The sequence below is a fragment of the Specibacter sp. AOP5-B1-6 genome (genome assembly GCF_052376555.1).
GTDB lineage: Bacteria > Actinomycetota > Actinomycetes > Actinomycetales > Micrococcaceae > Specibacter.
This window is the reverse complement of record NZ_JBQSVT010000012.1, coordinates 1-56,982: the sequence shown is the minus strand read 5'-3', so window position 1 is coordinate 56,982 and position 56,982 is coordinate 1. Positions and strand designations below refer to the sequence as shown.

Sequence of the window (56,982 nt, the reverse complement as noted above, 5' to 3'; positions counted from 1 at the left end):
GCGTCATTGATGATCAGCAGCCCTCCGATTTTCAGCAGCCTGATCGCCTGTTCCACATATTCCGGGAAGCTGGGCTTGTCGGCGTCAATGAACACGAGGTCGTACGCAGCGTCGGTCAGGCGCGGCAGGACGTCCTGGCCGCGACCTGAAATGGTGCGGGTGCGGTTCGCCGGGGAGCCCGACTCGGTGAACGCTTCGCGGGCGGCTTTCAAGTGGTCGACGTCGGGATCGATGGTTGTCAGCACGGCGCGCGGGCCCAGACCGCGCAGCAAGGCCACACCGGAAACGCCGGCGCCGGTGCCGACTTCCACGGCAGTTTGTGCCTTGGACGTGGCTGCGAGGACCGTCAGGGCTGCCGCGACTCCCGGACTAACGGGGAACAAGCCCAGCTCGTGCGAGCGTTCGCGGGCACGTCGCAGGACAACATCTTCCACGGGGAGGCCCTCTGCATAGGACCAGCTGGTGGATTTATCGGCGCTCATGGGTCGTTTTTCCTAAACTGTTGCGGTGACTAGCTCTAGCCTACTGCCTGCACACGGGCGCCCACTGCCTGCACACCGGGCAAGAAGGCGGCTGCCGTTCAGCAAAATGTCAGCTTCGTTTGGCACACTGTAGGACTAAAGGGAACGATTCCCCCGGTCGGATTCCCCACGTTTCCCCCTTCGTTGGGGAGAGAAGAAACCACTGAAGCGAGGTGCAGCGATGAAGCCAGCCGTCACCCCCGCGATTCGTCCTGCAGGAACTGCCACAGACCAAGCCCCGGCCGCCGCCGAGTGGGTGACGCCGTCGTGGGAAGAAGTTGTCACCAACCATTCAGCCAAGGTTTTTCGACTTGCCTACCGCCTGACAGGGAACAAGTACGACGCCGAGGACCTCACCCAGGAGGTTTTTGTGCGGGTGTTCAAGTCGTTGGCGAACTTCAAGCCCGGCACCCTTGACGGCTGGCTGCACCGCATCACCACCAATTTGTTCCTCGACCAGGCCCGGCGCAAGCAGCGGATCCGCTTCGACGCGCTGTCCGAAGACGCCGCAGCCCGGCTGCCCGGCAACGACCCGGGCCCCGAGCGCACCTTTGAATTCAACAACCTCGACACCGACGTTGCCGCCGCTTTGGAGGCCCTCCCGCCCGACTTTCGGGCCGCCGTCGTGCTTTGTGATCTGGAAGGCCTCTCCTACGACGAGGTGGCACACGCACTGAACATCAAGCTCGGCACCGTGCGCTCGCGCATCCACCGGGGCCGGGCCATGCTCCGTGAATCCCTGGCCGACAGGGCACCGGGCCGCGGACGCGAGGTCCGCCCTGCGCGGAAACCGCTGCTGTCGCTGCCGCGGATTGCCGGGGCACGCTAGACTCTGTGCTGGCTTGGCGGGCCTGCGACGCAAGTCACACGCAGTATTTTTTGCGTACGTTACCGCCAGGAATCGTTGCTTTGTGAGTTGAGAGGGTAATCTTCCTAACGTGTTTGGTATCAATACCCCCGAGCTGATCCTGATTGTCGTTGTGGCGGTCCTGGTGATTGGCCCTTCCCGGCTTCCCGGCTACGTGGAGAAGCTGAAGAACCTCATCCGTGAGGTGCGCAAGATGGCTTCCGGCGCGCGCGAAACCATCAAGGAAGAAGCCGGTGTCGACATCGACGACATCGACTGGAAGAAGCTTGATCCCCGCCAGTACGATCCCCGCCGCATAATCCGTGAAGCCCTGCTCGACGACGAGGACATGGACAAGCTCAATTCCCTCAAGCTGGCCCCGGGCGCGGCTGTCGCCTCCATGATGGGCAAGGACAGCGACAAGAGCTCGGTGCAGCCGGCCGTCGACAGCGTTCCCGCCGGGCCCGAGATTGAGCGTCTGGCAGAGGGCCAGCTCGCCCCGTACGACGTCGAAGCCACCTAAGACCCCTTCCCGCCCGCACGCACTGTCCCTCACCGGGCAGCACCCTTGGCGGGGTTTCTCGACGCTGCGCCTTGGCTTCGTGTGCGCTGCTGTGTGCGTTGGCGGCCGCCGTCGTCGTCGTTTCCCGGGATGTTTGCCCTGCCACGTTCGGGTCCGGCGTCCCCGGAAAGGTTCGGGTGCACCGTCAAAAATGATCCCGGCCCGCCAATCAGCGTCTGGCCCGCGAAACAGCTGTTGGCCAACCGCTGCCGCGCGGGGCAGGCGCAGATTCGTGGAGCTGCCGGCGCGAAAACACCCCCAGCGCGCGGGGCAGGCGCTGATTCGTGGAGCTGCCGCCGCGGAAGCAGGGCGGGCAGGCGTCGAGCAGGGCCGGCAGGGTGTTACTGCGTTGCTCAGCGGGGTGAGACGCCCAGCTTCAGCCCGGCCAAGCCGCGCGGGCGCACCGCAAGCTTGTCGGCGACTGCCAGCAGTGCCTGGGCGGCAGGGGATTCGGGGTGCGAGAGCACGATGGGCAGTCCGGCGTCGCCGCCCTCGCGCAGGGCAACGTCAATCGGTATCTGGCCCAACAGCTCCACCGGCGCGTTGACAGTCTGACTCAGCCGTTTGGAGAGAATTTCCCCGCCGCCGGACCCGAACAGCTCCATGGTGCTGCCATCGGGCAGCGTCAAAAAGGACATGTTCTCAATGACGCCGGCAACCTTCTGGCCCGTTTGCACGGCAATGGCACCGGCCCGCTCGGCCACGTCGGCGGCGGCTGCCTGCGGGGTCGTCACAACCAGGATCTCGGCCTTGGGTAGCAGCTGCGCCACCGAAATTGCCACGTCACCTGTGCCCGGCGGCAGATCCAGCAGCAAAATATCGAGGTCGCCAAAGTACACGTCGCCCAGGAACTGTTCGAGCGCCCTGTGCAGCATGGGTCCGCGCCAGGCAACCGGCTGGTTGCCCGCCACGAACATGCCAATGGAGATGACCTTCACGTCATGGGCAACGGGGGGCAGGATCATCTCGTCCACCCGGGTCGGGGTCTGGGTGATCCCCATCAGGCCAGGCACCGAGAAGCCGTAGATGTCGGCGTCCACAATGCCCACGCGCAAGCCCCTGGCGGCCAGGGCGCAGGCAAGGTTGACGGTGATGGTGGACTTGCCGACGCCGCCCTTGCCGCTGGCCACGGCATAAACACGGGTCAGTGATTTCTCGTCGTTGAAGGGGATGCCCCGCTCGGCGGAGCTGCCCTTGAGCTGGTCCTTGAGTTCTGCCCGCTGTTGCGGGGTCATGACGGTGAGGTCCACGCCCACGTCGGTGACGCCGTCGAGCTTCACCAAGGCATTGGTGACGTCCCTGGTGATGGTTTCGCGCAGGGGGCAGCCGGCAATGGTGAGCCGGATGACGGCGTGGACCCGGCCGCCGTCGAACGCCTCGACCGATTCAACCATGCCCAGTTCCGTGATGGGGCGGCGCAACTCCGGGTCAATGACCGTGGCGAGGGCGGCAAGCAGGGCGGGGTGGGACGGGGCGTTCATGGGGTGTGGCCTTAAGGGTTGGTGGGGCGTCCGGGGTTGGCCGACTTCGCGGAATTGGATCTGGCACCGGGTGTCTTTTGGGTGACGGTCTTGATGCTGCTGGTGGCCGGGTTGCGCTTGGTCGTGCGGGGTTCCCTCAGGGTATCGCCATCGTCTGGGAGATCGCCCTCGGCCGCATCCTGGATCTCGATGAGGTCCTCCAGGAGACTGCGCAGTTCGGAGCGGACGAAGTCGCGCGTTGCCACTTCACGCAGCGAGATGCGCAGGGCGGCAACTTCACGGGTCAGGTACTCGGTGTCGGCCAGATTGCGCTCGTTGCGGGAGCGGTCCTGCTCGATTTGGACCCTGTCGCGGTCGTCCTGGCGGTTCTGGGCCAGGAGGATCAGGGGCGCCGCATAGGAGGCCTGGGTGGAGAAGAACAGATTGAGCAGGATGAACGGGTACGGGTCCCAGCGCAGGGTGAACAAGCCAACGACGTTGATGGCGATCCACACGACGACAAAAACCGTCATGTAGAGCAGGAAGTTGGCAGTGCCCATGTAGCGGGCAAAGCGTTCGGCGAAGCGGCCAAAGAGGTCGGGGTCGCTGGTCAGGCTGGGCAGGAGCCTGGATTTGAGCTCCATGGGGGTGTCAAGGCCGCCGCCCTTAGTATGGTGCCGCTCAGCCAATGCGTCCTCCTAATTTCCTGAACGGGGCGCCGTCCTCATGGGTGCGCCAGTCATCAGGCAGCAGATGGTCCAACAAGTCATCAACCGTGACGGCGCCAACCAGGCGGCCCTCCTTGCTGACAACCGGGAGTGAATTCAAATTATACGAAGCCATGATGTGGCTGACGGTGCTGATGTCGTCCTGGTCCGAGGCGGGCTCCAGGTTCCTGTCCACGAGGGTGCCCAATTGCTCGGGAGGTGCGCTGCGGAGCAACTGTTGGATGTGAACCACGCCGAGGAAGCGCCCGGTGGGAGTTTCCAGCGGCGGCCTGCAAATGAAGATCGCCGATGCCAGGGCCGGGGAGAGGTCCTCGCTGCGGACATGCGCCAAGGCCTCTGCCACGGTGGCCTCGGGAGGCAGAATCACGGGTACGGGCGTCATGAGCGCACCGGCCGTTCCCTCCTCATACTGGAGCAGGCGCCGCACGTCCTTCGCCTCATCCGGTTCCATGAGCAGCAGCAGCTCCTCCGCCTTGGCCTGGGGGAGGTCGGCGAGGAGGTCCGCGGCGTCGTCGGGGTCCATTTCCTCAAGCACGTCGGCCGCGCGTTCGTTGTCCAGGGCCGAGAGGAGGGTCACCTGGTCATCTTCGGGCATCTCGGACATGATGTCGGCGAGGCGCTCATCCTGGAGTTCCCCGGCCACTTCAATGCGGCGCTTGGCGCTCATGTCCTGCAGGGCGTCAGCAAAGTCGGCCGCCTTGAGGTCCTCATGGGTTGCGACAAAGAAGGTGGCGCTTTGCGGTGCCGCGGCGTCGTCGGCGCGGGCTTCGGCCCAGTCGATGAGCATGGTGTGGCCGCGGCGGATTCCCCGCAGACGTGAGGTGGAGGAGCCCCTGCGGACAAAGAATTTGGTGATGAGCCAGTCGCCGTTGCGTTGCTGGTCCATGGCGATGTCCTCGATGACGGCAAAACCGGTGCCGTCAACCAGTGTCACCTTGCGGTCAAAGATGCCGCCGACCACCAGCTGCTCGGCACCGCGCTGTTCAAAGCGCCGCAAGTTGACCAGGCCGGTGCAGATGATTTGCGACTGGTCCATCGACGTCAGTCGGGTCATGGGCACAAAGACGCGTTTCTTGCCCGGAACTTCCACGACGATGCCGACGGCGTGTGGGGCGGTGTTGGGGCCGCGGCCCAGCACGACGACGTCCCGCAGCTTCCCGAGCCTGTCACCCCGCGGGTCAAAGACGTCGAGGCCCAGGAGTCGGGCGACAAAAATGCGTGTAGGTTGTGTGCTCACAGGTACAGGTTACTTCCCGCGGGGGTCTATGACCCAACCATCTCAGCGCCAGGCCGTGCCGGGGAGTGGGGCGCCGCGGCGGGGCCGGGTGCGGGTTCGGGCGCGGGGCTGTCATGAACTTTTCGTTTCACTGCCAGCGATACTCCAGCCAACGCGCAGGAACATGGTGAACAATGGGGGTATGGCAAACCTCTTTGGACGCACCAGACCCTTGGACGAGGCCCGTATTGTCCCTACGGGGGAAACAATCGGTTCCTACACTTCCTATTTGGATGCGCAGAAGGCGGTAGATTACCTGGCGGATGAAAAATTCCCCGTCAGGCATGTATCCATCGTGGGCAACGATCTGAAGATTGTTGAACGGGTCACGGGCAAGCTCAGCTACCCCCGGGTTGCTCTCACCGGCGCCATGACCGGAGCGTGGTTTGGTTTGTTCATCGGCGTGATGCTCTCCTTCTTTGACTCCGCCAGCAACGCCGGTGCGCCCTACCTGAACGTGTTCACGGCCGTGCTCCTGGGCGCCGCCTTGTGGATGTTGTTTGCGATCATTGGCTACGCCGCGCAGCGCGGCAAGCGCGACTTCACCTCGACCAACCAGGTTTTGGCCACCAGCTACGACGTCATTGTCACGGCCGATGTGGCAGCGGACGCCCGCCGCCTGTTGGCGCAGCTGCCCATGAACTCCAACGCACCACGCCCCGTCCAGAGTCAGGGGCAGGGTTTCCAGGGCCAGGGCCAGGGTTACCGCCCGCCGGTGCAGCCGCCCGCTTCTTCCGGCACCTCGCCCGCCCGTCCCGAAGGCTGGCACGACCCCTATGCCCCGACGGACCCGGCCGCCGCTGCCGGTGCTCCTGCCGGTGCTCCCGCCGCAGATGGTGGCGACAGCCACGACCGCCCCGGCCAGGCCCCGCTCGATGGCCCGCGCCGCGGCCAGTTCCCCGACCTCCCGGATGGCCGCCCGCAGTACGGCATCCGTGTCGACACCCCGAGCCAGCCCGAGCCTGCGGACCCCAACGCCCCAGTGGAACCCCACGGGGCTTCCGATGCGGCGGAGAAGCAGGAAAAGTAGCCCGCAGCTTTTCAGCCGATGAAGCACGACGGCGGATCCCTCGCCTTGACTTTGTCCTTTAAAGTTCCGGTGGTCTCCAAATATGCCGCCGCTGCCGCGTCTTGCCGCCGTTCCGGTTGCTGCGCCCGTCTTGGTTGTTGCCACCGTCGTCATCGGCCCCAGATTTGACGGGGCCCTGCGTGCTGATCTGCGGAGTGGGCAGTGACCGGCCTCAACGAGATCATTCATGCCCCCAACCGCCTCCGGATCTGCGCCTTTCTCAGCACCATTGACCATGCGGAGTTTGGCACCATCCGGGACATGCTCGGCGTTGCCGACTCCGTGGCCAGCAAACAGCTGAAGGTCCTTGAGGATGCCGGCTACGTGAAGCTGAGCAAGCCGACAGGCAAGGGCAGGGTCAAGACGTGGGCGGCGCTGACGACACAAGGCAAGGGAGCCTACGAGGAACACGTCGCGGCACTCAAGGCGCTCATCGCAGGGCAGCCAAGTCCCGCCGTCGGACATTAAGGAACTGCACCAAAAAATCGAGTTTGCACTTATTGGACGAAAAACCGCAAAAATACGGTGAATCGGTCCAACAAGTGCAAACTCGAAATGGAGCGGGACAGGCGCAGGGGCTAGGCGGAGAGGCCGGCCATCCAGGCTTCGACGTCCTCCGGCTTGCGGGGGAGTGCGGAGCTGAGGTTTACGGGGCCGTTGGCCGTGATGAGGATGTCGTCCTCAATGCGCACGCCGTTGCCGCGGTACTCGGCCGGGATGGCCAGGTCCTCGTCCTTGAAGTACAGGCCGGGCTCGATCGTGAAGACCATGCCCTCGGTGATGACGCCGTCGAGGTAGAGCTCGGCGCGGGCCTGGGCGCAGTCGTGCACGTCCAGACCGAGGTGGTGGCTGGTGCCGTGCGGCATCCAGCGGCGGTGCTGCTGACCCTCGGGGGAAAGCGCTTCGGCGGCCGTCACCGGCAGCAGGCCCCACGCGGCCAGTCGGTCCACGAGCACCTCCATGGCGGCCGTGTGCACCTCGCGGAACTTGCGCCCCGGAACGGCGACGGCGAACGCTGCGTCGGCGGCGTCCAGCACGGCCTGGTAGATCTTGCGCTGAACATCCGAGTACGTGCCATTGACGGGCAGCGTGCGGGTAATGTCCGCGGTGTAGAGGGAGTCAGCCTCGACGCCGGCGTCAACAAGAAGCATTTGGCCCTCGTTGACGGTGCCGCTGTTGCGGTTCCAGTGCAGCACCGTGGCGTTGTTTCCACCGGCGGCAATGGTGTCGTAGCCAAGCTCGTTGCCGTCTTCCCGCGCACGGGCAAAGAACGCGCCTTCCACAACACGTTCGCCGCGCTGGTGGGCCACCGCACGCGGCAGGGCCTTCACGATGTCCTCAAAACCGCTGATGGTTGCGGCGACGGCAACCTTCATCTGCTCAATTTCCCAGTCGTCCTTGAGCAGGCGCAGCTCGGAGGCCGCCTCGGCCAGCCTGCCGTCAAGATCGTCCAGGGCGCCAAAATCAATGGCGTCGGGGTTCTTGGCCGTGTTGTAGCGGGCCGTATCCACCAGCGCGTCGATGTTCTCGTCAACCTTGCGCACCAGGCGGATGGAAACGCCGCCGACGGAGGTCTCCCCAACGTTCTTGGTGATGGCGACCTCAAGCTCGGTAACGTCGGCGGTGGGCAGGCCCAGCTGGGCCTGGAACTCGGCCAGCGTGGGGCGGCGGCCGATCCAAAATTCACCGCTGCGGGCATCAGCGTAAAACGCCTTCGTGTCCCGGCCGGCCATGGGACGGAAGTAAAGGGTGGCGCGGTGATGGCCGCCGTCGTCCCCTTCACCCTCGGCCACCGGATCCAGGACCAGCACGGCGTCGGGCTCGTGGTCAACGCCCAAGCCGGTCAGGTGGGCAAAGGCCGAATGCGGGCGGAAGCGGTAGTCGCAGTCGTTGGAACGGACCTTCAGCGGGCCTGCAGGGATCACCAGGCGCTCGGTCTTGAACTGCTCGGAAATCGCACGACGGCGGCGGGCGGCATGGTCTGCCACCTCGGCCCGGGCGGGAAGTTCAGCGGACGAAGGCTCCCAATTGGCTGCCATGAAGGTCCGGAAAGCGTCAGAGTCGGGGCGTTGGGAACGATTGTTCACTCGCTCCTCGAGGGGCTGCTCACTTGTAGGGTCGGGGTGCTCGGAGGATTGCTCAGTCTGGTTCACACCTTAAGTCTCCCACCGCTTGCGCCTTGGGACAAAGGGCGGCCGTGGAACCCGGTGCCCGCGCTGCGTGCGGCGCAGCGGCCATTGGGCAGGATGCGACGTAGGCTGAGATCGTGAGGATTGATTTGCACGCGCATTCAAATGTTTCCGACGGCACCCAGACACCCGCCGCGCTTATTGCGGCCGCGGCTCTGGCCCGCCTTGATGTCGTGGCGTTGACCGACCACGATTCCACCGACGGCTGGGCTGAGGCGCTGGCCGCTGCCCGGGAGCTCGGTGTGGGGCTCATTCCGGGGATGGAAATCTCCTGCAAAACCTCCCAGGGCGTCAGCGTGCACCTGCTGTGTTACCTTCACGACCCGGGCAATGTGAAGCTGCTCGAGGAGATCACCAAGGCCAAGGACGCCCGCCTGACCCGCGCTGAACGCATGGTTGAACGCCTCGCCGAAGACTATCCGCTGAACTGGGGCGACGTGAGCGCCCACGTGGCACCCGGGGCCACGATTGGCCGCCCGCACATTGCCGACGCCATGGTTGCCGCGGGCATCGTGGCGGACAGGAGCGAGGCCTTCGCCAACATCCTCACCTCGCATTCACGCTATTTTGTCAGTCATTACGCCCCGGACCCGGTGCTCGCCGTGGAACTTGTCCGCGCAGCCGGCGGCGTTCCTGTCTTTGCGCACCCGATGGCCTCGGCCCGGGGCAGGGTGGCGCCCCCGGATGTCTTCCATGACATGATCGACGCCGGCCTCCTGGGTCTGGAGGTCGACCACCGGGACAATCCCGCCGAAGGCCGGGCATGGCTGCGAGGGCTGGCCCGGGACCGGGGACTGCTCGTGACCGGGTCCTCCGACTACCACGGGGCAGGGAAACCGAATCTTCTCGGGGAGAATCTCACCGAACCCGCAGCCTTGGAACGCATCATGGAGCAGGCCTCCGGAACCGCCGCGTACCTGCCGTAGGGAACCGCCGGCGGGCCCCCGTCGGGCACTGCAGGTATCCGCCGAAGCGCCCTCGGTGCACCATCGTTATCGCTGGCTGCAAGTAACATCCAACAAAGTGCATACAGCGGCTGTTACAGTGGATCCCGTCGACTGGTTCGAAAGGGCAACCAAACCTGCCCGCGAACCGTAGTATTCCCGTTGCCGGCTGAACGTCAGCCGATGAATTACCGGTAGTGAATGATCGCCTTGTACGCGATTCACTTTGGGCCGCCCGCGCAGAAAAATCTGCTTGCCCTGGCGGCTGGTCCCGGGCGGGGAAGTGCGCCCGCTATGTCCCTCACCGGATTGCTGCATGCACGCCCTTTTGGGCGGCTTCTTGGGCGGCGCACGCTGATTTTGGCGGGATGCCGGTGAATTCCGTCCTAGCGAGAGGACAAGTATGGTGCCGGATGGCGCAGGACTCCACCAACTGGGGGGTTGGACAGTAATTGGCCTATTAGTGGTGTTTTACGGCGGTACGCTGCTGATGACACTCTTCATTGGCCGCAAGAATGAGAACGCCGACGGCTACATGACAGCCGGCAACAAGGTTGGCTTTGGCATCTCCGCGGGAAGCATGACGGCGACGTGGATTTGGGCGTCGTCGATGTACGCCTCGGCCACGTCCGGCTACACCTACGGGATTTCCGGGCCGATCCACTACGGCTTGTGGGGCGCGTTGATGATTTTGTTCATCTACCCGTTCGGCAAGCGCATCCGCGCCGTCGCACCCAAGGCCCACACACTGGCCGAGGTCATGTACGCCCGACACGGAAAATCCAGCCAGCTCATGCTTGCCGGCTCCAACATTGTTGGCTCGATGATCAGCATCACCTCAAACTTCATCGCCGGCGGTGCCTTGATTGCGCTGCTGTCCCCGTTCAATTTCACCCAGGGCATCCTGTTCATCGGCGGCGGCATCCTGCTGTACTCGCTGTGGTCGGGCTTCCGGGCCTCGGTGCTGACTGACGCAGCGCAGGTGTTTGCCATGCTTGGCGCCGTGGTGATCATCATTCCGGTGGTGTTCTTTGCCGCCGGCGGCCCCGACATGTTTGTCTCGGGCGCAGCAAATCTGACCCCGCAACAGTCCAACTTCTTCTCCTCCGAAGCGTTCCTGAACCAGGGCGCCCCGTACATTGCGGCAGTTCTGGCCTACGCCATCGGCAACCAGACCATCGCCCAGCGGTTGTTTGCCGTGCGCGAGGACTTGATCAAGAAGACGTTCGTCACCGCCACTATCGGCTACGGGGCCACGATCATCGGCATCGGCATGTTGGGTGTCATTGCACTCTATGCGGGCGTGGCCCCGTTGGGTGGCGACACGAACAACTTGATCCCGCAGATGGCGGCAACCTATTTGAGCCCCGTGCTGCTGGGCATCTTCCTGATCATGATTGTGGGCGCACTGTCATCCACCGCGGACTCGGACCTCTCCGCCATGTCCTCCATCATGATGGCGGACGTCTATGGCCAGAACATTGCCAAGGAGGGCAAGGCAAACCCCAAGACGATGCTGTTCATCGGCCGCATCACCATGGTCGTGGCCACCGGCGCCGGGCTGTACTTTGCCAGCGGCAAGTTGAACATCCTTGACCTGCTGGTCTTTGTCGGAGCCCTGTGGGGTGCCCTCGTGTTCCCTGTCATCGCAAGCTTCTACTGGCAAAAAGTCACCAACAAGGCGTTCACCGTCTCGGTCCTGGTGGCCCTGGCGTGTTTCCTGCCGGTCCGCTTCGAATGGCTGCCCCTCGAAGGATTCACCGGCATTGTGGTCGACATCGTTTCCGTGATTGGCGTTGGCGTGGTGCTGGGCCTGATGGCGTTTGGCTTCTTCGGCCTGAAGACGGCCAAGATCGTTGCCGCCGTTGCCATGGTCGCAGTGGCCCCGTTCGCCATCGGCTTCCTGCACAATTACGCAGTGCTCTCCGGCTCGCTCGTTGCCTACGCGATCAGCACCCTCGTGTGCTATTTCATGTGCTTCCGCAACAATGCAACCTTTGATTTCGACACTATCAAGGAACGCATCGGCGACTTCGACAACCGGGAGGAAGCCAATCACGGCGCTCCCGACGCACTCCTCGACAAGAAAGCATAGGCATCACCCATGAGCGTATTTTTGCTGACCCTTTATGTTCTGGTCTGGCCCATCATCGTTGCCGGCGTGCTGTACGTGCTCGGCAAGGCATTCCTGCAGGAGATCCTGGATGCCAGGCGCGAGGGCAGGCCGCTGATCTAGCCGCCCCTTAAAACCAACTAACCCGCAGAAGTGGCTGCTAATTCAACCTAAATCAGTTGATGTAGCGACCACTTCTGCGGGTTAGTTGTTTAAGGCGGGGGTTACGAGTCGGTTGCGGGATTGGCAACCACTTCACCGTTGCGGCGGCGGGTGCGGGTGCGGCGCGGGGACTTGGCCTCGGCGGCTCCGGCCACTGCCGGCGCGGCGCTGTCGGAGGAGGTCCGACGGCGGTTCCGGCCGCCGTCGCGCTTCTCACCGGCACTGTTCTCACCGGCGCTGTTCTCGCCGGTGCTGCTTCCCCTGGTGTTGCTGTCGCTGGAGTTGCTGTCGCCGCGGCTCTCGTTGCGGCGCTTCTCACCGTGGCGGGCGCCGGAGCGGTTGCCGCCCCGGTTTCCACCCCGGTCGCCGTCACGACCGCCTTCACGACCCGCGTCCCGGCCGCCGGATTTGGGGGCGTTGCGCTTGCCGGTCTCGCCCAAATCCTCCAGAACCTCGGCGTTGATGCCTTCGTGGGTGCGCTTGTTGCGCGGCAGGCGGCCCTTGGTGCCCTCGGGGATGTCAAGGTCGGTGTAAAGGTGCGGGGAGGACGAGTACGTCTCAACGGGCTCGGGAACGCTCAGGCCCAGGGCCTTGTTGATCAGCGCCCAGCGCGGCATGTCGTCCCAGTCGACGAACGTGACGGCCGTGCCCTTGTTGCCGGCGCGGCCGGTGCGGCCAACGCGGTGCAGGTAGATCTTTTCGTCTTCAACGCACTGGTAGTTCACCACGTGGGTGACGTCGTCGACGTCGATGCCGCGGGCTGCCACGTCGGTGGCGACGAGGACGTCCACCTTGTTGTTGCGGAAGGCACGAAGCGCCTGCTCGCGGGCGCCTTGGCCCAGGTCGCCGTGGATTGCGGCTGCGGCAAATCCGCGGTCGACGAGTTCCTCGGCCACCTTGGCTGCGGTGCGCTTGGTCTTCGTGAAGATGATGGAGCGGCCGCGGCCGTTGGCCTGCAGGATCCGTGCCAGCACCTCGATCTTGTCGAGGTTGTGGGCGCGGTAGATCAGCTGGCGGATGTCGCGCTTGGTCAGGCCCTCGTCATCGGGGTCGGCGGCGCGGATGTGCGTGGGCTGGGTCATGTAGCGGCGTGCCATGGCCACAACGGGGCCGGGCATGGTGGCCGAGAACAGCATTGTCTGGCGCACGGCCGGGGTGCCTGAAATCAACGTCTCAACATCGGGCAGGAAGCCCAGGTCGAGCATTTCGTCCGCCTCATCGAGGATCACGATGCGCACGTGCTTGACGTTCAGATGGCGCTGCTTGAGCAGGTCAATCAAACGGCCGGGGGTGCCGACGATCAGTTCAACACCCTTTTGCAGGGCGTCGATCTGGGGTTCGTAGGCGCGGCCGCCGTAAATGGTGGCGACACGGATGCCGCGGTGCTTGGACGCTGTGGTGAGGTCGCCGGCAACCTGCACGGCGAGTTCGCGTGTGGGCACGATGATCATGGCCTGCGGGGCGCCGGGGGTGTCCAGCTTGTCAAAGCCTTCATCCTTGGGGGCGACAATGCGGTTCAGGGCGGGGATGCCGAAGCCGAGCGTCTTGCCCGTTCCGGTCTTGGCCTGGCCGATGATGTCGTGGCCGGTCAGTGCGATCGGCAGCGTCATGGCCTGGATGGGGAAGGGGTGCAGGATGCCGGCTTCCGTCAGCGAGGAAACGATCTCGTGATGCACGCCAAAGCTGGCGAACGTTTCCTTCTCTTCCTGGCGGGGCGGCTCGTTGCTGCTCAGGGTGCCGTCAATTTCAACGTTTTCGTTGCTGTCTTCTGCTTGCAGCAGGGAGTCTGTTTCGATGCTCAAATGCTTACCGTTCAATTCGTCTATACAAGGTGCCGTCTGCCGGGCTCAACGCGGGCACTGCCAAGAGGCCTCACGGAACCGCAGGACGGCGGCACAATCTTAGGGAAGCCGATCGCGGGCTAACAAAAACGTGCCCTCCCGCCGTCAGAACGACGGCTGCGGGAGGAACTGATAAGACGCGCGCAGGGGCGGGTTTGTTGAATTAAAAACTATCAATCAACGACCGGGCATCCATGTCTACATCATTAGTCTAGCTGCACGCCCCCACAATCCTGCTGCGCGCGGCCATTTCGGCGGTGTGGTGCGGCGTTGGCCGCAACGGTGCCAGCCACCCGCGGCAGCCAACCGTGCCATCACATGTCCGCTGCCGAGGGGGAATTCGCGGCCGCGGGGGAGGACGGCACAAACGTCACGGTGCGTTTGGCGATGTCGGCCGCCGTCAGCTTCACACGCACCACCGTGCCCGGTTCAAGGTCGCCTTCGCAATACGCCGTCACCGCGGGAACCATGATTTGAATGAAGCTGCGGGCGGCGGCATTTTTGGAATTGTGTCCGTTCTTCTTCGGTCCGGAAAGCACGACGGCGTCAAACTCGCCTCCCAGCTGGTGGCTCAACAGCGCGGCCTCGACCGTGTCGATGGCCGCCCTGTCGACCTTGTTGGCCAGCTGGTTGGAGGCTGCCATGATGTCAGGCAGCTCCTCCAGCGCCGCAATGGCCCAGGCCGGAACTTCCTCCTCGGCGCACAGTGCGGCACAAATGGCCAGCACGAACCTGTCAACGAGCCGGCGCAGCGGCGCCGTCGTATGGGCATAGGGTGCCGCCACGGCGGCTTGGAGCACCTGGTCGGGGACAACGCCGTTGAACGGGGTGTAGCCGGCGCCCCGGAACAAGGTGGTGGCGGCGTGCATCAAGGCCAAATGTTTCGGGTCGGCCGTGTCAAGGGTGCGCAGGTACTCGCCGTAGTCCACGTCGGTGGTCCACGGCCGGCCCAGCGCGACAGTTTGCCGGCGGTAGGCGGCAACAGCCTCGTCATCGGGGGCCGGCATGGTGCGCAGAATGCCGACCTTGCCCTCGAGCATGACCTGGGCGGCGGCCATCCCCGTCAGGAGGGAGATTTGGGCATTCCAGTCTTCAATCGGCAGGTTCGGCCTGAAGTCCAGCACGTAGCGGCCATCGACGAATTCGACCTCCTGGGCCGGCACGTTCAGGCTGGCCCCGCCGCGGGCGCGCTCCAGCTCGATGCGCTTCGTCCCAATCTCAGCCAACAGCGCCAAGGTGCCGGCGTAGGCGGCAGGTGTGTTCCCGGCGTCGTACATCCCCTGGGCCTCTTCGTAGCCGAGCTTGGCGATGCTTTGCACCGTGGCGCGGCGGACGGTGCAGCTGACCTGGGAACCGTCGGCGGCCAGGTGGATTTCCCAGACGTAGGCGGAACGGGGGTCGTCGGCGAAGAGGCTCGCAGCGCCCTCGCTCAGCGGGACCGGGTGCAGGGGAATGCGCTGGCCGGGCGTGTAGATCGTCTGGCCGCGGCGGCGCGTTTCGGCATCAAGGGGGCCGCCGGCCGGGACAAAGGACGGCACATCGGCGATGGCGTAATGGACCACATAGCCGTCGCCGCTGCGCTCAAGGTGCATGGCCTGGTCCAGGTCCTGCGAGGTGGGTGGGTCGATGGTGATGAACGGCAGGGCGGTGAGGTCCGGGGCGGGAAGCTCGTGGCCGGCAATGACGGCATCCACCTCCGCCAGGACGTCGGGGGCGAAACCGTCGGGCAGCTTGAACTCGTCGCCCAGGGCGGCCAGGGCTTGGGCAAGGGACTGTTGGGCGGCACTTCGTCTGACGCCAATGTGAGAGTAGGGCACGGTTTCAGCGTAAACGATTCCCCGGCGGGAACAAGGGCGGCGCGGCACACACTACGCTTGGGCACATGAGTATTTCAGCTTCCGGCGCCGATGATTCCGTTTCTGCAGGAGAATTAAGCGCCCGCTACGACAACTTTGTCGTGGACCTGCTGGGGAGCATCGCCTACGGGGAACTCTCCGCATTCGAACGCCTGGCCACCGACGCACGGCACTCGCCCTCCCTCGGTGACAGGGCGGTGCTGGGGAAAATGGCGGTGACCGAGTTTGGCCATTACGAGGCCATGTGCGCCCGGCTCAACGCCATGGGCATGGACCCGGAGCTGGCGATGGCGCCGTACCAGCGCATGGTCGACGCCTTCCACGAACGCACCCGGCCCGCCGACTGGCACGAGTCCTTAATGAAGGCGTACGTGGTGGAGGCGATCACCGAGGAGTTTTACACCGCCATCGCCGAACACCTGGACGGGCCCACCCGCGAGGCGATTGCCCAGGTGCGCACAAGCGATGAGCAGACCGCCACGCTGGTGGCACTGCTGAAGAAGATGCTGGCGGAGGACCCGCGGCTCTCCTCGAGACTGGCGCTGTGGGGGCGGCGGATGGTGGGGGAGGCCTTGACCCAGGTGCAGCGCATTGGCGCCCGCCACAGCTTCCTGGTTGGGCTGCGGCCGGACGCCACCCAGGAACAAGCCGCTGCCGAGGTTTCGGCCATTCTCAGCGCGCTGACCCGCAACCACTCCAAACGGATGAGCAAGCTGGGGCTGACGGCCTAGCTTTTCCGGCGCTGGCTGGCGGAGTGGGCTGGTGGGTGCATCCTTGACGGCATCAACGCCCGCGCACATCCCGGGCGATGCGTGCCACTGTCGCCTCGACGTCCTCGGCTGCCGTGATCCGCTGCTCCGCGATTCCGTGCAGCGGATCCCAGCCGTGATACCAGCCGCGCATCTGTTTTTCGCCGAAGTCGGCCTGCTTTTGGGTGCGGGTGGCGTGGCGGCGCAGGGTCTCCTCAAGGGTGAGGTCGTAGGCGTAAAAATGGCTGGCGCCGTCATGCCCCGCCTGCAGCCGCTGGAATGATTCGCTGTATTTACTGGCATTGAACATGCCGTCCGCAATGACCGTTCTGCCGTGCCGCAGTGCCAGGGCTGCCGATTGTTCAATCAAGGCCGCGGCGAGCGGGGAGTAGTTTCCCGTTTCACCTAAAATGGTCCGGCGGAAATTGTCCTGCTCGATCCACACACCGGAAAATTCCTTTTGCAGGGCGCGCGCCACGGTGCTCTTGCCGGAGCCGGAATTGCCACGCACCACAATGAGCAGGGACATGCTTCCATCCAAGCACGTTCCACCCGGCCGCGGCCGGCTGGAAGCCACAGGGGGCCGCCGGCCGGGAACCATGCCCCCAGGCGGCCGGGCATCAGTCCTCGGTGTCGCGCTTGAACACCAGCATCAGGGCCCGCATCCCCAGCACAAAGCCGCCAAAAAGCAGCGCGAAGCCAAAGAAGCTGTACAGGTGGATTTCCCCTGCCAGCATCGGTCCCTCATTGCTGGTGATGAGCACGATGGCGCCAAGCACTGCCGAACCGGCCAGGACTGCCACAATGAGCTGTTGAAACAGCCCCGTGAGGAAGCGGCGGTCGGAAGCATGGCCCAATACCCGCACGTTCATGGAGAAACGGCCCTGCTCCAGGTCCTCGCTGATCTTGTTGATGCGGCGCGGCAGCCTGTCGATCAGCGGCAGCAGCGACATCATGCGGTGTTCAAGTTCGTCCTTGACATTGCCGAGCTTCAGCTTCCCGCCCATGAGCCGTGTCCCCTCGGTGCGCGCGGCGGCCACCAGATCCACGTCCGGGTCGATGACCAGCAGTGTCCCCTCGACGGCGGCCAGGGCCCGGAACGCTGCACCAATCTGGGCCGGCACGGCGAACTTGTGGGCGATGACCAGGGCAAACAAGTCACCAAACATCTTCTGGCTGCCGCCCGGCCCGAAGCCTGTCCGGAAGCGGGTGAGCAACTGCCCGAGGGCGCGCTCCAAGGCGCGTTCGTCCAGCTTCTCCGGGCGGTCCAGCAGTTCGATGAGGGCGTCCGTCGCGCCGGCTGCGTCGTTTTTGTCGATGGCATACAACATCATGCCCAGGGCCGTCTGCGTCGCGGGGTCGAGCCTGCCCACGGCACCAAAATCCAGCAAACCCAGCGTCCCCTCGGGGGTGATGAAGATGTTGCCCGCGTGCAGGTCCGCGTGGAAGACGCCGTCGGAAATAATTTGTTCGAGCGTGGCGCCCAGCAGGGTTTCCGCCAGTGCGGCGCGCTCGCCGGCCGACAAGGATGTCAGCAGGGCACCGGCGGAGCTGACAGGCCGCCCGGGCAGCGTGTCCATGACAAGGAGCCGTTCGCCGGAAAGCTCCGGGTAGGCGTGCGGAACCGCGACGGCGTACGCGCCCGACCGGGCCAGGGAACGCTCAATGCTGCGCATGTTGTCCAGCTCGATCCGGTAGTCCAGCTCTTCCTCCAGCGAGTCGGCAAAGCCGCGGGCCAGGGCATGCACGCCCAACGACTTTCCCCACGGTGTTGTCTTGTTGAGCCAGCGGGCCAGCCGCAGGATGATGTCCATGTCCAGTGCGACCTGGCCCAGGGCCCCGGGACGCTGGATCTTGAGCACCACTTCGGTCCCGTCCAGCAAGGTGGCCTGGTGGACCTGCGCCACGGAGGCGGCAGCCAACGGGACCGGGTTGACGTGGCTGAAAACTTCTTCCAGCGGCCGGCCAAGGCGTTCCAGCAGGGCCCTCTCAATGGCCTCCCACGGTTCGGGGGAGGCATGGCTCTGCAGGGATTCCAGCTCGCGGATGTACGTTTCCGGCAGCAGGTCCCGGCGGGTGGAGAGCATCTGGCCCAGCTTGATGAACGTGACGCCGGCTTCGTTCAGCGCATTGCGCAGGGCCTTGGCGGTCTTGGCGTCCTGGCCGAACCCGTCGTCCTGGCCAAATCCGCGCAGCCGTGAACCCAGACCGTGGCGCACCGCGATGGAGGTGACGTCGGCATAGCGCCGGGTACGCCGCCGTCGTGCCTTCCAACCGGTGAAAACCTGGCTGAAACCGGGCAGGGAACCGGTGGGGAAGGCAGCCTCGATGAACACCAGGGCGCCGACGCCGAGGGCAAAAATCCAGCCGACGGCCAGAATGAGGAACAGCACAGCGACGGTGGGTGCCACATTCAAGCCGCCCGGGTTTTGGCCGGTTGCGGCACGAAACAAGTACTGGACGGTCAGGCCCATGGCGGCACTCATGACGAAGCCGACGGTGATGGAGCGCGGCCAGCCGATCGGCACCCCCACCACGCGCCGGACCACGGTTGCCGCCAGCCACGACTGCAGGGCCAGGAACAGCAACCCGGCAATCGTCAGCAGCACTATCCCCACCACGTCAAGGACGGCCATCAGGAGCCGCCCTTGCTGACACCGATTCTGACAACGACCACTTCGACTCCCGGATTGCGACGGTTTGTGTCTTCACTGTATCCGCGACGGCCGGCTTCCCGCAGCAGGGAAGCCGCCCATGCCGCCCATGGCGGCGAAGGGCGCCGGCAGCCGCTGCGTCCAGCCTTCCGCCGTCCCGTCTCACTCACGTGCGGCCCATCGGCCGTTACGCTGGGGCGGTGGGAATGAGAAGCACGACGTCGGCCGGCAGCAGCTCCTTCAGCCGACCCCTGGCGCTTTTGGTCGCCGGCACCTATTTCATGGAGATCCTGGACGGCACCATCATTGCCACGGCCGCCGCCGGCATCGCCGGGGACCTGCATGTGCGCCCTGTGGACATCAACCTGGCCATGACGTCGTACCTGATCACCCTGGCGGTGGGCATTCCCATCAGCGGCTGGCTGGCCGAACGCTTTGGCGCCCGCCGCGTGTTCACGGCAGCCATCGGCATTTTCACGGTGGCCTCGCTGCTGTGTGCGCTCAGCCCCAACCTGGCATTCCTTTGCGGGGCCCGGATGCTGCAAGGCCTTGGCGGGGCCATGATGGTCCCTGTCGGCCGGTTGGTGGTGCTGCGTGACGCGGACCGGAAAGAGTTCCTGGAAGCCATCGCCTACCTGACCTGGCCCGCTCTCATTGCTCCCGTGCTTGCCCCGGTGCTGGGCGGGCTGCTTGTCACGTATGCCAGCTGGCACTGGATTTTTCTCATCAACGTCCCGCTGGGCATCATTGCCTTCGCCGTGGCGCTGAGGGTTGTTCCCGACATCCGCGCCCGGAAGGTCCCGCCACCGGACTGGACCGGATTTGTGCTGTGTGGGACGGCCCTGGCCGCGGTGGTGATTGGCATGGAACTGGTGGGTTCGGCACCCACGCCCTGGGCCGCCGTCGTCCTGTGGCTGCTGCTGGCGACGGTGACCGGGGCGGCTGCGCTGTGGTGGTTCAAGCGCTCGAGGCACCCGCTGCTGGACCTGCGGGCGCTGCGCATCCACACCTTCCGGGTTGGCAACGGGGGCGGGGCAATGTACCGGCTCATCATCAACGCAGTGCCCTTTCTGTTGCCGTTGATGTTCATGCTCGGCTTCGGTTGGAGCGCTTTTGAGGCGGGGCTGATGACCATGGCGGTGTTTGCCGGCAATGTGCTCATCAAGCCGGCCACGTCGCCGCTGATCCGGCGTTTTGGCTTCCGCACCGTGCTGCTGCTGAGCAATGGTGGCGGCGCCGTGGCGCTGGTGGCCTGTGCATTTCTGAACCCCGGCACTCCGCTGGTGGTCATGGCCGTCGTGCTGTTTGTCAGCGGCGTGCTGCGCTCGATCGGTTTCAGCGCCTACAACACGCTGCAGTTTGTGGACGTTCCCAAGGCCCGCATGGCCGGTGCCAATACGCTGTCATCCACGATCGCCCAGATTGCCACCGGGTTGGGCGTTGCCGTGGGGGCCTTGATTTTGCGTGCCGCCCAGTCGCTGCTGGCCCCGGACGTGGCGCCGGTGGCCGGGTACCAGTGGACGTTTGCGGTGCTGGCGGCCATCATGCTGTATCCGGTGGTTGAGGCGCTGCTCATGAACCGGACGGCCGGGGACCTGGTCCGCGCGAAGTAGCGCCGGGCAGCAGGGCCGCCGCGGCCACGGCGGCGCATGCTGCCAGCACTGCCAGGACACCGGCCATGGCGGTCCAGCCAAACTGCTGGAACACCAGGCCCGAACTCCACCCGACAACGCTGGAACCGGCGTAGTAGCTGAGGTTGTACAACGAGGAGGCTTGGGCCCTGCCAGTGCTGGCCAAGGCGCCGGTCCAGCCCGAAGCGATGCTGTGGGCCCCAAAGAAGCCGGCCGTGAACAGCACCAGCCCGGCCAGAATAACCGCTACCGGGCCAGCCAGCGTCAGGGCCAGGCCGGCAACCATGACAGCCGTGGAGGCCAACAGCACGGTGCGCCGGCCCCAGCGGCCCGCCAACCCGGCCACCGACCGCGAGGACACGGTGCCGGCAAGATACGCCAGAAACAGCAACGCGACGGCCGACGCCGGAAACAGATATGGCGGAGCCTCCAAACGAAAGCCCAGATAGTTGTAAACACTGACAAAGGCACCCATCAGCAGGAATGCCTGGGCGTACAGGGCGAGCAGGGAGGTGTTGCGCAATGGCGGGAGCAGCTTTCCCAGGACCGCGCCAAAGCCTTCCGTTCGCGCCGGCACAAAGCCCCGCGGCCGCGGGGCCAGCAGAAGGAAGCCGGCGGCCGCGGCGGCAGCGCACAGCGAGACCGCAAGCGTGCCCATGCGCCAGCCGGCCAGGTCCGCCACGGGGCCGGCCAGCAGCCGGCCGAAGAGCCCGCCCAGCGTGGTGCCGGCCACGTAAGCGCCCGCCGCCGCAGCAGCGTTGCGCGGGCTGACCTCCTCCGACAGGTAGGCGATGGCCAAGGCCGGGATTCCACCCAGTGCTGCACCCTCCAGACCGCGCAACAGCAGCAGTATTTCAAAGTTTGGGGCTGCCGGGACCAGCAGCCCAAACACCGTTGCCAGGACAACAGCCAACCCCATGGTGCGCACCCGGCCCCAACGGTCAGCGGCAAAGGACCATGGCAAAACAGCGACAGCCAGCCCAACCGCGGCAACGGAAACCGTCAGCGACGCCTGCGCGGCCGTGACCTCCAACTCACGCGACACCAGCGGCAGCAGGCCCTGCAGTGAATACAACTGTGCAAACGTTGCCACCCCGGCACAGGCCAGTGCGGCCAGCACCCGGCGGTAGCCGGGACTACCCTTCAGATGCCCCGCCCACGGCTTGCCCGGGGGCAGCGGTGCTCCGGCTGCAAGATCCATCTTAAACACTGTCCACTTCAATCAACACTGTCCACTTCAATCCCAGATTGCCTTGACGAGCAGTTTGGCCCGGCCACGTCTTTAACCGTAGGGCGCACGGAACAATGCGTCTAATGCATTGAAAATCACTTATTTATCCATATTTGGATGATTTAGGAACCGCGCCCGTGGTTCCATGAAGCATGGACAATGACAACCAAGACCTGGCAAAACTGTTGCCGGTCCTTCCCATCCTCGTGGAGCTCGGGGCCAGCCGCCACGTAACTGCCACGGCCGAAGCCCTCGGGATCCCGCAGTCGACCGTGAGCCGGGCGCTGGCCAGGGCGGCGGAGGTGGTGGGCACACCCCTGGTGCTGCGCCAGGGGAGAGGAGTGGAATTGACGCCGGCCGCCCTCGCACTGATCCCCAAGGCTGCTGAGGCGCTGGACCGGATCCGCTCGGGCGTGGCCTTGGCGCGGCAGGAATCCGGGAAACAATTTGGCCGCATCCAGGTGGCTTTCCAGCATACTTTTGGCGAGGTGGCCCTGCCGATTTTGATCAGGGCGTTCACGCAGGAGCATCCGGGAGTCACCTTTGACCTGCAGCAGGGGAGCCGGGCCTTTTGCCTGGATCTGCTGACGAGCGGGTCTGCCGATCTCGCCCTGGTGGCCCCGCCTCCGGTGCCGAGCAGAACCATCGGGGCGGAGGTGCTGTATTCGGAGCCGTTGAAGTTGGTGGTGCCCGCCGGCCACGCGCTGGCTGGCTCGGACGGAATCAAGCTCGACGCCGTCCGGGACGAGCCATTTGTCATGCTCGAACCCGGATACGGCATGCATTCCATTGTTCAAGCACTGTGCAAGCGCGCCGGGTTCCGCCCCCGTGTGGCGTTTCAAGGCCAGGACCTGCACACCGTCCGGGGACTTGTTTCAGCGGGGCTGGGTCTTGCCGTGGCTCCACCGGAGAGAGCTGAAACCCGGACGTTGCCCACGGGCGGCCTGGGCTGGTGCGAGGTGGACATTATTTGGCCCAGTGCCCACCGGGACGTGGGCCTGGTCTGGCGGAACCGTTCCGATGGTTCCGCCCAGGCCGCACGGTTCAGGGACATGGTGCTGGCCGAGGGGCGGGAACTGTTGGCGGCAGCACAGTCATGATGCCCCGGACCGCACCCGATTTGGGGTTCGGCGCAATCCACGGTGGCCATGAATCCCACGCACTCCGCCACCCCGATGTTTTCCGCAGGGGATGTTCGACGGCGGGAGCGGGCCGCGCTTATTGGCCGGCCCCTGCTTCGCTGTCCAGGCGGCGCCGTGTGGTGGCTTGTTCCGTTGCGAGATCTTCCTTGAACTTCGCGTAGCGGGCCCGATGGCTGGGTGTCTTGCCAACGAGATACCAAACCACGCCAAGCGCAATGAACCACACGGGGGTCACCAGCAGGGCAATCAACGTATCCACCTGTGTGGTCAGGGCCCACAGGACAAAGGCGAAGAACGCGAAGACAACATAGACCATGGGGATGCCGCCGGGCATCTTGAACTTTGAGGATTCATGCAGTTCCGGGCGGCGCCGGCGGAAGGCGAGGTAGCTGGCCAGAATGATGGACCAGACAAAGACGAAGCAGACAGCGGCCACGGTGGTGACCATTTCAAAGGCCTTGCTGATGTCCTCGCCGACGTACAGCAACACGATGCTGGAGAGGAGCAAAACGCAGGAGAGAAACAACGCGTTGTTGGGAACCTTGCGCTTGGACAGCTTGGCAAACCTGAACGGGGCATCGCCCTCCTGTGCCAGGCCATAAACCATGCGGGAGGTGGAATAGATGCCGGAGTTGGCGGAGGACATTGCGGACGTGAGCACCACGAGATTGATGATGGTGGCGGCCGCTCCGAGTCCGGCCAGGGAGAACATGGCGATAAACGGGCTTTGGCCTGCGGTGAACTGTGTCCAGGGGATGACCGACATCAAGATGACCAGGGCGCCTACGTAGAACAGCAGGATTCGGATCGGGATGGAGTTGATGGCCTTGGGCAGGTTCTTTTCCGGATCCTTGGCCTCGGCGGCGGTGGTGCCCACCAGCTCGATGCCCACGAAGGCAAAAACGGCGATCTGGAATCCGGCGACAAAGCCCATGAATTCGTTGGGGAAGAGTCCGCCGTGGCTCCACAGGTTCGTGAAGCTTGCCGTTCCGGAGTCGGAGTGGAAACGGCTGAAGATCATGAACAAGCCCACGCCGATCAAGGCGACGATGGCAACGATCTTGATGAGGGAGAACCAGAATTCCGTTTCGCCAAACGCTTTCACGGTGGTCAGGTTCAGCACCAGCAGAATGCCGATGGTGACAACCCCGGGGATCCACAGGTCGATCCCCGGCAGGAGCACCTCCGAGTAGGCGGCGATGGCGATGACGTCGGCGATGCCCGTAATGACCCAGCAAAACCAGTACGTCCAGCCGGTAAAGAAGCCGGCCCAGGGGCCCAGCAGGTCGGCGGCGAAGTCGCTGAACGATTTGTAATGGAGGTTGCTCAGCAGCAGTTCGCCCATGGCCCGCATGACAAAGAACAACATGAAACCGATGATCATGTACACAAAAATCACCGAGGGGCCGGCGGCGGAGATGGTCTTGCCGGAGCCCATGAACAGGCCGGTTCCGATGGCCCCGCCAATGGCGATGAGCTGAATGTGGCGGTTGCTCAGTTGTCGTTCAAGCTGGGGCGGAGCGTCCGGGGCGGGCGTGGTCTGGCGAATGGTCAAGGGAGGTCCTTCGTTCAGGTGGCGGAGTGCACCACGAAGATTTTTTCCTCCCCACTCTGTCTGGGACCTGAGAGTTTCCGCGTGGCTTGAAAACAAGTCAACGCTTGCACCGTCGGTGAGCCCGGTCGCCCGGACTGCTTTCCAGAGTTGCCTCGCCACGGCGGTACATGTGCCTGAGAGATTCCCGGGGAGGGTTTGCTCCTTCGGCGCCTGCTTTATGTACCGGCAGGTCTCTCCCGCCGCGGATCATAGGCACTTCAATATGCTGGTGATGCGAATCACAGATTAGCGCGTGGAATGCTTCAGCGCAAAATGGGGCCACGACGGCCCCCGCACCGCCCACCACCGACAGCCCCGGCGAGGGGAGTTGGGGCCCGACCGCGGCCGCACAAGGTTTGGCCCGGCGGAAGCCATCGTGTAATGTGACCTGCGAATCACCCCACATTTTAATATGCCTTTCGAACCGTGGCGGGAGAGTCCTCCCAGCAATGTGGCGGCGCCGTAGGAGCAAATCCTCCCCAGGAATCTCTCAGGCCCCCGTACCGTCATGGCGAGGCAACTCTGGAAAGCAGCCCGGGCAACCGGGCTCACCGACGGTGCAAAGCGGACAACCATGCCGCGGAATCTCTCAGGTCCAAGACAGAGCGGGGAGGAACCCACCCGATGCCGAGTCCTGAAGGACCGGCCGTAGCTTGGAGTTCCCCATGACGATTCAATCCAGTCCGACAGTGTTTGCCGACCGCCACATTGGCGCCCGCGAGCAGTCCCACATCGAGACCATGCTCAAGGCCATCGGCTGCGACAGCGTCGACTCCCTCGTGGACACTGCCGTTCCCGATTCCATTCGTCAGGCCAAGCCCCTGGAGCTCCGCCCGGCACTGAGCGAAGTTGAGGTGCTGGCAGAACTCCGGGCGCTCGCCGCCAAGAACACGATGGCCGTGCAAATGATCGGCCAGGGCTACTACGACACCGTGACGCCGCCGGTGATTCTGCGCAACATCCTGGAAGCCCCCGCCTGGTACACCGCGTACACGCCCTACCAGCCCGAAATCTCCCAGGGCCGCCTCGAAGCCCTGCTGAATTTCCAAACCATGGTCAGCGACCTGACCGGCCTGCCCATCGCCAACGCGTCCCTGCTCGACGAAGCCACCGCCGTGGCCGAGGCCGTGCTGCTCATGCGCCGCGCCAACAAGTCCAAGCCAGCCGCCAACGGCAAGACGGTCCTCGACGCCGACCTGCTGCCGCAAACCATCGCCATTGTCACGGGCCGGGCGGAAGCGCTTGGCTTCGAGGTGGAAGTCGCCGATCTCTCCTTGGGCCTGCCCGACGGCGACATCAACGGCGTCGTCCTTCAGCAGCCCGGCGTTTCCGGACGCGTGTTCAACCACGCCCCGGTCATTGCCGCAGCCAAGGAACGCGGCGCGCTTGTCACCGTGGCGGCCGACCTGCTGGCCCTGACCTTGATCACCCCTCCCGGCGAGCAGGGCGCCGACATCGCCGTCGGCACCGCCCAGCGCCTCGGTGTCCCGCTGTTCTTCGGAGGACCGCACGCCGCCTACATGGCTGTGCGCGCGGGGCTGGAACGCTCACTGCCCGGCCGCATCGTGGGTGTCTCGAAGGACAACACCGGACTGCCGGCCTACCGCCTGGCCCTGCAAACCCGCGAGCAGCACATCCGCCGCGAGAAGGCCACCTCCAACATTTGCACGGCCCAGGCCCTGCTGGCCATCGTCGCCTCAATGTACGCCGTTTATCACGGTCCCTCCGGGCTGAAGGCCATCGCCGAAACCATCCACGGCCACGCCCGCACCCTGGCAGCGGCGCTTCAGGCGTCCGGGGTCGAACTGGCACACACTTCGTTCTTCGACACCTTGACCGTGCGCGTGCCCGGCCGGGCCGGCACCGTGATCGCATTGGCGGAGCGGGACGGCATCAACCTTCGTCCCATCGACGCAGACACTGTGGGCATGTCCGTCGATGAAACCACGACGGCGGACATCGTGGCCCGTGTTGCCGCCATCTTTGGTGCCGCACCGGCAGGTGACGGCGCTGACATTGGGGGCAGCGCCGACTTCGCCCTGCCGGCCGACACCGTGCGAAGCACGGACTTCCTGACGCATCCCGTGTTCAACACGCACCGCTCCGAGACACAGATGCTGCGCTACATCCGCCGCCTCAGCGACCGTGACCTGGCGCTTGACCGCACGATGATCCCGCTGGGCTCCTGCACCATGAAGCTCAACGCCACGGCCGAGATGGAAGCCATGTCCTGGCCCGGATTCGCCTCCATCCACCCCTTCGCCCCGGACTCCCAGACACAGGGCTGGCGGGAACTGATCGGCGGGCTGGAAGCGGACCTGTGTGAAATCACCGGCTACGACCAGGTGTCCATCCAGCCCAATGCCGGCTCCCAGGGCGAGCTCGCCGGCCTGCTGGCGATCCGCGGCTATCACCTCTCCCGCGGTGATGACCAGCGCACCATCTGCCTCATCCCGCAGTCGGCCCACGGCACGAACGCCGCCTCGGCAGTGCTGGCCGGCATGAAGGTTGTTGTCGTTGCCACGGCAACGGACGGCACCATCGACCACGCCGACCTGAGCGCCAAGATCGAAACCCACAAGGACCAGCTCTCGGCCATCATGATCACCTACCCGTCCACGCACGGTGTTTTCGACGCCGACGTCCGCGAGGTCTGCGACGCGGTCCACGCCGCCGGGGGACAGGTCTACGTTGACGGTGCGAACCTGAACGCACTGGTCGGCTTGGCACAGCCCGGCAAATTTGGCGGAGACGTCAGCCACCTGAACCTGCACAAGACCTTCTGCATCCCGCACGGTGGCGGCGGCCCCGGCGTCGGCCCCGTTGCGGCCAAGGCCCACCTGGCACCCTTCATGCCAGGCGACGCCAATGCGGTGTCGCAGGACGGGGCCGGCGTGCCGATCTCGGCCACCCGCTTTGGATCGGCAGGCGTGCTGCCCATCTCCTACGCCTATGTGAAGCTCATGGGCGGCAAAGGACTGACCCAGGCCACGAAGTCCGCGCTGCTGGCGGCGAACTACATCGCCGCCCAGCTCAACGAGCACTACCCGGTCCTGTACACGGGTGCCGGGGACCTCGTTGCCCACGAATGCATCCTTGACCTGCGCGAACTGACAGCCAGGACCGGGGTCACCGCCGAAGACGTGGCCAAGCGCTTGATCGACTACGGCTTCCACGCCCCCACCCTGTCCTTCCCGGTGGCCGGCACCCTCATGGTGGAGCCGACCGAATCCGAGGATTTGGGCGAAATCAACCGCTTCATCACCGCCATGATCAGCATCCGGGCCGAAATCGACCAGGTGGCCGACGGCGCCTTCACATTGCTGGACAGCCCGTTGCGCAACGCTCCGCACACGGCCGCCGCCGTTGTCGACTCGGCCTGGGACCGCGGCTACCCGCGCGAACAGGCGGTGTTCCCCTTGGACAGGCTGCGCCAGGACAAGTACTTCCCGCCCGTGGGTCGCATTGACGGTGCCGCAGGAGACCGCAACCTGGTCTGCTCCTGCCCTCCAATCGAAGCCTTCGAGGACAGTCCAGAAGACTTCGAGGACAGTGCAGCAGATTTCAAAGACAACTAGCCACCCCCACCGCAAAGGATTCCCCATGACTGAGAACCACACAGCCCTTTACGGCGAGCACGAGAAGGCCGGTGCCTCATTCACCGACTTTGGTGGCTGGCAGATGCCGTTGAAGTATTCCTCCGAGCTGGCCGAACACCACGCCGTCCGCAAGGCCGCAGGCCTCTTTGACCTCTCCCACATGGGCGAAGTCTGGGTGAGCGGACCGGACGCGGCAGCCTTCCTTGACTACGCACTGGCCGGAAAGTTGTCAGCTGTTGCCGTGGGCAAGGCAAAGTATTCGCTGATCTGCAACGCCGGGGGCGGCATCATCGACGACCTCATCTCCTACCGCCTCGGGGATGAGAAGTTCCTCGTGGTCCCCAACGCCGGCAACGCCGCCACGGTGGCCGCGCTCCTGGCCGAACGCGCAGCAGCTTTCGACGTCGTCGTCGAGGATGTCTCCGGCGAGACCTCGCTGATTGCCGTGCAGGGACCCAACGCCGAAGCAATCCTGCTGACCCTTGTGCCTGCCGAGCAGCACCCACTGGTCACCGGGATGAAGTACTACGCCGCCGCTGAGGTGCCCATCGCCGTCAACGGCACCGCCCGGGAGCTGTTGCTGGCACGCACCGGCTACACCGGCGAGGACGGCTTTGAAATTTACCTGCCTAATGCCGACGCCGCCGCGCTGTGGCAGTCGCTGTTGGCCAACGGCCAGGACCAGGGCCTTGTTCCGGCGGGACTGGCTTCCCGCGACTCCCTGCGCCTGGAGGCAGGCATGCCGTTGTACGGCAACGAGCTTTCCGTCTCCGGCCACGCCTACTCGGCAGGCCTTGGCCCGGTGGTTTCGCTGGCCAAGGAAAGCGACTTCATCGGCAAGGCTGCGCTGGCTGCCATCAAGGAATCGGGCGACGGCGTCACCTCCGGGCGCAAGCTTGTCGGCTTGAAGGGTGTGGGACGCCGGGCGGCCCGCGGCCACTACCCGGTCCTGAAGGACGGCGCCACCATTGGCGAGGTCACCTCCGGCCAGCCCAGCCCCAGCCTCGGCTACCCGGTCGCCCTGGCCTACATCGACGTCGAACATGCCGCAGTGGGCACCCTGCTGGACGTTGACCTCCGTGGCAAGGCCGAGCCCTTCGAAGTTGTTGCACTGCCGTTTTACAAGCGCCAAAAGTAATTTCCCTCACCTGTAGAGAACTTCCCTTAGACAAGGATCAAGATGAGCAAGATAGCAGCAGAACTGCAGTATTCCGTCGAACATGAGTGGATTGCCCGCGACGGCGCGGGCCCCGCCACCATCGGCGTCTCCGCCGTCGCCACCGACGCACTGGGCGACATTGTGTACGTGGACCTGCCCGAGGTTGGCGCCACCATCACCGCCGGCGAACCGTGCGGCGAGATCGAATCAACGAAGTCGGTCTCCGATCTGTTCTCCCCGGTCACCGGCGAGGTCACCGAGGTCAACACGGCTGTTGTCGATGACCCGGCCCTGGTCAACACTGACCCGTACGGTGCCGGCTGGCTGTTCAAGGTGGCTGTGGACTCCGAAGGCCCGCTGCTCAGCGCCGAAGAATACGCAGCAGCCAACGGCGGCGAGCTGTGAACCGCGCCTCAGCCGGGGCGGGCTACGTTCAGGTGACCGCTTCGAGCCTGGACGCGCCGCTGTCGGAGCTGGACCCGGACATTGCCGTGGCGATCGACGCCGAGCTGGCCCGCCAGCGCGGCGGGCTGGAAATGATCGCCTCGGAAAACCACACCGCGGCGGCCGTCATGGCCGCCCAGGGCTCCGTGCTGACGAACAAGTACGCCGAGGGCTACCCGGGGCGCCGCTACTACGGCGGCTGCGAGCACGTCGACGTCGTCGAGCAGCTGGCCATCGACAGGGTCAAGGCCTTGTTCGGGGCCGGCTTCGCCAACGTCCAGCCGCACTCCGGCGCCCAAGCCAACGCCTCTGTCATGCACGCGTTGATCAAGCCCGGCGACACCATCATGGGGCTGAACCTGGCCCACGGCGGGCACCTGACCCACGGCATGAAGATCAACTTCTCCGGCCGCCTGTACAACGTCGTCCCCTACCAGGTCCGTGAAGACACACACCAGGTGGACATGGCCGAGGTTGAGCGCCTGGCCCTGGAACACAAACCGGCGTTGATTGTTGCCGGCTGGTCGGCCTATGCCCGCCAGCTCGACTTCGCCGAATTCCGCCGCATCGCCGATTTGGTGGGCGCCTACCTCATGGTGGACATGGCGCATTTTGCCGGCCTCGTGGCCGCGGGCCTGCACCCCTCACCGGTGCCGCACGCCCATGTCACCACGTCCACCACGCACAAGACCCTGGCCGGACCGCGCGGCGGCATCATCTTGAGCAACGACGCCGACATCGCCAAGAAGATCAACTCGGCCGTGTTCCCGGGCCAGCAGGGCGGTCCGCTCGAGCATGTCATTGCCGGCAAGGCCGTGGCGTTCAAGATCGCCGCCTCGGAGGAGTTCAAGGAACGCCAGGAGCGGGTGCTGGCCGGTGCCCGGATTCTCGCCGAACGCCTCAACCAGGCCGACGTCACCGCCAAGGGCATCTCCGTGATTTCCGGCGGCACCGACGTGCACCTGGTGCTGGTTGACCTGCGCAACTGCGGGCTCAACGGCCAGGAAGCCGAAGACCGGCTGGCCGCGATTGACATCACCGTCAACCGCAACGCCGTGCCGTTTGACCCCCGTCCGCCAATGGTCACCTCCGGCCTGCGCATCGGCACGCCGGCCCTGGCCACCCGCGGATTCGACAGGGAGGCCTTCGCCGAGGTCGCCGACATCATCGCCGAGGCGCTCATCGCCGACGCCGGTGCCGACCTGACAGGACTGCACGGACGGGTTGCGGCGTTGGCTGCCGCGCACCCGCTGTACCCATCGGTGGCAGACTTGTCATAACGGAACAGTTGAACCCTGCGGCGGCTTCCTTGGAAGGGCGCCGCCGCAAGGGGGACCGGTTGGGCCTGCACCGTCACGGTGCGCCCAGCCCTCCGGCGGGATGCACGCCGGAGCGGTACACAGCCTGAGTGAGGTAATCACATGTCTGTTGGTGTTTTTGATTTATTTTCAGTGGGCATTGGCCCGTCGAGCTCCCATACGGTTGGCCCCATGCGGGCCGCCGCAGCGTTCGCGCGGGAACTGGCCGACCAGCACGTCCTGGACCGCACGGCCTCCGTGCGCGTGGACCTCTACGGCTCCCTGGCAGCCACCGGACGCGGCCACGGCACCATGACAGCCCTGCTGCTGGGGTTGGAAGGCCGCGAACCGGAACTGATCCTGCCGGCCGAAGTGGAAGCCCGGCTCTCCGCCTTCGACGCCGGGGAGCCGCTGCTGCTGGCAGGCACCGTTGAATTGGCTTATGGCGCCGGGGACATCATCCTGCATCCGTTGACGATCCTGCCCCGGCACACGAACGGTGTGAAATTCAGTGTCGCCGATGCGGCCGGAACGGTGCTGCACGAGGCCACCTACTTCTCCGTGGGCGGCGGCTTCATCATTCGCGAAGGCGCCGTGGCAGAGGCTGTGGCCGAGTTGGAATCATCCAAGGCCCTGCTGCCCTACCCCTTCCGCACCGCGGCAGAACTGCTGGACCATTGCGCCACCGCCGGCGGCAACTTCAGCGACGTCATGCTCGCCAACGAACTCGTGGAGCGCAGCGAGGACGAGGTTCGCAGCGGCCTGCTGCACATCCGCGACGTCATGGAAGAGTGCAAGGACGCCTCCCTGGCCCGCGAGGGCCTGCTGCCCGGCGGGCTAAAGGTCCGGCGCCGCGCACCCGCCTGGCACCACCGCCTGCGGGCGGAGGACCCGGACCGGGACCCGAAATTCTGGCAGGAATGGGTAAACCTGGTGGCCCTGGCCGTCAACGAGGAAAATGCCTCCGGCGGCCGCGTGGTCACAGCCCCCACCAACGGCGCCGCCGGCATCATCCCGGCCGTCATGTTTTACGCCACCCACTACACCGACGGCATGCGGAACGCACCGAAATCGGCGATTGACGCCGTCGTGGTTAAATTCCTGCTCGCCGCCGGTGCCGTGGGCGTGCTGTACAAGGAGCAAGCCTCGATTTCCGGCGCCGAGGTGGGCTGCCAGGGCGAGGTGGGTTCGGCGTCGTCCATGGCCGCTGCCGGGCTGGCCGAAGTCATGGGCGGCACTCCCGAGCAGGTTGAAAATGCGGCCGAGATCGCCATGGAACACAACCTCGGGCTGACCTGCGACCCCATTGGCGGGCTCGTGCAAATCCCCTGCATCGAGCGCAACGCCATCGCCGCAGCCAAGGCCATCAACGCCGCGAAAATGGCGCTCTGGGGCGACGGCCAGCACCGGGTCTCCCTGGACGAGGTCATCGTCACCATGCGTGAAACAGGACGAGACATGTCCTCCAAGTACAAGGAAACTGCGATGGGCGGGCTCGCCGTCAACGTGGTCGAATGCTAGGGCAAACATCAACCGCCGGTGCCGTGGAAGCGGGCCGGTCAGAAGGAGCATTGCTGTGACGTTGGCACCTGAAGGACGCAAGTTGTTGCGGGTTGAGCAGCGCAATGCGGCTGTTCCGGTTGAGCGCAAGCCGGAGTGGATGAAGGCCAAGGTTGAGATGGGCCCGGAATTCATTGCGATGAAGAACCTGGTCAAGAGCGAGGGCCTGCACACGGTGTGTGAAGAGGCCGGCTGCCCGAACATTTTTGAGTGCTGGGAAGACCGCGAGGCGACGTTCCTCATTGGCGGGTCCGAGTGCACCCGCCGCTGTGACTTCTGCCAGATTGACACGGGCAAGCCGTCGCCGATCGACATGTTTGAGCCCACGAAGGTGGCCCGTTCGGTGGTGAAGATGAACCTGCGCTATGCCACTGTGACCGGGGTGGCCCGGGACGACCTCGCCGATGAGGGTGTCTGGCTGTACGCCGAGACGGTCCGAAAGATCCATGAGTTGAACCCGAACACCGGCGTGGAGCTGTTGATCCCTGATTTTTCCGGCCGGCCCGAGCACATCACGGCGATCTGTGAGTCGAAGCCGGAGGTGTTTGCGCACAATGTGGAGACGGTGCCGCGGATTTTCAAGCGCATCCGTCCCGCGTTCCGCTATGAACGGTCCCTGGATGTCATCACCCAGGGCCGGGACCAGGGCATGGTGACGAAGTCGAACCTTATTCTGGGCATGGGCGAGACGCGCGAGGAAATTTCCCAGGCGTTGCAGGATTTGCACGACGCCGGGACCGACCTGATCACGATCACCCAGTACCTGCGCCCCTCCGAACGCCACCTGCCCGTGGACCGTTGGGTCAAGCCACAGGAATTCCTTGACCTGAACCAGGAAGCCGAGGAGATCGGCTTCCTCGGTGTCATGTCGGGGCCGTTGGTGCGGTCCTCCTACCGTGCCGGGCGGCTCTGGGCCACAGCCATGCGCAAAAAAGGCCGCGACATCCCCGCACACCTCGCCCACATCGCCGACGGCATCGAGGACTCCGGCCACACCCGCCAGGAAGCCGCCTCCCTCATCGCCGCCCGGTAAAAGCAGCGCAGCGGTAGTGCCCGCCCGTCGGCAGCATGGCTGCTGACACGGGCGCGCCCGCAGATACCGGCGCGCCCTTGCTGCTTGGATCTCGCAGCGTGTGGAGTGTGCAGGCCGGGCGGCCCACACACTCCACAGTTGCCAACCGGAAGCTACGGCAGCATCCAGCCCAGGATGGGGGTGGACTGGAGGTAGGAGAGCGTGCAAAGCACCAGCAGCAGGGCCACGCTCCACCCAACCACCTTGCGCAGGATGACCGATTCCTTGCCTTCCAAGCCCACCGCCGTGGCGGCGATGGCGAGGTTTTGCGGGCTGATCAGCTTCCCGACGACGCCGCCGGAGGTGTTTGCTGCCACGAGAAGGTTCGGGTCGATCCCGGCCTGCAGGCCGGCGGTCTGCTGCAATTTGGCGAACAGCGCGTTGGCGGATGTGTCGGATCCGGTGACGGCGGTGCCGATCCAGCCGAGGACCGGTGAAAGGAACGCAAAGAACGTCCCGGTGCCGGCCAGCCAGGTGCCGATTGAGATGGTCTGCCCGGAAAAGTTCATGACATACGCCAGCGCGAGGACGGTAATGATGGTTGTTCCGGCCCAACGCATGCGGTAGATGGTGCGCCCGATTTCCAGCACAGCGTTGCTGACGGTGATTTGGTAGCGGCCGCCCTCGGTGTACTTCGAGTACACGAAGGCAACGATCAAGCCAGTGATCAGCAGCAGTGTGCCTGGCGTGGAGAGCCACTGGAAGGAGTAGATGGTCGAGGACAGCGGCTGGCCTGCTGCATCCACCAGTGAATCGTGCAGGACCGGCCACGGAATTTTGATGTCGGTGGAGGCGAGGAATGCGGGCACGTCCACGCCCAGTTTCCACAGCTTCGCGATGCCGAAGACGACGATCACAAGGAAGTAGGGGAACAGGGCGAACCAGGTGCGCGCCGGGGTCAAGCGGTCCGCAGCAGTATCGGCGGTGACAACCGCGGTTGTCGTGTTGGAGCCGCCGCCTGCGGAGGCTGACTTCTCTGTGGCTGAGCCGGCGGCCACGCTGAGCCGTTCGCGTGCAGCGACGCTGCCCTTGGGTGTCCAGAATCGGAAGAAGACCACGGCAGCACCGAGTCCGGCGAGTGAGGCAACGATGTCGGTGAGCTCGTAGGAGAAGTAGTTGGAGCACAGGAACTGCGTGATTGCGAAGGCAAAGCCGATGACGAGCGCGGCCGGCCAGCAGTCCTTGAGGCCCTTGCGGCCATCGAGGATGAACAGCAGAATCAGCGGCACGAAGGTGGCCAGCAGCGGAGCTTGGCGCCCAACGATTGAGGCAATGTCCGTTGCCTGCAGCCCGGTGAGGCCGGCGGCGGTGGTGATCGGGATGGCCATGGCGCCGAAGGCGACCGGAGCAGTATTGGCAACCAGCACGGCGGCCGCGGCACGCAGCGGGGGCAGTCCGAGCGCGAGGAGCATGGTTGCGGTGATCGCCACTGGCGCCCCGAACCCTGCAAGGGCTTCCAGCAGTCCGCCGAAGCAGAAGGCGACCAGAACCGCCTGCAGGCGCACGTCGCCCTTGCCGATCACGTCAAAGACGCGGCGAAGGTCCTCGAACCGTCCGCTGAGAACCGTGACCTGATATAGCCAGACTGCCATGATGACGATCCACAGCACGGGGAAGGCGCCAAAAACCCCGCCCTGGGTTGCGGACAGCAGGGCCAGGCCGGTGGGCATTTTAAAGGCGACGATGCCGACGACAAGGGCCACCAGGAGCGCGAAGCCGCCGGCGACGTGGGCCCGGGTTTTGACGACCGCGAGCAGTATGAAAAAGGTCAGCAGCGGCAGCAGGGCGACGATGGCCGACCAGGCGACGCTGTTGAGCACCGGATCGGTGCTGGGGGTGAATAGGTCCACGGAGTTCCTCCACAGTGAGGGGTGACAGAAATTTGTGGTCAGACCTCTATGGTCGGACCACCATAGTGTAGCGCACATTTTCCAGGTAATGTGAGCCCGTTCACGTCAAAGCGCTGCTTGCCGGTGGCGCCGCAGGTTGAGTTGCCGTGCCTGGCGCAGGTCGAGGCGGGCCAAGGCACTTGATGGCTCCGTTCGGGTAGGATTCGAGCCATGTTCCGCCTGTTGATTGAAATGGGCGGAGGGGCGTGATCTAATATGGTCAGACCACACAGTCGGGTTCAACGGAAGACTGCCATGACAATTGTTTTGTTCCCCGCCTGCCCGACCAGGAGCGACGTGTTGGAGAATGCCTTATGAGCCATGACGAACTTCGACCGGTCTATTTCCTCTCGGACAGCACCGGCATCACGGCGGAAACCCTGGGCAATACGTTGCTGACACAGTTTCCGGCGCACAATTTTGACCGTCACACGATTCCGTTCATCACCACAGTGGAGCAGGCACAGTCTGTCGTGAACATCATCGACGGACGCGCTGCAAGCGGTGTGCAGCCGCTCGTCTTTTCGACGGCGGTCAGCAGCGATGTCCGCCAGACACTGGCAACGTGCCGGGGGATCGTCGTGGACTTGATCGGGGCGCATGTCGGTCAGTTGGAGCAGGCCCTCGGCACGCAGGCGAGCGGGGAGCCCGGGCGGGCGCACGGTCTGGGCAACGCCGCCCGGTACCAGTCCCGGATGACCGCCGTCGAATATGCCATGGAGCACGACGACGGTGCCAGCCTGCGCGCACTTGAAAAGGCCCAGGTCATCCTGGTGGCCCCGTCCCGGTGCGGTAAAACGCCCACCACCATGTACTTGGCACTGCAGCACGGCATCTTTGCGGCCAACTTTCCGTTGGTGGATGAGGACTTCGAACGCGAGGGACTCCCCAAATCGCTGCAGCCCTTTGTGTCCAAGTGTTTCGGCCTGACCACGAATGCGCTGCGCCTGAGCCAAATCCGGACGGAACGCCGCCGCGGTTCGCCGTACGCGTCGCTGCGCCAGTGCGGCTTCGAGCTGCGCAGCGCGGAGCGGCTGTACGAGTCATACAGGATTCCCTACATTAATTCGGCTGCCGTCTCCGTCGAGGAAATGGCGGCGACCATATTGCAAAAAATGGACCTCAAACGGTAAAGGGAGAGTTTCACAAACCCGTTCGGGGCATGCCATTTGCACCGAAATTTGCGGGCCCGCCACTGAATGCGGGGCTGCACCGATCGATCGACTTTAGCCGCTTGCGGGGCGTTGCCCCGCAAGCCACCCACTACAAAGGAGTAGTAGAAATGACGACAGACATCCTGTGGTTCGCCGAAATTGAACTCAAGGACCTGGACCAGGTGGGAGGAAAGAACGCCTCCCTCGGGGAGATGGTGCAAAAGCTGACTTCTGCCGGCGTCCAGGTGCCGGACGGCTTCGCCACGACGGCGGACGCGTACCGGCGATTTCTGGCCGATTCGGGCCTGGACCAGCGGATCGTCGACAGGCTGACAGGCTTGGACACCGATGACGTCACGGCACTGGCTGCCGCAGGCCAGGAGGTCCGGCGCCTGATCCGCGAAACGCCGTTCCTGCCGGACTTTGAAGATCAGGTCCGGGATTTCTTCCGGCAGCTGGTGGAAAAGCACACAGGCGCCGAGGAGCTGTCCTGGGCCGTGCGGTCCAGCGCGACCGCGGAAGACCTTCCGGACGCCTCATTCGCCGGACAGCAGGAAACGTTCCTGAACGTCCGCGGGATCGAGAACATCCTGATCGCCATCAAGGACGTGTTTGCGTCCCTCTACAACGACCGGGCCATCGCCTACCGGGTCCACCACAATTTTGAGCACGCCGAGGTGGCGCTCTCGGCCGGCATCCAGCGCATGGTCCGCTCCGACGTCGGTGCTTCCGGTGTCATGTTCACCATGGACACCGAGTCGGGCTTCCAGGACGCCGTGTTTGTCACCTCCTCCTACGGCCTCGGCGAGGCCGTAGTCCAGGGCGCCGTCAACCCGGACGAGTTCTACGTCTACAAACCCGCACTCGAGGCAGGCCGCCCCGCCATCCTCAAACGCGGGCTGGGGGAGAAGGCCCTCCAAATGACCTACACCGCCAGCCGTGAAATCGGCCGGACCATCGACTTCGTCCCGGTGGAACAGTCATTGCGTGACCGCTTCAGTCTCAGCGACGACGACGTCGAGCAGCTCGCCCGGCACGCCGTCGCCATTGAGAAGCACTACGGCCGGCCCATGGACATCGAATGGGGCAAGGACGGGACCGACGGCGGCTTGTACATCCTGCAGGCCCGCCCGGAAACTGTTCAGTCCCGCCGGGCCCCCGGCACGCAGACCCGTTTCCGGCTCAAAGAGTCGGGGCCGGTGCTGGCCGAAGGACGGGCCATCGGCCAGCGCATCGGGGCCGGAAGTGTCCGCATCCTCACCGCCATCGACCAGATGGCCGCCTTTCAAACCGGTGATGTCCTTGTCGCCGACATGACGGATCCGGACTGGGAGCCAATCATGAAGCGCGCCTCAGCCATCGTCACCAACCGGGGCGGCCGGACCTGCCATGCGGCGATCATCGCGCGGGAACTGGGGATCCCCGCCGTCGTTGGTACGGGGGATGCCACTGAGGCCCTGTCCGACGGCGTCGACGTCACGGTCTCCTGCGCCGAGGGCGAGACCGGCGTCATCTACGCGGGTTTGCTGGACTTCCACGTCAAGGAAACCTCGATCGACGAGCTGCCCGAGGCTCCGGTTCGGATCATGATGAATGTCGGCACCCCGGAACAGGCGTTTACCTTCGCCCAGCTGCCGAACCACGGTGTGGGCCTTGCCCGGCTGGAGTTCATCATCAACCGCCAGATCGGCATCCACCCCAAGGCCCTGCTGAACCTGGACAGCCAGCCGGCGGACGTGGCTGCGGAAATCCGGAAGCGCATTGCCGCCTACGACAGCCCCCGCGATTACTACATCAAGCGCCTGGCCGAGGGGGTGTCCACGCTTGCCGCCGCGTTCGCGCCGGAGCCGGTGATTGTGCGCATGTCCGACTTCAAGTCCAACGAGTACGCCAACTTGATCGGCGGCCCCGCCTACGAACCGCATGAAGAGAACCCGATGCTCGGCTTCCGCGGCGCCTCACGCTACCTGGAACCAACGTTCCGCGACTGTTTCGACCTCGAATGCGAGGCCTTGTCCTTCGTTCGGAACGAGATGGGCTTGCGCAACGTCAAGCTCATGATCCCGTTTGTCCGGACCCTGGACGAGGCTCGTGGCGTCATTGAGCTGCTGGCGGAAAACGGCCTGCGCCGGGGCGAGAACGGGCTCGAGGTCATCATGATGTGCGAGATCCCCTCCAACGCGCTGCTTGCCAACGAGTTCCTTGACCACTTCGATGGATTCTCCATCGGTTCCAACGACATGACCCAGCTGGCACTGGGCCTGGACCGGGACTCTGCCATTGTCGCGGGCGGGTTCGATGAGCGTGACGACGCCGTCAAGAAGCTCCTGAGCATGGCGATCAAGGCCTGCAAGGAACGCGGAAAATACGTTGGAATCTGCGGCCAGGGCCCCAGCGACCACCCTGACTTCGCGGAGTGGCTGGTCCGGGAAGGCATAGACTCCGTGTCCCTGAACCCCGACACCGTGGTGGACACCTGGCTCCGGCTGGCCGGCACCACTGCGGGCTAGACACCCACAGGGCCAGGCAGCATGAGGCCGCCTGCTCGATTCACGGAGTGGACGACGGTGGCTTCAACTGCCTTCCGCGGCCGATGCCTCGCACGGCCGGCCGCGGGGGCATCGGTCTTGGTTGCGCGGTCAGCTGCCTGTTTCGGTGAAGAACCATTCGATGTGCTCTCGCAGCAGCCGCCCGGCCAGCTCGCCGTCCCGGGCCGTGACGGCGTCGAGGATGTCGTGGTGCTGTGCCCGCAGTGTTTTCTCGACGGGACGCCACTGCTCGTCCGTGGTGACGGAGTTGCGCACGTAGTCCATGATGGAGAGCCGCAGCGACTCCATCATGGCGGATACGACGGCATTGCCGCCCATGGTGCTGAGCAGGACATGAAACTGCGAGTCAAGGTCGTGGAATGACTCGCGGTCAAGGTCGGGGTCGTCCATCAGGGACAGCAGTTCCTTGGCCCGAGCCAGGGCTGGTTCGTCGATGGGCAACTCGGTCGCAGCCTTCGACGCGGCCCAGGTCTCCATGAGGATGCGGGCCTCCACAATGTCGACGACGGGCAGGTGGCGGCTCGCCACGTGCAGGCGCAATGTCGAGGACAGCCCTGCCGCCGGGTTGGAGATCAGCACCGCACCGGAGGTGGGCCCCGAACCGGTTGCTGTGCGCACGAGTCCCATGACCTCCAGTACTCGGATGGCGTCCCGCACCGAGGCTCGAGAGATCCCATGTTGCTCGGAGAGCATGCGTTCCCCAGGGAGCCGGTCGCCGATGTTCAGCCGCCCGGTCCGCAGTTCTGCCTCGATGCTCGCCAAGACCGCCTCATAGGCGCGCGGGCCCGCAGCCTTTCTCGTTTTTTCAATCACGATCCCATCCTGCCACGGGCCCACGTCCTTCTCGGCATCACGTCCAGGGCGTCATCGAGCCGAGCGCAGGCGTGGGCGGGAAGCGGACGAGCTTGGCCGGTCCCGGCGGCATGCCGTGTCTGCGATGATCACGAACTGACCCAACACGATTTGGCCGGAGCGTTTCATGACGTGGGCGGCGTGAGCAGGACGGCCCTCGCTGCCCACCATGATCCGAGCGGGTAGGTTTAACTTGAATTTCAAAATTTGCGTTGTCCAACTCACTGTTTGTGAATTTTTCACTAGACTTTGAGTCCGGGGACGAGTATGGCCAGACCACATCGTTGTGTTTATTGCCGAAGGATAATCCCATGAAAATTGCGCTTTTCGCCACTTGCATAGTTGATGCCATGTATCCGCGGACGGCGCGTGCGACTGTGGCGCTTTTGGAGCGGTTGGGGCACGAGGTCGTGTTCCCGCCTGGCCAGGCGTGCTGTGGTCAGATGCATGTGAATTCGGGCTATTTCAAGGAGGCCCGCACTGTGGTGGCCAATCATGTGGAGGCTTTCGACACTGATGACTACGACGTCGCGGTGGCGCCGTCGGCTTCCTGTGTCGCCAGCGTAAAGCACCAGCATGAGCTGGTGGCCCGCCGGTGTGGGGATGCGGCGCTGGAGGCCCGGGCCGCGGTGGTTGGTGCCAAGACCTATGAGCTGTCACAGCTGCTGACGGACGTCCTTGGCGTCACAGACGCCGCAGGGCAGCTTGGCTCGTATTTCCCGCACAAGGTCACATATCACCCGAGCTGTCATGGCATGCGGCTGTTGCGGTTGGAAGACCGTCAACTGAACCTGCTTAAAAGTGTGGGTGGCATCGAGATGGTGGAGCTGCCGGAAGCGGATCAATGCTGCGGTTTTGGCGGCACGTTTTCGATGAAGAACGCTGATGTCTCGTCCGCGATGATGGATGACAAGGCAACGAATATTTGCGGTACCGGAGCGGAGTTGTGCTCCGGTGGTGATGCGAGCTGCTTGATGCATATTGGTGGTGGTTTGTCGCGGCAGGGCAGCCCGGTGGGGACGCTGCACTTCGCGGAGATCCTGGCGAGCACGCTGGAGAATCCGGTGACGGTGGACGGGGATGTTCAATTGGCGGGGAGCAAACGATGAGCAACAACACTTTTCTGGGCATGCCGACGCTGCCTGTGTTTGGTCAGGGCAACCTCCATGCCAGCGAACCGTTCCCGCAGGCCGCGCACCGGGAGCTGGGCAATGAGCAGCTTCGTGCGAATTTGGGCCATGCCACGCATACGATCCGGGACAAACGTCTGAAGGTTGTGGCGGAGTTGCCGGATTGGGAGGACATGCGGGACGCCGGGGCTGCGATCAAGGACGCGACGATGGCGAATCTGCCGGCCTTGTTGGAACAGTTTGAGGCGAACTTTACCGCTCGTGGCGGTGTCATCCACTGGGCCCGGGATGCCCAGGAAGCCAATGAGATTGTCACGGCGCTGATCCGGGAGACCGGTGAGACCGAGGTGGTCAAGGTCAAGTCCATGGCCACCCAGGAAATTGGACTCAACGAGTATCTCGAAGAGCAGGGCATTGCCGCTTACGAGACGGATTTGGCTGAGCTCATTGTGCAGCTTGACCATGACAAGCCCAGCCATATCCTGGTCCCGGCGATTCATAAGAACCGCAGCCAGGTCAGGGAAATTTTCCTGCGTGAAATGCCGGTGGTGGACCCGCACCTTACCGACGATCCGGCGCGCCTGGCCGAGGCTGCCAGGACGCATTTGCGAAAGAAGTTCCTGACCGCCAAGGTCGCTGTTTCCGGGGCGAACTTTGGCCTGGCCGATACCGGGACGTTGACGGTGGTGGAGTCCGAGGGCAACGGACGCATGTGCCTGACCTTGCCGGAGACCCTCATCACCGTGATGGGCATTGAAAAGTTGCTGCCGTCCTGGCGTGATCTCGAGGTGTTCATGCAGCTGCTGCCGCGTTCCTCCACGGGGGAGCGGATGAACCCGTACACGTCGCTGTGGACGGGAGTCACTGACGGGGACGGCCCGCAAAACGTGCATCTGGTCCTGCTGGACAACGGCCGGACGGCTGCGTTGGCTGATGAGATGGGCCGCACGGCGCTGAACTGCATCCGCTGCTCGGCGTGCATGAACGTGTGTCCCGTCTACGAGCGCACCGGCGGCCACGCGTACGGCTCGACGTATCCGGGCCCCATCGGTGCCATCTTGTCCCCGTTGATGACCGGGATCAAGAGCGAGGAAAACAACTCCCTGCCCTACGCTTCGTCCTTGTGCGGGGCTTGTTTTGACGCGTGTCCGGTGAAGATCAACATTCCCGAGATCCTGGTGCACTTGCGCGGGGAGGACGTGGACTCCAAACGCGCGAAGGTCAAGGTCCCCACCCAGATGGATCTGATGATGAAGGGCGCCGAGTGGGCGTTCTCGAAGGGTTCGCACCTGAGCCTGCTGGAAAAGGGCCTGCCCCTGGGCAAGCTCGCTGCCGGCCGGGACAAGGTCATTAAAAAGCTTCCCGGCCTTGCCGGCGGCTGGACGCAAAGCAGGGACATCCCCGCCCCGCCCTCCCAGTCGTTCCGCGACTGGTGGGCCAAGGAGCACCAACCAGCCACCACCGACGGAGACACGGAAAATATGGGAAACAGCAGTGACGGAGAGCAGGCATGAGCGCGCGCGAGGACATCATGAACCGCATCGCCTCGGCCCTGCGCGACAGCCCGGAAACTCCTGTAGTGCCCCGGGCATACCGCCGCAGTTCCGGCATGACGGACGCGCAGCGGCTGCAGCAGCTCGTCGACAGGCTGGTCGACTACAAGGCGAACGTGTTCCTCACACCCGCCGACGATGCTCCCGCCCAGCTTGCGACGCTTCTGGCCGGCTCCGCTTCGATCGTGGTCCCGCACGGGCTTCCCGAGCAGTGGCTGTCGGAACTGACCACCACCGGGAAGCACCAGGCCGGGACTGGCGCAGGAGCGAACGACGCCGGGATGCCGGTTGTGCATGTTGACGGACCCGGGCACCGCCTCAGTGTTGCCGAACTGGACGCGGTTGATGCCGTGGTCACCGGCGCCGCAACGGCCGTGTCCGAGACCGGCACCATCATGCTCGACGGCAGCGACGACCAGGGCCGGCGGATCATTTCCCTCGTCCCCGACAGGCACATCTGCCTGCTGCACGCCACCGACATCGTGGAGGTCCTGCCGGAAGCCATTGCGCGCCTGGAAGCAACCCGGCCGCAGACGTGGATCAGCGGGCCCAGCGCAACCAGCGACATCGAACTCGAACGCGTCGAGGGCGTCCACGGCCCACGCACCCTGGACGTCATCATCCTGACGTAAAAGCAGGAGGGCTCCTGTCGGTGCGCTGTTCCGCAGTGCTATGCTGGGTGTTCGAATCTTTGTACTAGGCGGTGATGACGTGTTTGGTGTGGATCCGGCAGCCCGCAAGCAGCCCAACGGGCCAACCGGGTTCGCCTCGCCCGCACGCGACTACTTCGACGGCGGGATCGACCTGAACCGCCACCTGATCCGCGACCGCACCAGTACCTTCGTCATGCGCGTGTCCGGCGAGTCCATGGCCGGTGCGGGCATTGCCGACGGCGACGAAATCATCGTCGACCGGGCGCTTGCTCCGCGTAACGGCTCCGTCGTGGTCGCCGTCGTCGAAGGTGAGCTCCTGATCCGCCGCCTTGTGAAGCACGACGGCGTGAGCTCCCTGTCTACCCAACCCGCCAATGTCCCTTCCCCGGCTTCGGTCGAGGTGGTTGCCTTGAGCGGTGAGGTCTCGGTGTGGGGCGTCGTCACCCGGTGCCTGCACCATGTTTAACAGCATTCTTTCCCGCGCCCGGGAATTTCGCTGCGGGAGTTCACCGTGCCGGGTGTGCATCTAGACTTGCCCAATGCCCACCACTACTGAATCGTTCAGGCCGCGGTCAATCATTGAAAAACGCTTCGATGCAACGGCCCGGGGGTGTCTGTTGCTGTCCATCGTGGCCGCCGCAGGTGGAATGTTCGGCTTCTTGTTGGTGTGGGGCGGGATGGTTGCGCCGGGCTGGGTGGTCAGCGCCATTTTTCTGTCAGCTGCGCTGGTGATTGCGGTTATCCGGGCGTCCGTGCGCCGGCGGCTGGATCGTGCCGCGGGGGCGAGCCCGCCCCGGAGGCGTTCGGGCTGGTGGGCCGCGCTTGTCGTGGTGACTGTTGTTTGTACGGGTTTTCTTGGATTAGGCGATATAGCCTTTGAGGCACGCTACACAGTTTTGCAGCCCTCCGGGCCAGGCTTCTGCCAAGCTGTCGTGCGGGAAGATTCATTCCTGTTTGCCGGCGGCGGGGAATTGTATGCAGTCGGGTTGGGCGGTATCGGCCGGTCAGTCAGTACTTGGACGGCCGATGACGGCTACCGGCCGATTGACTCCGGTACATATGAATTCAAGTGGACTGACGAGGGTGCGCTCCTGATGGTGCGCGGCAACGGTCACGACCCTGTCTGGCCTGTATTCCATGACTTTGACTGCCGCTAGATGGGGCTCTGGGCCGCTGGCAGGCGCGTCGACTTCTTCTTCACGCGTGAGAGCTGGGCGGGCGAGCCCAGCATCATGGAACAACGCGGACTGCTGATGCATCATGAACTGCGGTCACCAGAAACTCAATAATGTCTGTGGAAGCACATTCTGGTTGGTCAGCCCCGTCAGTAGAATGTCAACATGATTCTGCCGAAGGTCCGAGACCCCCGCTTTGTGACGATCCGGCGCGGTGGCAGCCTGACCGATGCGGACCACCAGCTTCTGGCGCTGTGGGCGGCATCGTGCGCAGAGCACGTTCTCAACCTGTTTGAGGTGGCCAACCCGCAAGACCCTCGACCCCGCCAGGCGATCGAGCATGCCCGGGCTTGGACACGTGGTGAGGTCAAGATGATGGAGGCTCGCGCCGCGGGTGGACATGCGATGGGCGCGGCCAGGGACCTGCGGGGGCCTGCCCGGTATGCTGCGTACGCGGCGGGCCAGGCCGGGGCCGTCGCGCACGTCGCTGCACACGAACTGGGTGCTGCCGCCTATGCCATCAAGGCCGCACGAGCCGCGGCTCCCGATGCCGGCGACGCAGGACGGCGTGAGTGCCAGTGGCAGCGTGACCAGCTTCCGCAAGCCATTCGAGGGCTCGTGCTTGACGACCAGCGGTTGCGCAACGACATTTGCTGGTCGGTCTTTGACAGCTGAACTCACGTCATGCGCCAACACCCCTTCCATGGGGAGGCGGCTGCAAGCAGCCGACGGAATCCACCGGACTGGGCAACGCGGTAGGCGGTTTGCTGAATATTTCCTGTTCAATCCTTGCAAGCGCAGCGGGTTCCGCCGCGATTTCAACGGTGCCCTCCGACAATATGAGTGTCTGGACCACCAGGCTGGACGGCAGCGGATTGGTCTTGTCAGTGGTGGCTTGCCGGGAACGTCCGTTGCCGCGACGACGTCGAATTTTGTGGGGCTCCCCAACTCGATATCGGTCCTGGACATGGCTTCTTGGAAGATGAGCTGTCCTCGGTGACAGCTTGCAGTTCCGCCAGCCCATAAGTCACCCAATGTCCCCGGCCACGAACCAGGGTGGCGGATGTAAGCGATGATGCCGGCACCAAACAATGCATTGACAAGCGTTCTGGCCGCTGCGTCGGGCCAAGGGGTTTCGAGGGCCAGGGAAACCCAAAGTTGGGTCACGGCCAAAAGGGCAAGGCCGGACAGAAACACTCCCAGGTGCTGCCGGAGCCAGTCCTTCATGTCAGGGCCTTCCTTGTTTTGCGAGGTCGCCAACGGGTTGGCCAAGCCTTCCGCACTATAAGGTCTGGACCGAAATCATGACCAGAGCGAATCAATGCGCCAGTCATTTTCTTGGCGGAGGTAGCGGAGACGTTGGTGATTGCGGCCTGCATCGCCTTGCCAGAATTCAATCGATACGGGCATCACTGTCCACACCGTCCAGTGTGGCGACACGAGGCTTGAATCAGCTTCCAGGGCGGCGGCAGCCTCTGCGAGCAGTTCCGCACGGACGGCTTCGTTCGCCATGACGGAGCTCTGCCGGCCAGCCAAGGCGATTGTCCTGGCAGCAGGGTGGCGGCCGCGGAAGTCAGCGGCCGATTCAGCGGCCGAGCCTCGCTGCGCGATTCCGCGGATCCGCACCGCGCGTGCCAGCGGGCCCCAATAAAATGTGAGGGCACACTGTGGATTGCTGCGAAGTTGAATTCCCTTGGCTGATTCGTCGCCGGTGGCAATCCGAAAACCGCATTCAGCGGTGACGTCCTTGACGATCAGGACTCGCGCATCCGGCATCCCGCCGGCATCGACGGTCGACAGCGTGGCGGCGTGGGGTTCCGGCACCTGAGCGTCGATCGCGTGCCGCAGCCAGTCCAGAAACAGTCCGCGCGGATTGGCCGGTGCCGATTGCACGTCGAAGTCCGGGGCCCGCCCGACAATCGAGGGCAGTGAACGAAGCTCATCTCGCAAGGCCTGCCTGTCCCCGTGTTCAACAGAAGGCACAGGGGAAGCGGTGCCGGGGATGGGAAAGCCCTCAGCGGGGACCGCCGCGCTCATCTGCCCGCCTGCTTGGCGACAAGGAGATCCACGTAGGCGCCGTCGACCAATGAAAGTTTCCGGACGCCCAAATCGGTCATCAGCCTGTTCGCTTCCGATGCCGCGTCTTCCGGTTTCAGACCGTCACCGATTGGGATCTCCAACTCCAGGAAATCTCCGAGGCCGTCAACACGATCAAGATGGATGCGTGCATGACCCAGCCGGAAAATGGTGCGATGTTTGCGCACCCGCCCGGATTCACCGCAGGCCAGTGCCAAAACAGACCTGAGTGTGTCCGGGGCGGACGTATTTGAATACTCGTAGTGAGAAGGCTTGGGGCCCAGTTCATCCGCCCTGCGGTAGTGGATCAATACCCCGCTGCCGCCGTCCACGACCCTGAGCTTCAGCCGCCCGTTGCCGCAGACAAAGAACGTGTCGTCCTGCAGTTCGTAATCGGGGCCCTCGTCGGCCAGCCTTGCAATGACTGGCAGGAGTGCTTCGAGATTGTCCAACCGAGCCTTGATCTCCATGTTTTCCGGCATGATTCAACTCAACCATGGATCGGGGCCTCTCTGGACAGTCATCCCGTTGCCGAACTTCGAATGACGACGGTAGAGCATCCAGGCAGCTCCACACACCCGGCCGTTGTGGGGGAGGCGGTGCCCGTGCACCTCAAACCCGTGCGGGAAGAAATCCGCGAGTAACTATCCGAGCTGTTCCGGGCCAACGGCGGTCATGAGCCATGCGCCGTCGGACTTTCCAGTGCTCCAAACCTGTGTGTGCTGGTAGACCTTGTTGACGGCGCCGTCCAGGCAAAAGTCGACGGCGGTCCTGTCGACGGAAATGCGCTTGACGCTGTCGTCTTCCGCAAACAGCAACCACTGCACGGCATCCGTGGAGGACGTGTCGAGTGCCCGTGCTTCCTTGGCGAACGGCTCCGGGACTTCCGTCGTATCGCTGTATGGGCAAACGACGAGCACCGAGTCCCAGAGAGGAATGGGGGCGCCAGCACCCTCGCCCCGAGGCAAGGTGGATTGCCCGCTCTGAGCGGTCTCCACTAGCGCGTCCTGATATCCGGTGTTGCCGGTACATCCGGTGAGGAGTACGCCAAGTAGCAGCGTGGCGGCAGGGATTGCCCACCTCGACAAGGCAGGGACTGGGGGTTCGTGGCTCATGATGCGAGCCTATCAGCCAAGGAGGTTCAGGCTGGCCGGCAACACTCCCTCTGGCTTAATACTCCCACCGTGGGTATATTGACTGGCATGAACGAAAATACCTTTTGGATCCTCACGGCACTCGCGGGAGGGCGCCGGCACGGCTACGCCATCCTGCGTGACGTGGAGGAGTTGACCGTCGCCAAGGTGTCTTTGCGGGTGACGACGCTTTACGCCTCCCTCGAGCGGCTCGAACGTGAGGGGCTCGTGCTCCGGGCGGGCGAGGAAATTGTCGATGGACGGGCACGCCGCTACTACGAGTTGGCCGACGGCGGCATCGAGGCGCTGACCGCTGAGACGGAGCGGCTGTCGGTCCGCCTGGGAGCCGGGGAAAAGCGTCTGGCCGCGCCTCGGCCGGCGGCCATCCGCCCGGCGCCGGCAACCATGGCTTGGGGGTTCGCCGGATGAGCGCTTCGTTGCGGAACAAGTATGAGCGGCTGCTGCGCTGGTATCCGCGCATCTGGCGGGACGAGCACGGGCGCCTGATGCTGGACACCCTGGATGAGCATGCCAGTGACCGGGGAATTGGGCGTCCGGGCATCGCGGAGGCATGGTCCATCAGGGCCCATGGGTTGGGTGAGCGGGCAACGAACCGGTGGGCTGTGGTGGCCGCGGCCGTGTCACTGGCGGCCTTCGCTATTGCCACTGGGATCCTGTTGAGCGATGCGCTCCAGCTGCCTGGAGCCGGTGCTGCACAGATCGTGCTGGCAATGTTTGTCGGCCCGCTGGCACTGTCGCTTGCTGTTTTGATCCTTCTGCACCGCAGGGGCCAACTGTCCGCACCGGCTTCACTTTGCATGGCAGCAGGCGCCGTGCCGGCTTGGGCCTTGGCAGGGCTTGCGGCCGCGAGCCTGAGCATCGCCTTCGACGAGGCGGATGCGGGAATGGGGCGCACCTGGTTTGGCTCGGCAACACTGCTGTTCATGCTGCTGGCCTGGTTCTTCGGCACCGCTACCCTGCTGGCTCCTGTCGCCTCGTTGGTGGACAGGAAGCTGCCGGTCCCCATCCGATGGTTGCTGATTGTGCTCGTGGCGGCGGTGGCTTCACTGGCCCTCGGCGTGGCGGCGGCAGTCGGGCAAATGATGGGAGCCGTGGTGGCGGCCACAGCCCTGGTGTTGGCAGTGGTGGCCTCCCAGCCGGTACGGCCGGAGGTGCGGGGCGCGGACATGCAGCGCACCGGGCTGCCTCCCCGTACCGGTCCACGGGCCGCGCCGGCCAGCAGCACCTACGCCAAAGTTTGTGCCGCGGCCCTGGTTTCGTTCGTGGTGGGATTTGCCTGTGTGGTCTTGGCTCTCACGGGCAGCACCTGGGCCCCCGGAGTCGGCGACTCCACGAATGCAATGAATCTTGGATTGGCCGCAGGCGCGTTGGCCGCCATGCCCGCAGTTGTTGCAGCCGCCTTGCTGCTCACGCCGCGTTTTGGTGCCATCGTGGGCTGGTCGGCACTGCTGTTGTGTGCAGGCCTGGGCGTAGCGTCCGCCGCACAGTTTTCAGGTGCTGGCAGTTCCCTGCAGTGGCCGTTGATGCTGCCTGCCGCCGTGCTGGGGAGTCTGGCGTTCGCGCTGCCGGTCAGTGGATTGCTGTCGACCAGGCCCGCCGTGCGCATTGCCGTGGGTGTGGCCCTCGGTCTGGCCGGTGTCGTCCCCGCGATCATGGCCGTGACTGCGGCAGGATTCATCGCACCGGTAGCCGCTGCCGCGCTCGCCGTTTGGGCATGGAGGCGACTGAACGAGGGGCGTCGCCGACCTGTTTCGCAGGTGTCCTATCCGCACTAGTCTCGTCAGCGGAAGGCGCGGCTGATTCCTCCTGCAAACTGGCGCAGCTGCATCCAGATCGCGAAGCGTTGGAGCGGCGTCAGCATGAATCCGACCGCCCGACGCCAGTCACGACTGCGCTGCCAGGCCAAGGTAATGCCCAGCCGGGTGCCTCCTGTCGTGGCAGAGAGTGCAATGTACAACTGGTACGAATTGCTTCGACCCAGATTGGGGTATGTGAATCGCCAGCTGATGCTTGATTCGGGCGCAACTGAGACCAGCTCGACTCGACGGCGCTCGCTGCCCCTCCGCACGCGTACTGTCTTCCCGTCCGGCCATTCGGTTGGTGGAATCGTCAACCAGCTAGCTCCCACCATTGCATCGCCGGTGATGCCCGGCGCAATGATGCTGCCGGTGAGTGGCTCCCACTCCGGCATCCTCTGAGGGTTCACCAGCAGGGCCCACACCTTCTCGATCGGGGCAGGAACAAATACCTCGGTGGAACCGTGCTTACTGTCAGGAGGTACTGCGATTGGTGTTGGCGATGTTGAGGGAGTTGCGGCGGCATTGGATTCTTCGGCGTCGGCCAGCTGGCTGATGAGTGCCGCCGGGGAGGTGCCCAGCCGCTGCAGCAGCTCCTCAATGAGTCCGCTCGGTTCGGAGAGAAGTTCTGCCAAGACGGCGGCAGCATCGCCGTCGTTCTTGCCCTTGGACGCCCGGGTGATGACATCGAAGGCGCGCTTGCCCCATTCGTACCCATTGGTTTCGTGGAAGGTGATGCGCCCTCCGTCGGGCGCCGGGAGGTCGATTCCGATGGATTGCAGCGCCAGGCTCCGCTGCTCGGCAATGGCCTGTCGGGTTGCCTCGAGGGTGACGCCGTGGCTGCGCAGCACTTGGCCGGCGGTTTGCTCACTGAGCGTCAGCGCAAGGAGCAGATGCTCGACGTCGGGCTCCCGTTGGCCCATGCGGGAGGCCTCCTCCATGGCTGCGAGGGACAGGGTTTGGCTGGTGGTTGCGGCCCTGACGAACTTGCTCATTGGTTTCTCCTGGGGACGGGGATTCTCGGATCGATCCGCTTTGCATATTTCTTGTGCGCCGCCTGCCGTGTCACGCCGAGTGCGTCGGCGACATCCTGCCAGCTCATTCCTTCACGCAATGCAGCTTCCACCTGGGCGAGCTCAAGCGTGTCGGCAAGGACGCGCAAGGACGCGACAGCTCGAAGCCCGGAGCGGGGATCGTTCGTGTCCGCTGCCGTCTTGGCGATCTGTCGTGGTTCCATGTTGTAAACCTAGGTTGCTAAGGCCGAGGCTGTCAACCTGGGTTGCTCCGTGTTTGCTGGGATGGCGCCTGCCACTGCGGCCTGAGGGCTTGATGCCATGCAAATGACTCGAATGTGTGTTCGGATCATGGGAGAATGGGGTGCATGAGCAACGCACGCATCGCCCTGGTGGACGTGAACAATTTTTATGTCTCCTGCGAACGGGTCTTTGACCCCAAGCTGGAAGGCCGTCCCGTCGTCGTGCTGTCAAACAATGACGGCTGTGTGGTGGCGCGTTCAGCGGAAGCAAAGGAACTTGGCATCGCCACCGGGACGCCATGGTTCCAGCTCCAGTCGCAGGCCAGGGCCTGGGGGCTGGTGGCGCGCTCCAGCAACTATGAACTGTACGGGGACTTGAGTGCCCGGGTCATGGAAGTGGTGGGCCGCTTTGGCACCTGGCAGGAGGTTTACTCGATCGACGAATCGTTCGTGGGGCTGGTGGGGGACTCCGCACAGCTTCAGGCAGCAGCCGGCGACATCCGGGCTGCCGTCATGCGCCACGTGGGTGTGCCTGTCTGCGTTGGTGTGGCCGCCACGAAGACGCTGGCGAAGTTTGCCAACAGGATCGCGAAGCAGAATCCGGCGATGGGCGGGGTGTGTGCGTTGGACGCCATGCCGGAAAGGCAAGTTGCCGCAATCCAGGCACGCGTTCCGGCCTCCGGCCTGTGGGGAGTGGGCGGCAAGACGACTGCCAGGCTGAAACTGATGGGCATCGAAACCATCGCCGACCTCAAATCGGCGGACCCGGCGTTGATTCGCAAGAAGTTCTCCGTCGTGCTGCAGCGCACCGTGATGGAATTGAACGGAACTGAGTGCATCCCCCACGCCGAAGAGCACGTGGACAAACAGCAGATCATGTTCTCACGCAGCTTTTCCGCCCCCGTCACGACGGTGGCGGGGATGGAAGAGGTCATGACCGTGTATGCCCAGCGCGGTGCCGCCCGGCTCAATGAGGAAGGCCTGCGGGCTGCAATCATGACGGTCACGGCCGGAACGAGCCGGTTCGCGGCAGGCGAGGGGAGCTTTCCGGCCACGACGATCCGCTTCGCGACGCCCACCCGGGACCCCATTGTGCTGGTCCGGGCCGCCGTTGCCGCCATCAGGCAAAGCGCCGTTGCCGGTGCCTCCTACCTGCGGGCCGGTGTCATGTTCGGTGGACTTGAGCCGGCTTCAGGATCGGGGATGCTTGACGTTTTCGGTGCCGGGGAGGCGCAGCCGGACGTGGGCGGGGTGCTGGGAGAAGTCCGCAGCAGGTTCGGCGCCATGGCCATCGGCATCGGGATTGGCGGGCTGGCCGAGGCGCCGCAGTGGTCGATGAAGCGTGAACATTCCTCTCCGCGGTACACCACGGAGTGGCAGGAATTGCCGGTTGTGCGGGCGTAACGGGCTGCCGCCCGCCAGCCCCGGATAAGTGTCAGGCCCCGGACCCGTTCTTGTATTCCGTGCCAAGGATGCTTGGCCGGAACTCTCACAATCGAACGAGGAGCTGGCGGACCTGGCAGGTGTGGAGTGGCAGGACTGAACCGCCACTAGACTCAAGCCCATGAATCAAGTGAAAATCGCCAAGCCCCGGCGCTTCTGGCTGTTCCTCGCAGCAGGCGACGCGGTCATCGTTGGCCTGATGCTCCATTTCTTCGTGCCCGGGGGCTTCGCCAACCTCATCACCGACGCGCTCTACACTGTGCTCCTCTACCTGGTGCTCGCGCTCATCATGCCGGCAGCCAAGCGCCACTGGCTGGCGCTCGCAGCCTTCGCGGTCAGCGCCGTCATCGAGCTGTCCCAGCTGACGGGCGTGCCCGAACAGCTGGCGGAGAGCTTTCCGCCGTCGCGCCTGCTCTTTGGCACCACCTTCTCCGCGCTGGACCTGGTGGCGTACGCGGTGGGAGCGGCGGCCGTCTGCTTTGCCGACAATCTGCTGTCCGAGCGCGGCGCCCAGTGGCGTGCCACACAAGCGGAATAGCCCTCAACAGCCGCCCGTTGGAGATCTGTAGGAGGCAAGGATGCTGGATGTGGTGGTTATTGGCGCAGGTCAGGCCGGGCTTTCGGCCGCGTATTACCTGAGCCGGCACGGACTGAATCCCGAGACTGACTTTGTGGTGCTGGACGCCAATCCCGACCCCGGGGGCGCCTGGCTGCACCGCTGGCCATCGCTGACCCTGGGCGGCGCGCACGGCATCCACGACCTGCCCGGCATGAAACGTCCCCCGGCCGATCCCACCGAACCGGCCTCTGCCGTGGTCTCCCGCTACTACGGCAGCTACGAGAAAACCTTCGATTTGCCGGTGCACAGGCCCGTGAAGGTGCTTGCCGTGCGCCCGCTCATTGCGGATTCAGCCATGCTGTTTCTCGAGGACGACGGCGGTGTCCCCGCCGACATTGCCGGCCCGCCACTGGTGGTGGAAACTGACCGGGGAGCCTTCGAAACCCGCCTTGTCATCAATGCCACCGGCACGTGGGACAAGCCCTACTGGCCGCACTACCCCGGCCTGGCCACGTTCACAGGGCGGCAGCTGCACACCGGTGACTTCCGGTCCGTGGAGGAATTTGCCGGGCAGCGGGTGCTGGTGGCGGGTGGCGGAACCTCGGCCGTGCAATTCCTGCTGCAACTGGCCGCGGCCGGTGTTCAAACAGCGTGGGCCACGCGCCGCCCGCCCGAGTTCACCACACGTGAGTTCAACCCCGACTGGGGTCGCGACGTGGAGCGCCGCGTCAACGAGCGGACGTCCGCCGGCCTGCCCCCGCTGAGTGTTGTGGGCGTGACCGGACTACCTTTAACACGGCAGTACCAAAACGGAATTGCCGCCGGAACGCTGGTCTCCCGCGGAGCCTTGCGCGAGCTGACTCCGTCCGGGCCCGTGTTTGCGGACGGGAGCACCTTCGACGCGGATGTCATCCTGTGGGCCACCGGTTTTCGTGCGGCGCTGGACCACCTGGCGCCGCTGAAACTGCGCGAACCCGGGGGAGGCATCGTCATGGACGGGGTGAAAGTTGCGCGCGAGCCGCAGCTGCTCATGGTGGGCTACGGCGCCTCCGCCTCAACGTTGGGTGCCAACCGGGCCGGGCGGGCAGCCGCACTTGTGGCCATCGACCGGCTGCGTGTCCCCGCATAACCCGGAGACGCGAAGAACCACCTTGGTGGGGACGCCGTCGTCGTCCATCTCAAAAATGACGCCCTTGGGAAGATCGCCGGGGGAGGGGATGGGCGCGCGCTGGCGGGACTGCTCCTCACGCTCCAGCCTGGCGTTGGCGGCGTGCGGATTGAAGACCTCGTCCAGGCCGCTGAGCGCCCCGCCCATGGTTGCCATGTCCTCGTGCGCGCCGGGCCTGGACATGAAGCGCTGGAACAGGACGATCCCGGTGATGGCGGCCGCAACCATGCCCAGCATGACAAGAATCGTCCAGAACCATTCCATGTGACGAGTCTAAAGCGCAGGAGCGGAAATATCCCGGGGGACCGTGGGGTTGGCCCAAAGGAGACCACTTTGAAAGGCAGCACCCATGACACTTCCCATTTCCATCCTTGACCTCGCCCATGTTGGCGACGACGGCATTGCCGAGAGCTTCCGCTCATCGGTGGAGCTGGCCCAGAAGGCGGAAGGGTGGGGGTACAAGCGGATTTGGTTTGCCGAGCACCACAACATGCCATCGATCGCATCCTCCGCAACGAGTGTGTTGATCGCGCACGTGGCGGCCCACACAAAGTCGATCCGCCTCGGCGCCGGCGGCATCATGCTGCCGAACCATTCGCCGCTGCAGATCGCCGAGCAGTTCGGCACACTGGAGACCCTGCACCCGGGCCGCATCGACCTGGGTCTGGGGCGCGCGCCGGGCAGCGACCAAAACACCATGCGGGCGCTGCGCCGGGACCCCTCCGCGGCTGACACCTTCCCCTCCGACGTGCAGGAACTGCAGGCCTACTTTGACGGCCAGACACGCATTTCCGGCGTCAACGCCTACCCGGGCAAGGACACCAACGTGCCGTTGTACATCCTGGGCTCATCGCTGTTCGGTGCGCGCCTGGCTGCGGCACTGGGACTGCCGTACTCCTTTGCCTCGCACTTCGCCCCGCAGGCGCTGGAAGACGCCGTGCGCATCTACCGCCGCGAATTCAAACCCTCCGCAGCGCTGGCCGAGCCCTACGTGATTGCCGGCGTCAACGCCATTGTGGCCGACACCCAGGAAGAGGCTGACCGGCTGGCGCTGGACGCCAGGCGACGCCGCGTCGTTTCCCTCGTGGGCCGCGGACAGACGTTCACCGAGGCCGAAATGGACCTGCTCCTCGACTCCCCGGCGGGCCAGCAGGTCAACACCATGTTCCGTTATGCAGCCATTGGAACACCGTCAGAGGCCCGCGCCTATCTGGAAGACTTCAGCACAACGGCCGACGCCGACGAGCTCATCGTGGCCACACAGGTCACGGACCGCCCGGCCTGGATCCGCAGCTTTGAACTGCTGGCGGGGGTTATGGAATTGGCGCCGTCGGTGTAGCGTTCAGGCATGGCAATTGCACGGTATCCGGGAGTGGTCATCGACTGCCCCGACGCAGCCCTGTTGTCAACGTTTTATGCTGCACTGCTGGGTTGGGAGGTCACGGCAGAGGACGGCTGGGTGGAGATTCGGCCAGCGGACCGCAGCAACAGCATTTCCTTTCAGCAGGTCGCTGCCGGCTACCGGGCCCCGGAATGGCCGGGACAGGAACATCCACAGCAAATGCACCTGGACCTGGTGGTGGACGACCTCGATGCAGGTGAGGCCGAGGCACTGGTCCTCGGCGCCATCAAGCCCGGCTTCCAGCCGGGCACGACGTTCCGGGTCTTTCTCGATCCCGCCGGCCATCCGTTCTGCCTGTGCGAATCCTGAACTTTGGGACGCCCAAGCTTTAGGAATCTTTGGGCAGGTGGTGGCGGTCTGCCATGGAAATGCTCAGGGCAGCCACGAGTGTGCCGATCACCACGCCAATGAGGGTGTCCGCCACGCGGCTGAACGCGGCGTCCGGACCCAAATGCGAGCCGAGTCCGGTCATGATCAACGCCATGGGCGTGACGGCGATGGTGGTCAAGGTGTAGTTCTTGAGCACCAGCAGTTCCGCCAGGACCTGGAACGCGATCACGAAGACCACCGACGGCCAAAACCCCAGCGACATCGACAACAGCACCACGGCCACGGCCGCGCCCACCACATTGCCCACCAGGCGCTGAATGCTGCGCTGGACGGTGACGGCATAGTTCATTCCCTGCAATGCTGCGACGGCGCCCATGGTTGCCCAGAGCGGATGGTCAAAGCCCAGTCCGACGGCGGCCCAGCCGGCGAGCACCGCGGCTGCAGCCATGCGCAGGGCCTGGTGGATGCTGTTCCTGGCGCCCAGCTCCGAACGGGCGGCCGCCAGGAACCCCAAGGGTGCCGCCGCAATGCCTGCCGCCCCAGCACCTGTCGCGGCGATGTCCGGCGCTGCTGCGCCTGAGCCTGTGGGGCTGGCTGCTCCTGGGGCAGGCACGGCGCCGGCAGGTATGCCGCGCACCTTGCGCAGCTCCGCTTCATGCCGGGCGAGGCGGGCCAGTGCCACTGTGGAGGATTCCCCGGGTGCATCGAAGCGGGCCAGCACGGCCTCCGCCTCGTCCAGCAACAGCTGCAGCCGGTCTGCATCCCGGTGCAGGCGAAGGGAACGCGGGCTGTGGCCGCGCAGGGTGCCGGCGCTGAGGGTTACCGATTCCCGGGCGGAGCGCAAGGCGGCCGTGGCAGCGGCACGGTGGTTGCCGGCGTCGTCCGCGCCCAACCGGACAACGGCGGCGATGGCCCGGGCAACGGCGAGGCGGGAAGGGGCCATCGGAACCAGCAGCACCGGAGCCATGGCAGCCAGCCAGCCCACCACCACACCGATGCCCATGGCGATCAAGGGCGCGGGCAGGGTCGCAAGGTCGTGGGTGTAGCTGGAACCCGCGCCGGCCGCGAAAACGAGAATGACGGCGCCGGGACCGGAGATGCGAAAAGCGGAGAAAATGTGCGCAGCGACGCCCGCGAGGACTG

The 56,982-nt window shown here is 64.7% G+C and carries 51 protein-coding genes and 2 riboswitches (1 of these 53 only partly in view); of the genes, 31 read left to right on the top strand and 20 right to left on the bottom strand.

Annotated features, from left to right (window positions below; translation table 11 throughout):
• Positions 1–482: the 5' portion of an O-methyltransferase gene (locus ACT3TS_RS08215; RefSeq protein ID WP_444531022.1), read on the bottom strand. 151 nt of this gene lie to the left of the window's left edge; only the first 482 of its 633 coding nucleotides appear in the window; the start codon lies at positions 480–482; its stop codon lies beyond the left edge, outside the window.
• Positions 483–702: 220 nt separating this feature from the next.
• Between ACT3TS_RS08215 and sigE the strand changes: the two genes are divergently transcribed.
• Both sigE and ACT3TS_RS08205 read left to right on the top strand, forming a co-directional pair.
• Positions 703–1,350, top strand: coding sequence for an RNA polymerase sigma factor SigE (gene sigE / locus ACT3TS_RS08210; protein WP_444531021.1), 648 nt, complete (start codon positions 703–705; stop codon positions 1,348–1,350).
• 109 nt (positions 1,351–1,459) lie between these two features.
• The gene (locus tag ACT3TS_RS08205; RefSeq protein WP_444531020.1) at positions 1,460–1,891 is read left to right on the top strand and encodes a twin-arginine translocase TatA/TatE family subunit; all 432 of its coding nucleotides are present in this window, start codon (positions 1,460–1,462) and stop codon (positions 1,889–1,891) included.
• 392 nt (positions 1,892–2,283) lie between these two features.
• On the opposite strand, the gene ACT3TS_RS08200 is transcribed toward ACT3TS_RS08205, so the two are convergent.
• From ACT3TS_RS08200 to ACT3TS_RS08190, 3 genes are read right to left on the bottom strand one after another with little or no spacing between them, the layout of a single operon-like run.
• Entirely contained in the window at positions 2,284–3,411 is a 1,128-nt protein-coding gene (locus tag ACT3TS_RS08200; protein WP_444531019.1) for an Mrp/NBP35 family ATP-binding protein, read from the bottom strand.
• Positions 3,412–3,422: 11 nt separating this feature from the next.
• Positions 3,423–4,079, bottom strand: coding sequence for a DUF1003 domain-containing protein (locus ACT3TS_RS08195; RefSeq protein WP_444531018.1), 657 nt, complete (start codon positions 4,077–4,079; stop codon positions 3,423–3,425).
• Positions 4,072–5,355: a magnesium transporter MgtE N-terminal domain-containing protein gene (locus tag ACT3TS_RS08190; RefSeq protein WP_444531017.1), complete on the bottom strand. Its 1,284-nt coding sequence runs from the start codon at positions 5,353–5,355 to the stop codon at positions 4,072–4,074. Before ACT3TS_RS08190 ends, ACT3TS_RS08195 begins: the two co-directional genes overlap by 8 nt.
• 181 nt (positions 5,356–5,536) lie before the next feature.
• Here ACT3TS_RS08190 and ACT3TS_RS08185 point away from each other — a divergent pair, with 181 nt between their 5' ends.
• A complete protein-coding gene (locus ACT3TS_RS08185) occupies positions 5,537–6,424 on the top strand; it encodes a general stress protein (protein ID WP_444531016.1) in 888 nt (295 codons plus the stop codon).
• A 201-nt stretch (positions 6,425–6,625) separates the two neighbouring features.
• Complete coding sequence (locus tag ACT3TS_RS08180; protein ID WP_444531015.1) at positions 6,626–6,931, top strand: transcriptional regulator; 306 nt, start codon at positions 6,626–6,628, stop codon at positions 6,929–6,931.
• Between the two features lie 110 nt (positions 6,932–7,041).
• Here the strand turns inward: ACT3TS_RS08180 and ACT3TS_RS08175 are convergent, their stop codons facing one another.
• The gene (locus tag ACT3TS_RS08175; protein ID WP_444531014.1) at positions 7,042–8,616 is read right to left on the bottom strand and encodes an aminopeptidase P family protein; all 1,575 of its coding nucleotides are present in this window, start codon (positions 8,614–8,616) and stop codon (positions 7,042–7,044) included.
• Positions 8,617–8,729: 113 nt separating this feature from the next.
• Between ACT3TS_RS08175 and ACT3TS_RS08170 the strand changes: the two genes are divergently transcribed.
• The 3 genes from ACT3TS_RS08170 (at position 8,730) to ACT3TS_RS08160 (ending at position 11,832) form a co-directional block, all read left to right on the top strand.
• The gene (locus ACT3TS_RS08170; protein WP_444531013.1) at positions 8,730–9,578 is read left to right on the top strand and encodes a PHP domain-containing protein; all 849 of its coding nucleotides are present in this window, start codon (positions 8,730–8,732) and stop codon (positions 9,576–9,578) included.
• A 421-nt stretch (positions 9,579–9,999) separates the two neighbouring features.
• A complete protein-coding gene (locus ACT3TS_RS08165) occupies positions 10,000–11,691 on the top strand; it encodes a sodium:solute symporter family protein (protein WP_444531012.1) in 1,692 nt (563 codons plus the stop codon).
• A gap of 9 nt (positions 11,692–11,700) precedes the next feature.
• The gene (locus ACT3TS_RS08160) at positions 11,701–11,832 is read left to right on the top strand and encodes a putative transporter small subunit (RefSeq protein WP_444531011.1); all 132 of its coding nucleotides are present in this window, start codon (positions 11,701–11,703) and stop codon (positions 11,830–11,832) included.
• Between the two features lie 101 nt (positions 11,833–11,933).
• Here ACT3TS_RS08160 and ACT3TS_RS08155 read toward each other — a convergent pair whose 3' ends face one another.
• Together ACT3TS_RS08155 and ACT3TS_RS08150 are read right to left on the bottom strand one after the other, a co-directional pair.
• Positions 11,934–13,673: a DEAD/DEAH box helicase gene (locus ACT3TS_RS08155; protein ID WP_444531010.1), complete on the bottom strand. Its 1,740-nt coding sequence runs from the start codon at positions 13,671–13,673 to the stop codon at positions 11,934–11,936.
• A 353-nt stretch (positions 13,674–14,026) separates the two neighbouring features.
• Complete coding sequence (locus ACT3TS_RS08150; RefSeq protein ID WP_444531009.1) at positions 14,027–15,529, bottom strand: RNB domain-containing ribonuclease; 1,503 nt, start codon at positions 15,527–15,529, stop codon at positions 14,027–14,029.
• A 65-nt stretch (positions 15,530–15,594) separates the two neighbouring features.
• Between ACT3TS_RS08150 and ACT3TS_RS08145 the strand changes: the two genes are divergently transcribed.
• A complete protein-coding gene (locus tag ACT3TS_RS08145; protein WP_444531008.1) occupies positions 15,595–16,299 on the top strand; it encodes a ferritin-like fold-containing protein in 705 nt (234 codons plus the stop codon).
• 52 nt (positions 16,300–16,351) lie between these two features.
• Here ACT3TS_RS08145 and ACT3TS_RS08140 read toward each other — a convergent pair whose 3' ends face one another.
• Both ACT3TS_RS08140 and ACT3TS_RS08135 read right to left on the bottom strand, forming a co-directional pair.
• Positions 16,352–16,846: an AAA family ATPase gene (locus ACT3TS_RS08140; protein WP_444531007.1), complete on the bottom strand. Its 495-nt coding sequence runs from the start codon at positions 16,844–16,846 to the stop codon at positions 16,352–16,354.
• Between the two features lie 91 nt (positions 16,847–16,937).
• On the bottom strand, positions 16,938–18,953 hold the full coding sequence (locus ACT3TS_RS08135) for an ABC1 kinase family protein (protein WP_444531006.1): 2,016 nt from the start codon (positions 18,951–18,953) through the stop codon (positions 16,938–16,940).
• Positions 18,954–19,177: 224 nt separating this feature from the next.
• Between ACT3TS_RS08135 and ACT3TS_RS08130 the strand changes: the two genes are divergently transcribed.
• Positions 19,178–20,584 carry an MFS transporter gene (locus tag ACT3TS_RS08130; protein ID WP_444531005.1) on the top strand — a complete coding sequence of 469 codons (1,407 nt, stop codon included), beginning with the start codon at positions 19,178–19,180 and terminating at the stop codon, positions 20,582–20,584.
• Here the strand turns inward: ACT3TS_RS08130 and ACT3TS_RS08125 are convergent.
• Positions 20,544–21,803 carry an MFS transporter gene (locus ACT3TS_RS08125; protein ID WP_444531004.1) on the bottom strand — a complete coding sequence of 420 codons (1,260 nt, stop codon included), beginning with the start codon at positions 21,801–21,803 and terminating at the stop codon, positions 20,544–20,546. The two genes, ACT3TS_RS08130 and ACT3TS_RS08125, sit on opposite strands and share 41 nt — an antisense overlap.
• A 182-nt stretch (positions 21,804–21,985) precedes the next feature.
• Here ACT3TS_RS08125 and ACT3TS_RS08120 point away from each other — a divergent pair, with 182 nt between their 5' ends.
• Entirely contained in the window at positions 21,986–22,933 is a 948-nt protein-coding gene (locus tag ACT3TS_RS08120; RefSeq protein ID WP_444531003.1) for a LysR family transcriptional regulator, read from the top strand.
• A gap of 118 nt (positions 22,934–23,051) precedes the next feature.
• Here the strand turns inward: ACT3TS_RS08120 and cycA are convergent, their stop codons facing one another.
• A complete protein-coding gene (cycA, locus tag ACT3TS_RS08115; RefSeq protein WP_444531002.1) occupies positions 23,052–24,530 on the bottom strand; it encodes a D-serine/D-alanine/glycine transporter in 1,479 nt (492 codons plus the stop codon).
• Positions 24,531–24,681: 151 nt separating this feature from the next.
• Positions 24,682–24,779, bottom strand: a riboswitch (glycine riboswitch).
• Between the two features lie 210 nt (positions 24,780–24,989).
• Positions 24,990–25,085, top strand: a riboswitch (glycine riboswitch).
• Between the two features lie 149 nt (positions 25,086–25,234).
• On the opposite strand from cycA, the gene gcvP reads away from it, so the two are divergent.
• The 6 genes from gcvP (at position 25,235) to lipA (ending at position 33,662) form a co-directional block, all read left to right on the top strand.
• Positions 25,235–28,147 (top strand): aminomethyl-transferring glycine dehydrogenase, encoded by a 2,913-nt coding sequence (gene gcvP, locus ACT3TS_RS08110; RefSeq protein WP_444531001.1) that lies wholly within the window; start codon positions 25,235–25,237, stop codon positions 28,145–28,147.
• A gap of 25 nt (positions 28,148–28,172) precedes the next feature.
• Entirely contained in the window at positions 28,173–29,306 is a 1,134-nt protein-coding gene (gene gcvT / locus ACT3TS_RS08105; RefSeq protein WP_444531000.1) for a glycine cleavage system aminomethyltransferase GcvT, read from the top strand.
• A 42-nt stretch (positions 29,307–29,348) separates the two neighbouring features.
• Complete coding sequence (gene gcvH / locus ACT3TS_RS08100; RefSeq protein ID WP_444530999.1) at positions 29,349–29,732, top strand: glycine cleavage system protein GcvH; 384 nt, start codon at positions 29,349–29,351, stop codon at positions 29,730–29,732.
• The gene (gene glyA, locus ACT3TS_RS08095) at positions 29,729–31,051 is read left to right on the top strand and encodes a serine hydroxymethyltransferase (protein WP_444530998.1); all 1,323 of its coding nucleotides are present in this window, start codon (positions 29,729–29,731) and stop codon (positions 31,049–31,051) included. Before gcvH ends, glyA begins: the two co-directional genes overlap by 4 nt.
• A 141-nt stretch (positions 31,052–31,192) precedes the next feature.
• Entirely contained in the window at positions 31,193–32,590 is a 1,398-nt protein-coding gene (locus ACT3TS_RS08090) for an L-serine ammonia-lyase (protein ID WP_444530997.1), read from the top strand.
• 55 nt (positions 32,591–32,645) lie between these two features.
• Complete coding sequence (gene lipA / locus ACT3TS_RS08085; RefSeq protein WP_444530996.1) at positions 32,646–33,662, top strand: lipoyl synthase; 1,017 nt, start codon at positions 32,646–32,648, stop codon at positions 33,660–33,662.
• Between the two features lie 152 nt (positions 33,663–33,814).
• On the opposite strand, the gene ACT3TS_RS08080 is transcribed toward lipA, so the two are convergent.
• Positions 33,815–35,551: an L-lactate permease gene (locus tag ACT3TS_RS08080; RefSeq protein ID WP_444530995.1), complete on the bottom strand. Its 1,737-nt coding sequence runs from the start codon at positions 35,549–35,551 to the stop codon at positions 33,815–33,817.
• A gap of 353 nt (positions 35,552–35,904) precedes the next feature.
• Here ACT3TS_RS08080 and ACT3TS_RS08075 point away from each other — a divergent pair, with 353 nt between their 5' ends.
• Together ACT3TS_RS08075 and ppsA are read left to right on the top strand one after the other, a co-directional pair.
• On the top strand, positions 35,905–36,723 hold the full coding sequence (locus ACT3TS_RS08075) for a pyruvate, water dikinase regulatory protein (RefSeq protein ID WP_444530994.1): 819 nt from the start codon (positions 35,905–35,907) through the stop codon (positions 36,721–36,723).
• A 149-nt stretch (positions 36,724–36,872) separates the two neighbouring features.
• Positions 36,873–39,254 carry a phosphoenolpyruvate synthase gene (ppsA, locus tag ACT3TS_RS08070; RefSeq protein WP_444530993.1) on the top strand — a complete coding sequence of 794 codons (2,382 nt, stop codon included), beginning with the start codon at positions 36,873–36,875 and terminating at the stop codon, positions 39,252–39,254.
• A 129-nt stretch (positions 39,255–39,383) separates the two neighbouring features.
• Here ppsA and ACT3TS_RS08065 read toward each other — a convergent pair whose 3' ends face one another.
• On the bottom strand, positions 39,384–40,106 hold the full coding sequence (locus ACT3TS_RS08065) for a FadR/GntR family transcriptional regulator (RefSeq protein ID WP_444530992.1): 723 nt from the start codon (positions 40,104–40,106) through the stop codon (positions 39,384–39,386).
• A 350-nt stretch (positions 40,107–40,456) separates the two neighbouring features.
• Between ACT3TS_RS08065 and ACT3TS_RS08060 the strand changes: the two genes are divergently transcribed.
• The 6 genes from ACT3TS_RS08060 to ACT3TS_RS08035 all read left to right on the top strand — a co-directional run bounded on the left by ACT3TS_RS08060 (position 40,457) and on the right by ACT3TS_RS08035 (position 45,331).
• Complete coding sequence (locus tag ACT3TS_RS08060; RefSeq protein WP_444530991.1) at positions 40,457–41,254, top strand: (Fe-S)-binding protein; 798 nt, start codon at positions 40,457–40,459, stop codon at positions 41,252–41,254.
• A complete protein-coding gene (locus ACT3TS_RS08055; RefSeq protein ID WP_444530990.1) occupies positions 41,251–42,789 on the top strand; it encodes a LutB/LldF family L-lactate oxidation iron-sulfur protein in 1,539 nt (512 codons plus the stop codon). The genes ACT3TS_RS08060 and ACT3TS_RS08055 overlap by 4 nt, the downstream gene beginning before the upstream one ends.
• Complete coding sequence (locus ACT3TS_RS08050; protein ID WP_444530989.1) at positions 42,786–43,460, top strand: LutC/YkgG family protein; 675 nt, start codon at positions 42,786–42,788, stop codon at positions 43,458–43,460. The genes ACT3TS_RS08055 and ACT3TS_RS08050 overlap by 4 nt, the downstream gene beginning before the upstream one ends.
• A 79-nt stretch (positions 43,461–43,539) precedes the next feature.
• Positions 43,540–43,947: a LexA family protein gene (locus tag ACT3TS_RS08045; protein ID WP_444530988.1), complete on the top strand. Its 408-nt coding sequence runs from the start codon at positions 43,540–43,542 to the stop codon at positions 43,945–43,947.
• A 73-nt stretch (positions 43,948–44,020) separates the two neighbouring features.
• A complete protein-coding gene (locus tag ACT3TS_RS08040; protein WP_444530987.1) occupies positions 44,021–44,638 on the top strand; it encodes a hypothetical protein in 618 nt (205 codons plus the stop codon).
• 183 nt (positions 44,639–44,821) lie between these two features.
• On the top strand, positions 44,822–45,331 hold the full coding sequence (locus tag ACT3TS_RS08035) for a putative immunity protein (RefSeq protein ID WP_444530986.1): 510 nt from the start codon (positions 44,822–44,824) through the stop codon (positions 45,329–45,331).
• 627 nt (positions 45,332–45,958) lie between these two features.
• Here ACT3TS_RS08035 and ACT3TS_RS08030 read toward each other — a convergent pair.
• From ACT3TS_RS08030 to ACT3TS_RS08020, 3 genes are all read right to left on the bottom strand, one after another.
• Positions 45,959–46,693: a pyridoxine/pyridoxamine 5'-phosphate oxidase gene (locus tag ACT3TS_RS08030; protein ID WP_444530985.1), complete on the bottom strand. Its 735-nt coding sequence runs from the start codon at positions 46,691–46,693 to the stop codon at positions 45,959–45,961.
• Positions 46,690–47,214 carry a class IV adenylate cyclase gene (locus ACT3TS_RS08025; RefSeq protein WP_444530984.1) on the bottom strand — a complete coding sequence of 175 codons (525 nt, stop codon included), beginning with the start codon at positions 47,212–47,214 and terminating at the stop codon, positions 46,690–46,692. The genes ACT3TS_RS08030 and ACT3TS_RS08025 overlap by 4 nt, the downstream gene beginning before the upstream one ends.
• Positions 47,215–47,376: 162 nt before the next feature.
• Positions 47,377–47,847, bottom strand: coding sequence for a hypothetical protein (locus ACT3TS_RS08020; protein ID WP_444530983.1), 471 nt, complete (start codon positions 47,845–47,847; stop codon positions 47,377–47,379).
• A gap of 87 nt (positions 47,848–47,934) precedes the next feature.
• Between ACT3TS_RS08020 and ACT3TS_RS08015 the strand changes: the two genes are divergently transcribed.
• Together ACT3TS_RS08015 and ACT3TS_RS08010 are read left to right on the top strand one after the other, a co-directional pair.
• Positions 47,935–48,294 (top strand): PadR family transcriptional regulator, encoded by a 360-nt coding sequence (locus ACT3TS_RS08015; RefSeq protein WP_444530982.1) that lies wholly within the window; start codon positions 47,935–47,937, stop codon positions 48,292–48,294.
• Entirely contained in the window at positions 48,291–49,661 is a 1,371-nt protein-coding gene (locus ACT3TS_RS08010; RefSeq protein ID WP_444530981.1) for a hypothetical protein, read from the top strand. The genes ACT3TS_RS08015 and ACT3TS_RS08010 overlap by 4 nt, the downstream gene beginning before the upstream one ends.
• Before the next feature lie 5 nt (positions 49,662–49,666).
• Here the strand turns inward: ACT3TS_RS08010 and ACT3TS_RS08005 are convergent, their stop codons facing one another.
• Both ACT3TS_RS08005 and ACT3TS_RS08000 read right to left on the bottom strand, forming a co-directional pair.
• On the bottom strand, positions 49,667–50,677 hold the full coding sequence (locus tag ACT3TS_RS08005; RefSeq protein ID WP_444530980.1) for a Clp protease N-terminal domain-containing protein: 1,011 nt from the start codon (positions 50,675–50,677) through the stop codon (positions 49,667–49,669).
• Positions 50,674–50,919, bottom strand: coding sequence for a hypothetical protein (locus ACT3TS_RS08000; RefSeq protein WP_444530979.1), 246 nt, complete (start codon positions 50,917–50,919; stop codon positions 50,674–50,676). The genes ACT3TS_RS08005 and ACT3TS_RS08000 overlap by 4 nt, the downstream gene beginning before the upstream one ends.
• A gap of 144 nt (positions 50,920–51,063) precedes the next feature.
• Here ACT3TS_RS08000 and ACT3TS_RS07995 point away from each other — a divergent pair, with 144 nt between their 5' ends.
• From ACT3TS_RS07995 to ACT3TS_RS07985, 3 genes are all read left to right on the top strand, one after another.
• Positions 51,064–52,341, top strand: coding sequence for a Y-family DNA polymerase (locus tag ACT3TS_RS07995; RefSeq protein ID WP_444530978.1), 1,278 nt, complete (start codon positions 51,064–51,066; stop codon positions 52,339–52,341).
• 160 nt (positions 52,342–52,501) lie between these two features.
• Positions 52,502–52,918 carry a DUF2809 domain-containing protein gene (locus ACT3TS_RS07990; RefSeq protein ID WP_444530977.1) on the top strand — a complete coding sequence of 139 codons (417 nt, stop codon included), beginning with the start codon at positions 52,502–52,504 and terminating at the stop codon, positions 52,916–52,918.
• A 40-nt stretch (positions 52,919–52,958) separates the two neighbouring features.
• A complete protein-coding gene (locus tag ACT3TS_RS07985; protein WP_444530976.1) occupies positions 52,959–54,068 on the top strand; it encodes an FAD-dependent oxidoreductase in 1,110 nt (369 codons plus the stop codon).
• Here the strand turns inward: ACT3TS_RS07985 and ACT3TS_RS07980 are convergent.
• The gene (locus tag ACT3TS_RS07980) at positions 53,994–54,371 is read right to left on the bottom strand and encodes a hypothetical protein (protein WP_444530975.1); all 378 of its coding nucleotides are present in this window, start codon (positions 54,369–54,371) and stop codon (positions 53,994–53,996) included. The two genes, ACT3TS_RS07985 and ACT3TS_RS07980, sit on opposite strands and share 75 nt — an antisense overlap.
• Positions 54,372–54,456: 85 nt before the next feature.
• On the opposite strand from ACT3TS_RS07980, the gene ACT3TS_RS07975 reads away from it, so the two are divergent.
• Positions 54,457–55,446 carry an LLM class flavin-dependent oxidoreductase gene (locus ACT3TS_RS07975; protein WP_444530974.1) on the top strand — a complete coding sequence of 330 codons (990 nt, stop codon included), beginning with the start codon at positions 54,457–54,459 and terminating at the stop codon, positions 55,444–55,446.
• A gap of 9 nt (positions 55,447–55,455) precedes the next feature.
• A complete protein-coding gene (locus tag ACT3TS_RS07970) occupies positions 55,456–55,818 on the top strand; it encodes a VOC family protein (RefSeq protein WP_444530973.1) in 363 nt (120 codons plus the stop codon).
• Between the two features lie 19 nt (positions 55,819–55,837).
• Here ACT3TS_RS07970 and ACT3TS_RS07965 read toward each other — a convergent pair.
• Positions 55,838–56,982: FUSC family protein (locus ACT3TS_RS07965; RefSeq protein WP_444530972.1), on the bottom strand; the 1,145-nt coding region annotated here is incomplete at its 5' end.

Bases quoted from the DNA above. Each gene is read 5' to 3' on its own strand.
- ACT3TS_RS07985 (WP_444530976.1), top strand. From the start codon at position 52,959: ATGCTGGATGTGGTGGTTATTGGCGCAGGTCAGGCCGGGCTTTCGGCC.
- gcvT (WP_444531000.1), top strand. From the start codon at position 28,173: ATGACTGAGAACCACACAGCCCTTTACGGCGAGCACGAGAAGGCCGGT.
- ACT3TS_RS08015 (WP_444530982.1), top strand. From the start codon at position 47,935: ATGAACGAAAATACCTTTTGGATCCTCACGGCACTCGCGGGAGGGCGC.
- ACT3TS_RS08030 (WP_444530985.1), bottom strand. From the start codon at position 46,693: ATGAGCGCGGCGGTCCCCGCTGAGGGCTTTCCCATCCCCGGCACCGCT.
- ACT3TS_RS07990 (WP_444530977.1), top strand. From the start codon at position 52,502: ATGAATCAAGTGAAAATCGCCAAGCCCCGGCGCTTCTGGCTGTTCCTC.
- ACT3TS_RS08075 (WP_444530994.1), top strand. From the start codon at position 35,905: ATGAGCCATGACGAACTTCGACCGGTCTATTTCCTCTCGGACAGCACC.
- ACT3TS_RS08120 (WP_444531003.1), top strand. From the start codon at position 21,986: ATGGACAATGACAACCAAGACCTGGCAAAACTGTTGCCGGTCCTTCCC.
- ACT3TS_RS08060 (WP_444530991.1), top strand. From the start codon at position 40,457: ATGAAAATTGCGCTTTTCGCCACTTGCATAGTTGATGCCATGTATCCG.
- gcvP (WP_444531001.1), top strand. From the start codon at position 25,235: ATGACGATTCAATCCAGTCCGACAGTGTTTGCCGACCGCCACATTGGC.
- ACT3TS_RS08050 (WP_444530989.1), top strand. From the start codon at position 42,786: ATGAGCGCGCGCGAGGACATCATGAACCGCATCGCCTCGGCCCTGCGC.
- ACT3TS_RS08055 (WP_444530990.1), top strand. From the start codon at position 41,251: ATGAGCAACAACACTTTTCTGGGCATGCCGACGCTGCCTGTGTTTGGT.
- ACT3TS_RS08020 (WP_444530983.1), bottom strand. From the start codon at position 47,847: ATGAGCCACGAACCCCCAGTCCCTGCCTTGTCGAGGTGGGCAATCCCT.
- sigE (WP_444531021.1), top strand. From the start codon at position 703: ATGAAGCCAGCCGTCACCCCCGCGATTCGTCCTGCAGGAACTGCCACA.
- ACT3TS_RS08130 (WP_444531005.1), top strand. From the start codon at position 19,178: ATGAGAAGCACGACGTCGGCCGGCAGCAGCTCCTTCAGCCGACCCCTG.
- ACT3TS_RS08010 (WP_444530981.1), top strand. From the start codon at position 48,291: ATGAGCGCTTCGTTGCGGAACAAGTATGAGCGGCTGCTGCGCTGGTAT.
- ACT3TS_RS08040 (WP_444530987.1), top strand. From the start codon at position 44,021: ATGCCCACCACTACTGAATCGTTCAGGCCGCGGTCAATCATTGAAAAA.
- ACT3TS_RS07980 (WP_444530975.1), bottom strand. From the start codon at position 54,371: ATGGAATGGTTCTGGACGATTCTTGTCATGCTGGGCATGGTTGCGGCC.
- ACT3TS_RS08125 (WP_444531004.1), bottom strand. From the start codon at position 21,803: ATGGATCTTGCAGCCGGAGCACCGCTGCCCCCGGGCAAGCCGTGGGCG.
- ACT3TS_RS08090 (WP_444530997.1), top strand. From the start codon at position 31,193: ATGTCTGTTGGTGTTTTTGATTTATTTTCAGTGGGCATTGGCCCGTCG.
- ACT3TS_RS08035 (WP_444530986.1), top strand. From the start codon at position 44,822: ATGATTCTGCCGAAGGTCCGAGACCCCCGCTTTGTGACGATCCGGCGC.
- ACT3TS_RS08025 (WP_444530984.1), bottom strand. From the start codon at position 47,214: ATGCCGGAAAACATGGAGATCAAGGCTCGGTTGGACAATCTCGAAGCA.
- gcvH (WP_444530999.1), top strand. From the start codon at position 29,349: ATGAGCAAGATAGCAGCAGAACTGCAGTATTCCGTCGAACATGAGTGG.
- ACT3TS_RS08005 (WP_444530980.1), bottom strand. From the start codon at position 50,677: ATGAGCAAGTTCGTCAGGGCCGCAACCACCAGCCAAACCCTGTCCCTC.
- ACT3TS_RS08135 (WP_444531006.1), bottom strand. From the start codon at position 18,953: ATGGCCGTCCTTGACGTGGTGGGGATAGTGCTGCTGACGATTGCCGGG.
- ACT3TS_RS07970 (WP_444530973.1), top strand. From the start codon at position 55,456: ATGGCAATTGCACGGTATCCGGGAGTGGTCATCGACTGCCCCGACGCA.
- ACT3TS_RS08145 (WP_444531008.1), top strand. From the start codon at position 15,595: ATGAGTATTTCAGCTTCCGGCGCCGATGATTCCGTTTCTGCAGGAGAA.
- ACT3TS_RS07995 (WP_444530978.1), top strand. From the start codon at position 51,064: ATGAGCAACGCACGCATCGCCCTGGTGGACGTGAACAATTTTTATGTC.
- ACT3TS_RS08200 (WP_444531019.1), bottom strand. From the start codon at position 3,411: ATGAACGCCCCGTCCCACCCCGCCCTGCTTGCCGCCCTCGCCACGGTC.
- ACT3TS_RS08000 (WP_444530979.1), bottom strand. From the start codon at position 50,919: ATGGAACCACGACAGATCGCCAAGACGGCAGCGGACACGAACGATCCC.
- ACT3TS_RS08165 (WP_444531012.1), top strand. From the start codon at position 10,000: ATGGTGCCGGATGGCGCAGGACTCCACCAACTGGGGGGTTGGACAGTA.
- ACT3TS_RS08185 (WP_444531016.1), top strand. From the start codon at position 5,537: ATGGCAAACCTCTTTGGACGCACCAGACCCTTGGACGAGGCCCGTATT.
- ACT3TS_RS08160 (WP_444531011.1), top strand. From the start codon at position 11,701: ATGAGCGTATTTTTGCTGACCCTTTATGTTCTGGTCTGGCCCATCATC.
- ACT3TS_RS08140 (WP_444531007.1), bottom strand. From the start codon at position 16,846: ATGTCCCTGCTCATTGTGGTGCGTGGCAATTCCGGCTCCGGCAAGAGC.
- ppsA (WP_444530993.1), top strand. From the start codon at position 36,873: ATGACGACAGACATCCTGTGGTTCGCCGAAATTGAACTCAAGGACCTG.
- ACT3TS_RS07975 (WP_444530974.1), top strand. From the start codon at position 54,457: ATGACACTTCCCATTTCCATCCTTGACCTCGCCCATGTTGGCGACGAC.